Here is a 44,405-nt window from a genome sequence, read left to right on the forward strand (position 1 = left end):
CGAGATCGACAATTTCGTCCACCGATGCGCCGGTCAGGCGCAGTAAATTCCAACTGATGATCTTCGTCATGCACAGCCACTGCGAAAAAGGGTCGACGAAAGCCGGCGCGAACAAAACAGGATCGACCCCGGTAACATCTGTGGCGCGCGCCGATCAAACCGAATCGCCATCAAGCCGGGTGTGGCTGCCATGCACGATTGTATAGAAGGATTGATAGCCCGCCGCCCCTTAAATTCCGGCTAATTTGGGGGCCGTGCCATCGGGCGCGGGGCCGCCGCGCCCCGGCGTCATTGGACGACGGCCCCGCGGCGCCTGTAGATACCGCCGCACCATCCACTTGCAACGCGCTGGGCGCCGGCGATCCTTCGGAACGGAGGAGGCCGAAGCCCCTTCCTGCGGGACTTGCTGCCATGCTCCGGGTCACCGAACTCAGGCTTCCACTCGACCATGCGGATGGCGACCTCCGGGCGGCCGTCCTCGCGCGGCTGGACCTTCCGGACGACGAGCTGATTGGCTACGCGGTGTTCCGCCGCGCCTATGACGCGCGCCGGACGTCGGCGATCACGCTGACCTACACCGTCGATATCGAGGTCGCGGACGAAGCGGCACTGCTGGCGCGCCGCGCCGGCGACCGCAAGCTGTCGCCGGCGCCCGACACGACGTACCGCTTCGTCGCCAGGGCCGCGCGTCCGCCGCGCCTGCGGCCGGTGGTGATCGGCACCGGGCCGTGCGGGCTGTTCGCGGGCCTGCTGCTGGCGCAGATGGGGTTCCGCCCGCTGATCCTGGATCGCGGCAAGGCGGTGCGGGAGCGGACGAAGGACACCTGGGGCCTGTGGCGCCGGTCCGTGCTCGATCCCGAGTCGAACGTCCAGTTCGGCGAAGGCGGCGCCGGCACTTTCTCCGACGGCAAGCTGCACAGCCAGATCTCGGATCCGCGGCACCACGGGCGCAAGGTGCTGACGGAGTTCGTGAAAGCCGGAGCGCCGCCAGAGATCCTGTATGTCAGCAAGCCGCATATCGGGACGTTCCGGCTGGTGACGATGGTCGAGCAGCTGCGCGACACCATCGAGGGCCTGGGCGGGGAATACCGCTTCCAGAGCAAGGTCGAGGATATCGACATCGCTGAGACGCAGGCGGGCGAGCGGCGGGTGCGCGGCGTGGTTCTCGCCGGCGGCGAATACATCGCGGCCGATCACGTGGTGCTGGCCGTGGGCCACAGCGCGCGCGACACCTTCGCGATGCTGCACGCGCGCGGGGTGCATGTCGAAGCCAAGCCGTTCTCCATCGGCCTGCGGATCGAGCATCCGCAGTCGCTGATCGACCGCTGCCGCTTCGGCGACCATGCCGGGCACAAGCTGCTGGGGGCGGCGGACTACAAGCTGGTGCATCACGCGGCCAACGGGCGCGCGGTCTACAGCTTCTGCATGTGCCCGGGCGGGACGGTGGTGGCGGCGGCGTCCGAGCCTGGCCGGGTGGTGACCAACGGCATGAGCCAGTATTCGCGCAACGAGCGCAACGCCAACGCGGGCATCGTCGTCGGCATTTCGCCCGCCGATTACCCGGGGCATCCGCTGGCCGGGATCGCGTTCCAGCGGCATTGGGAGGAACGGGCCTTCGCGGCGGGCGGCGGAACCTATGCGGCGCCCGGGCAGCGCGTGGGCGATTTCCTCGCCGGCCGGCCGTCGGTGGCGCTCGGCGCGGTCGTGCCGTCCTACCGGCCCGGGGTGCATCCGACGGACCTGTCCACGTGCCTGCCGGATTACGCCGTGGCCGCGATCCGCGAGGCGCTGCCCGCGTTCGACCGGCAGATCAAGGGCTTCGCCATGGACGACGCGGTGCTGACGGGGGTGGAGACGCGCACCTCCTCGCCCATCCGCATCAGGCGCGACGAGGCCTTCCAAAGCGTCAACACCAGGGGGCTGTACCCCGCCGGCGAGGGCGCCGGCTACGCAGGCGGCATCCTGTCGGCCGGGGTGGATGGCGTGAGGGTCGCGGAGGCGGTGGCGCTGAGCATGGTCGAGGCGCCGCAAGGGGGACTATAGTCCAGCATCCGGGCGGTCCCGCGACGGACCGCCCTGGCGCCGGCCCGCATGCCTTCGCGGCGGATGGACAGCCGCGCCAAACGTGGTTCAATCCGGCCAGCTTCTGAAAGGGCCCAATGACATGCCGACGTACCGCTCCCGCACAACGACCCATGGCCGCAACATGGCCGGCGCAAGAGGCTTGTGGCGGGCGACGGGCATGAAGGACGGCGATTTCGGCAAGCCGATCATCGCCATCGCCAACTCGTTCACCCAGTTCGTGCCCGGCCACGTCCATCTGAAGGACCTCGGCCAGCTGGTCGCCCGCGAGATCGAGGGCGCCGGCGGCGTGGCCAAGGAGTTCAACACCATCGCCGTCGATGACGGCATCGCCATGGGTCATGACGGCATGCTGTACAGCCTGCCCTCGCGCGAGCTGATCGCCGACAGCGTGGAATACATGGTGAACGCGCATTGCGCCGACGCGCTGGTGTGCATCTCCAACTGCGACAAGATCACGCCGGGCATGCTGATGGCGGCGATGCGGCTGAACATCCCCACGATCTTCATCTCCGGAGGGCCGATGGAGGCCGGCAAGGTGTCGCGGCACGGCAAGGTGCAGTCGATCGACCTGATCGACGCCATGGTGGCGGCGGCCGACAGCGACGTGACGGACGCCGAAGTGCAGGTGATCGAGCGCTCGGCCTGCCCGACCTGCGGGTCCTGCTCCGGCATGTTCACCGCCAATTCGATGAACTGCCTGACCGAGGCGCTGGGCCTGGCGCTGCCGGGCAACGGCACCGTGCTGGCGACGCACGCGGACCGCAAGCAGCTGTTCCTGGAAGCCGGGCGGGTGATCGTCGACCTGGCGCAGCGCTACTACGAGCAGGACGACGCCTCGGTGCTGCCGCGCAACATCGCCGGGGTGCGTTCGTTCGAGAATGCGATGACGCTGGACATCGCCATGGGCGGGTCCACCAACACGGTGCTGCATTTGCTGGCGGCCGCGCAGGAAGGCGGCGTGGATTTCACCATCCGCGACATCGACCGGCTATCCCTGCGCGTGCCCGTGCTGTGCAAGGTGGCGCCGGCCGTGGCCGACGTGCATGTCGAGGACGTGCATCGCGCCGGCGGCGTGATGGCCATCCTGGCCGAGCTCGATCGCGCCGGGCTGATCGACCGGTCGATGTCGACCGTGCACGCGGCAACGCTGGGCGATGCGCTGGACCGCTGGGATGTCACGAAGACGCAGAGCCAGTCGGTGCGCGACCTGTTCCGCGCCGCACCCGGCGGCGTGCCCACGCAGATCGCCTTCAGCCAGTCCTCGCGCTGGGACGAGCTGGACCTGGACCGCAGCGGCGGCGTGATCCGCGACGCGGCGCACGCCTTCTCGAAGGATGGCGGGCTGGCGGTGCTGCACGGCAACCTGGCCGAGGACGGCTGCATCGTGAAGACCGCGGGCGTCGACGCCAGCGCGCTGGTCTTCGCCGGGCCGGCCCGGCTGTTCGAGAGCCAGGACGCGGCGGTCGCGGCCATCCTGGGCGGGCACATCAAGCCCGGCGACGTGGTGCTGATCCGCTACGAGGGCCCGAAAGGGGGGCCGGGCATGCAGGAGATGCTGTATCCCACCAGCTACCTGAAATCGAAGGGGCTGGGGAAGGTGTGCGCCCTGGTCACCGACGGGCGGTTCTCCGGCGGGTCGTCCGGCCTGTCGATCGGCCATATCTCGCCGGAGGCGGCGGAAGGCGGCACCATCGGACTGGTGGAGGAAGGCGACCGCATCGAGATCGACATTCCCGCGCGCCGGATCCACCTGGCGGTGAGCGACGAGGAACTGGCGCGTCGCCGCAGCGCCATGGAGGCGCGCGGCGCCGCAGCCTGGCATCCGGCCGCGCGCGACCGCAAGGTCTCGGCGGCGCTGCGGGCCTATGCGGCCCTGACCACCAGCGCATCGCGCGGCGCCGTGCGCGACGTCGATCAACTGAAGCGCCGCTGAAGGCGCCGATGGCCGCAACGGTCCGGCGCAGCGCGCCGGGCCGTCAGATCATGTAGGTGAAAGCCTCGGGCCGCGCGCTCACCGGCTGGGCGATGACGGCCGGGGCGCCGACCAGCGCGGCGAGGTGCTGGGCCAGCAACTCGCATTGGCGGCGGATATCCGGCACCGCCGTCATTTCCCAGAAGGTTCCCTTCGTCACCGGGCCGACCGCGAACAGACGGCGCGAAATGGCGCCGGAGGCATTCAGCAGCGCGCAGGTTCCGGTGACGTCGAGGCCGAGCCGCAATGCATCCGGACGCACGGTCCCGTCCAGCAACAGGCCCCGGATCAGCGTGTCGCCGATGCGCGCATAGTCGGCATCGGGTCCCGAGCAGTTGATCACGCGGGCCGCCTGCAGACACGCCATGCGGTCGCTGCCGCGGGGCCGGTAGCGTACGTCCGCCATTCCGTCATGCAGCGCGTAGCCCTGTATCCGCCCGGTGTGCAGCTGCAATTGGCCGCTTTGCCGCGCCGCGTCGATGCGGTCGGCCACCGGCCCGGCCATGCGGTGGCGATGCACGTCCCACCACGGGCGCATATGCCGCAGGAAGCGGGCACGGTCGGTCAACGACATGGCCTGCCAGACATCCTGGGTGAACGGCCGCAGCGCATCGACGACCGGCTGCCAGGTGCCGCCCTGCTCGATCGCGCGCTCCGCCTCGCGCCGGAGTGTGCGGGTCAGCGCCATCAGCCCGGTGGGGAACGGAATCGGCTCGGCCAGCGCCGCTGGAGGGCCCGCCTGATGGCGGCGCGGCAGCAGGCCACGGCGGGAGACGGCATGGATCGGTCCCGTATGGCCCTGGTCGAGCAGCGAGACCACCATGTCCACGGTGGTCAGGCCGGTGCCGATGAGCAGCACGCGGCTGGCGGGATCGAGATCGGCCAGCGCCTCGGCCGCCCACGGGTCCGGGCGGTACAGCGCGCTGTCGTAGAATGACGGGTCCGCGATCGGCGGCGGCCGCGGCGGGAAATTGCCGACGGCGAGCACCGCGAGATCGGCCTCGACCGCCTCGCCGCGATCGAGATGCAGGATGATCGGATGCCCGCTGCGATCGATGGCTTGCACGTCGCCGCGCACCAGCACCAGCCGGTCGCGCGATTCGGGCGCCCGGATCTCCTCGTTCAGCAGGCTGCGGATATAGGCGCCGAACAGATGGCGCGGCGCAAAGCTGGAAGCGTTCGGCTGCAGGCCGCCGAGTTCCTCCTCCGGCTGGCGCTGCAGCCAGTCGAGGAAGTCGTGCGGGCGGTCGTGGAAGGCGCTCATACGGCCGGCCGGCACATTGAGCAGATGGTTCGGATTGCCGGTGGAATAGGCCATGCCGCGGCCGAACCGGCGATTGCGCTCGATCAGGGTGACGCGTGTATGCGGCGGACACCGGCGCAGCAGGTGCAAGGCCAGCAACGTGCCGCTGAACCCCGCGCCGATCACGGCGATCGACGGCGTGGTCACGCGGATGCTTCCTGGTCCCGGGCTGCCTGCGCGGGGATATCGGGCGCGGTACGCGGTGCTGACATCAGCCATCCTCCAGAGTCGGTGCGAGTCCACCCAGACGCATGCCACGAACGGGGGGTTGTTTCCCTATTCGCCATGTAGGGGTTTCAGGCATGCGCCAGGGTCCGGAGTCAAACGGAAAATGGCGTCTGCCGCGGGTCTGCCGCGGCCGCTGCCCGCTTACGGCGCGCGGTGGATGGGATCGACCCAGAGCACTTCTTCGGGCTTCTCGACCGGCTCGATCTCCAGGTTCACCACCACCGCTTCGTTGTCGCTGCGCACCAGCACGCATTCCAGCGTCTCGTCGCTCGACGCGTTGATCTCCTGGTGCGGCACGTAGGGCGGCACGAAGATGAAGTCGCCGGGCCCGGCCTCGGCGACGTATTCCAGCTTGTCGCCCCAGCGCATGCGCGCCTTGCCCTTCAGCACGTAGATCACGCTCTCCAGCGCGCCGTGATGATGCGCGCCGGTCTTGGCGTTGGCGTGGATATGCACCGTGCCGGCCCAGATCTTCTGCGCGCCGACGCGCGCCAGGTTGATCGCGGCCGCGCGGTTCATCCCCGGCGTCTGCGCCGTGTTGGCGTCGAGCTGGTCGCCCGGGATCACCTTCACGCCGTGGGTTTTCCAGTCGATCGCCTGGGCATCGTCATGCGCATGGTTGTGTGCGTGGTCGTGCGGATGATCGGGATGGGTCATGGCAATGTCTCCGAATTGTCGGGATCGGGCGGTCAGCCGAGTGCCGTGTTGAAGCTGGCGCGGACATGGATATCGATAACGTGCTGCTGGTTCGCAATGACGTCGTCGCCGACCGGCGCGGTGCGTTCCTGGGGGCGAGATGACGCCGCGCGGCGCACGGAGCGGCGGGGTGAAGAGACAAGCGGCAGGACCGATTCGGACATGCGACCTCCGTCACAGGACCAGGCGGCCCGCGGGTCAGCGAGGATTGGGGGGTGAGGCTTGGCCGGCCCCGGCAAGGCCGCCCGGTGTCAGGCGCAGCGCGGCCGACAGCAGATCCGGGCGGTTTGGGTCATGGAAGGTTCGAGCATCGGCATGCGAAATCGGACTCCCTGGCACGGCCGGTCAGGTGCGGCGGCGCGGAGCCATATTTCTACTCCGTACTATGGGAGTCAATATATTCAACAGCATAAATTGTGCCCAATTCAATTACACACATATTATGCGTGATTAACCAAGCAGCGGTTTGCGTGCCGAAACACGCGGAACCTCAGGAAATCTGCGGCCTGCGGATCGCCGGCAGGTCCGCTTCCAGCGCCGCCGCCGCCGCCAGGATCGTCTCCTCCGCATGCCAGGGACCGGCGATCTGCAGGCCTACCGGCAGGCCCGCGCGCGTCACGCCGCAGGGCATCGACAGCGCGGGATGGCCCGACAGGTTCAGCGGGAAGGTGAAGGGATACCACGCGCCCCGCAGCGTGCCGGCGTCCTGGCCGGCGATGGGCACATGGCCGTGCGGGTCCAACCCGACCGGCAGCGCCGGCGCGGTGGTGACCGGGGAGACCAGCAGGTCGAAGCCGGCGAACAGGCCCTGCAGGCGGCGGAAGAAATCGCTGCGGGCGGCGGCGGCGCGTTGCAGGGCCACGGCGCTGTGGCCCAGCCCCTTCTCGATGGTGATGGCGAGGCTGGCATCCATGTCGCCGCGCCTGTCCTGCAGATAGCCGGCAAGGCGCGCGGCGAGCGCGCTCTCCAGCATCACCAGGAAGGACGGCTCCAGGCCCGCGAAATCGAACGCGACCTCCTCCACCGCCGCCCCCAGCGCCTGCAGGCGGCGTGCGGCGGCTTCTGTCAGGGCGGCCACCTGGGGGTCGATGGCGGGGCTGCCGCAGCGTGGCAGCCAGGCCACGCGCAGCCCGCGCAGGTCACGCGCCGGGTGGGCGGGCAGCGGCGCCTGCCCCCAGGGATCGGCCGCGTCAGCGCCGCGCAGGATGCGGAACGCCAGCGCCACCTCGGCCACGCTGCGCGCCATCGGGCCGACATAGGAATTGGCGCCGAACAGGTCGGGCACCTGCAGATGCGGGATCGCCCCCAGCGTCGCCTTCAGTCCGACGATGCCGCAGCAGGCGGCGGGAATGCGGATGGAGCCGCCGCCATCGCTGCCCAGCGCCAGTGGCCCCATGCCCAGCAGCGCCGCCACCGCCGCCCCGCCGCTGGAGCCGCCGCAGGTGACGGACTCGTCCCACGGGTTCAGGGTGCGGCCGAACAGCGGGGATTCCGTGAACGGCTTGTGGCCGAACTCCGGGGTGGTGGTCTTGCCGATCAGGATGCCGCCGGCCGCCTTCAGCCGCGCCACCGCCACGGCGTCCTGCGCCGGCACCGTGTCGGCGAACAGGCGCGAACCCTGGGTGGTGCGAACGCCGGCCGTCGCGGTCAGGTCCTTCACCGAGAACGGCACGCCGAACAGCGGCGGCAGGGCGCCGCCGTCTTGCCAGCGCGCCTGCATGGCCTGCGCCTCCGCCCGCGCCGCGTCGGCGCAGACCGTGATGAAGGCGTTGTACCGCCGCCCCGCCTCGATGCGCGCCAGCGCCGCCGCCACTGCCTGCGCGGGCGAGACGCGGCGCCCGCGGATCGCGTCGGCGAGCGCGACGGTGTCGAGGTCGGCGATGTCGCCGGTGATGTGTTCGCTCATAGCATCCACCTTCCGCCGTCGATCAGGATGGTCTGGCCAGTCACGAAACGTGCCTCCGGGCTGGCGAGATAGGCGACCAGGCCGGCCACGTCCTCCGGCTCGGCCACGAAGCCTGCGGGGGTCGCGGACCGCACGCGGTCGATCACCTCGGCCGGCAGGCGGTCATGCGCGCGGGTGCGCACCGCGCCGGGCGCCACCACGTTCACGGTGACGCCGTGCGGCGCCAGTTCGCGTGCGAGCGACCGGGTGAAGCCGACCAGCCCCATTTTCGCGGTCGCGTAGTCGGCCAGCCCGACATCGCCGACGAAAGCCGAATCGCTGGAGATGTTGACCACGCGGCCGAACCCGCGTTCGCGCATGCCCGGCGCCACCAGCCGCGTCAGCCGCATCGTGGTCAGCAGCGACACGTCCAGCACGAAGCGCCAGACCTCCTCGTGGGATTCCAGGAACGGGCTGCCGCGCTCGCGCGCGCTCTGGCCGACATTGTTGACCAGCACATCGACCGGGCCGAGGCGCTGCTCCGCCGCGGCGGCGAAATCGGCCAGCACGGTGGCGTCGGTGCAGTCGCCCTGCACCGCGAACACGCCGGCGATGGCGATGGGCTCGCGGTCGATCGCCGCGACCTGTGCGCCCTCGGCGATCAGCCGTGCGGCCACGCCGGCACCGATGCCGTGGGCGGCGCCGGTCACCATCGCCGTGCGGCCCTCGAACCGGCGCATCAATGAAAAGTCCGGCCGCCGTCCACGGCCAGCGCCGTGCCGGTGACGTAGCTCGACTGCGCGCCGGTCAGGAACACCGCGCAGCGCGCGATCTCCTCCGGCTCGGCGATGCGGCGCAGGGCGTAGCGATTGCGGATCATCTCAAGCTCCGCCTGCGGGTTCTCCGCCCCCTCCCAGCTCGAACGGAACAGCGCGGTGTCCACCGCGCCGGGGCACAGCGCGTTCACCCGGATGTCGCGCTCGGACAGCTCCATCGCCAGCACCTTGGCGAACATGATCAGGCCTGCCTTGGCGGCAGCATAGGCGGTACGCAGCGGCAGCGGCCGCAGCCCGGCGCCGGACGACACCAGCACCATCGTGCCGCCGCGCGCCGGGAAGTGCCGTAGCGCGGCGCGGCAGACGCGCATGGCGCCGGTCAGGTTCACGTCCAGAACGCGCTCCCACTCCGCGTCGCGCATTGCCTCCAGCGGCGCCATCAGGTCGATGCCGGCGCAGTAGATCACGCCGTCGATCCCGCCCATGTCCTGCGACGCCTGCGCCACCGCAGCGTCCACGGCCGCGGTGTCGCGCACATCCGCCACCAGGCCGCCAGGGCACTGCGAGCGGTCGATCACCGCCACCGCCGCTCCCTCGGCGTCGCACAGCGTGGCGGTGGCCGCGCCGATGCCGGCGGCGCCGCCGGCGACCAGCACGCGCCGCCCGGCCAGTTCGCCGCGCATCACACTGCCGCCTGCAGGCGCGGGCGCATGTCGTCGCTGATCTCGTCGCAGCGGCCGATCCAGATGTTGCTGTAGGACAGCGCATGCTTGATCAATCCCTCCAGCACCGTCAGGCGCGAGGGCTGGCCGATCAGTTGCGGATGCATGGCCACCATCATCATCCGGTCCTCGGCGTGCAGTACGTCGAATTCCGTCTTCCATGATTCCAGCACGGAAGAGGGCGGATGCATGGTGCGGCCGGGCAGCACGATCGAGTACTGGAAGAACGGCGCGTCATCCAGCACCCAGCGGAACGGCAACTCCACGATATCGGTGCGCGCGCCGCCGATCTCCAGCAGATAGGGCGAGTCGTCGTCGAAGAAGTTGGAGGAATAGCCGAAGCCGTATTCCTGCAGCAGGCCCAGCGTGATCGGGCTGAATTCGCCCGCCGGCGAGCGGTAGCCGCGCGGCGCCTTCCCTGTTGCACGCTCGATCGCCTCGAACCCGCGCGCCATCTCCTCGCGCTCCTGTTCGGGCGTGAGGTTGGTGATCCAGGCATGGGTGTGGCTGTGATGGGCGATCTCGTGGCCGTCCTTCAGCAGCGCCTCGATCACCTGCGGGCGCTGCTGCACCACCACGCCCGGTACGAAGAAGGTGGCGCGCACATCGTAGCGGCGCAGCAATTCGAGGATGCGCGGCACCCCCACCTTCCAACCATAGGCGCCCTGCGACATCAGGATCGGGCGCTGGGCGTAGCTGGGATCACGCGCCGTCCACATCGTCTCGGCATCCAGGTCGAAAGTGAGCAGCAGCGGGAAGCCTCTGGACGTGACGGACATGGAATAGCCTCTCCTCAGATGGGGCGCGACGCCCCGGACAGCCGTTCGGACAACAGCAGCAGCAGGCCGGTGACCACGATCATCAGCGTGGACACCGCGGCGACCGAGGGATCCACGCCCTGTTCGATGGCGGTGAACATGGTCACCGGCAACGTCGCCTGCCCCGGCGGCAGCAGGAACACGGTGACGGTGAACTCGTCGAACGACGTGATGAAGGCGAACACCAGGCCCGCGATCAGCCCGGGCCGGATGGACGGCAGCACCACCAGCGCGAAGGCGCCGGCGCGAGTGGTGCCGAGCACGCGGGCCGCGTCCTCCAGCGCCGGATCGAAGCCGGCCAGGCTGCCCAGCACGGTGCGCACGATATAGGGGCTGACGATCGCCGCGTGCACCAGCACCAGGAACGGGAAACTGCCGCGCAGGCCGACCATCGCCGCGTATTGCAGCAGCGCGACGCCCACCACCACCGCGGGGAAGATCAGCGGCGACATCAGCAGGCCGGCGATCGTCTCCGCACCCGGCAGCCAGCGCTGGTGGAGGGCGTAGCAGGCCGGCAGCGCGATCACCGCCGCCAGCGCGGTGGCCGTCACCGCCAGCACGAGGCTGAAGCGGATGCTGGCGAGATAGGTTTCATCCTGCAGCACCTGCGCGAACCAGCGCAGCGTGAACCCTTGCGGCGGCACCGCGAGGTATTCGGTGTTGCTGAACGCCGCCAGCACCACCACGACCACCGGCACCAGCAGGAACAGCAGGATGACGGCGCCGGCCAGCAGCAGGACGGTGGGAATGCGCCCTTCGTTCATCGCGCCAGCGTCCAGCGCCGCGTGACCAGGCCCGCAACCGCCACGATCAGCAGCGCGATCACCGTCAGCACGAACGCGAGCGCCGCCCCGGCGGGCCATTCCAGCGTGCCCAGGAACTGGTCGTAGATCACCGTCGACATCACCCGATAGGTCGGCCCGCCCAGCAGCCGCGGCGTAACCAGGGCGCTGATGCTCAGCACGAACACCAGCACGGAGCCGGCGAACATGCCCGGCGCGGTCAACGGCAACGTGACCAGGAAGAACGTCTTGACCGGCCCGGCCCCCAGCGCCGCCGCGGCCGCCTCGGCATCGCGCGGCAGCGCGCGCAGGGCGGCGACCAGCATCAGCACCATGAAGGGCAGGAAGATATGCGTGAGCCCGACCATCACGCCGGTCAGGTTGAACATCATGCGCAACGGCGTCTCGATCAGGCCGAACTGCACCAGCGCGTTGTTGATCAGGCCGCGATTGGCGAGCAGCGAGATCCAGCCGAACGAGCGCACCACCACGTTCAGCAGCAGCGGGAACACCACCAGTATGGTCACCCACGCGGCCGCCGCTCCGCGCAGCCGCGCCAGCACGAAGGCCAGCGGATAGCCCAGCAGCAGGCACAGCACCGTCACCCCCAGGCCCAGGCCCAGGGTGCGCGCGAGCACCTCGTGGTAATAGCTGTCGGTGAACAGCGCCGTGTAGTTCTCGAGCGTCCAGCCGGGGGTGATGCCGCGGCCGGGCACGTAGCCATGCAGGCTGGTCGGCAGCATCAGCAGCACCGGCGCCACGAAAGCCAACAGCAGCACCAGGCCCAACGGCGTGATCAGCAGCAGCCCTGCCGTGCGTTCGCGAGTCATCGCCCCGGTTCGGCGATGAAGACCGCGCGCGGGTCGATGTCCACGCCCACGCGCATGCCGGGTTGCAGCGGGTACGCATCGTCGATCGTGGGCGCTTCGCTGAGCAGCTCGGTGCCGGTATCGAGTCGCACGAGCAACTGCACGCGGGCGCCGGCGAAGGCGCGCATCACCACGACGCCGGGCACCCCCTCGCCTTCGGTCACGCGCACGGCCTCGTGGCGAATGATCGCTTCGGCCTCGGCGCCGAGCGGCACGTCGCCGAGGCCGCGCAATTCCGTGCCGCCAGGCAGCTGCAGCACGATGGCGCCGCCGCCCTTCATGGCCACGCGTCCGCGCAGCCGGTTGGAGCGGCCGATGAAGCCGGCGACAAAGCCGTTGGCGGGGTTGTGATACACGTCCTCCGGCGGCCCGACCTGTTGCACGCGGCCCTGGTTCATCACGCAAACCCGATCGGACAGCGACAGCGCCTCGCCCTGGTCGTGGGTGACGAAGATGCTGGTGATGCCCAGCTCGCGCTGCAGCCGCTTGATCTCGATCTGCATCTCGTCGCGCAGCTGTGCATCCAGGTTGGACAGCGGCTCGTCCAGCAGCAGCAGCCGCGGGCGCGGGGCCACGGCGCGGGCCAGGGCCACGCGCTGCTGCTGCCCGCCGGAGAGCTGGCGCGGCATGCGCTCGGCCAGATGCGGCAGGCGCACCAGCGCCAGCGCCTCGGCCACGCGGCGCGACAATTCGGCGCCGCGCACGCCCTGGCGGCGCAGGCCGAACGCCACGTTGTCGCGCACGCTCAGATGCGGGAACAGCGCGTAGGATTGGAACACCAGGCCAAGCTGGCGCTTGTGCGGCGGCAGCAGGGTCATGTCCGCGCCGCCGATCAGCACCGATCCGCCGCTGGGCGCGATGAGGCCGGCGATCATGCGCAGCACGGTGGTCTTGCCGCAGCCGGACGGGCCGAGCAGCGAGACGAACTCGCCGGCGCCGACCTCGAGGTCGATGCCGGCGACGACGTCGTTCTCGCCGTAGCGCTTGCTCAGCCGATGCAAAGCGAGGTCAGCCATGGGCGGCGGTCAGCGCGTGACCTCGCGCTGCCAGCGCCGCTGCCACTCCGGCAGATGCGCCGCGACAGCCGCGGGGTCGGGATACCACAGGCGCTCGTAGGTCTCGCCCACCGGCACCAGCTTCGCCACCTTGTCGGACAGCTTCACCTTCGCGTTCACCGGGCCCGCGTATTTCTTCTCGGCGAAGCAGCTCTGCCCGTCGACGGAGAGCACGGTGTCGATGTATTTCAGCGCCAGATCGGCATCCTTCGCGCCCTTCGGGATCACCAGCGTCGGCTTGATGCCGACGGCACCTTCCTGCGGGTAGGCGACCGCGATCTTCAGCCCCTTGTCGGCGGCCGAGCCGGCGCGGTCCGGATACCACGGCGCGATCACCACTTCGCCGCGCTGGAACAGCGAGATGAGCTGGTCGGCCTGGGTGTACAGCGTGACCGTATTCTTCACGAGGCCCTTCAGCGCAGCCAGGCCCGGGTCCATGTTGTCGAGCGTGCCGCCGCGCATGCGGTTGACCGCGAGCAGAAAATGCAGGCCCGACGTGCCAGTGATGTCCCCCAGCGCCATGCGCCCGGCATATTTCGGATCGAACAGGTCGTTCCACGAGGTGGGCGGCGTCTTCACCACGTCCGGGTTGTAGGCGATGACGGTCGCGGCGGTCATGAAGTTGACGTAGCTGTTGCCGGGGCCCCATGCCTGCTTCGCGATGTCCGGGTAGTTGGCGAGCTTGCCGGTGTCGATCGGCGCGATCAGCCCCTCGCCGTTCAACTGGGTCGCCAGCGAGTCATCGAGATAGCCGATGTCGTAGGGCGGCGTGCCGCCGCCGGCGCGGATGGCCGCGGCGATCTGCACGGAGTTGCCGAGCTGCAGCACCACCTTTGCGCCCGTCGCCTTCTCGAACGCCTGGATGTGGCAGGATTTCGTGTCGTCGGCGAACGAGCCGCCATAGGTGGCGACGACGAGCTGCTGCGCCTGCACGGCCGGCGTGGCCAGCAGGGCCATGCCCGCCACCATCGCGGCGGCGATACGCGGTCCGATCATCCCGAAAACCTCCCGTTTGCGCCTTGGCAGGCGGGTTTGCCCGCCGGCGCGAATTCCGTTCCAATCCACCCTAGATAGCTTTAAATAATCTTTCAAGAAAGATACTTCGCAAGGATGTCACGGCACATGGCGGCACATACGGCACGCAACCGGCAGGCGGAAACGGCAGCGGTGGCGCGGGCCGGGCGTGTGGCGGCGGAGCCGGAATTCGACCTGATCGGCCGCGGTATGGCGCAATGGCGGCACGAGCGGCCGGATATCGATTGCTCCGGCAAGGCCGTGGTGGGCCGCATCCTGCATTTGCAGGACATCATCCTGCGGGCGGTGAACGCAACCCTGGCGCAGCACGGGCTGCGCTACCCGGCCTACGCCGTGCTGGCCACGCTGCGCGCATCCGGTGCTCCGTTCCGCATGTCGCCGTCGCGGCTGCAGGCAACCATGCTGTTCACCTCCGGCGGTGTGTCCAACATGCTGCGCCGGCTGGAGGCGCAGGGCCTGGTCTGCCGCGCCGCCGACCCGGCCGACGGCAGGGGCACGATCGTGGAACTCACCGCGAAAGGCCTGGCGCTGGCGGATGCCGCGATGGCCGACCATGCCGGGGTGGAACGGCGGCTGGCGGCGATGCTGAGCGGCGCCGAGCAGGACATCCTGGCCAGCCTGCTGAGCCGCATGATCCTGTTCAACGGCGCCGCGCCGATCGACCTGGGGCCGGCGGAAACAGGGACTCTCTCAGAAAAATAGGCCGGCCCCGGCGTGACCCTGCACGCTGGAACCGGCCCACTCCATTCTATCGGCCGACCGTTCCGGCCGGCGCAGGCACCCGCGTCACCCCGGCTTGCGGTCGGGGTTCGGCGCCAGCGACAGCGGCACCCAGCGCAGGCCGTCATTGGTCTGGACCAGCATGAGCACGGATTTGCGGTTGGACTTGCGCACCTTCTCCACGCGGTCTCGCACGTCGGCGGGCGTCTTCACCTCTTCCTGCTGCACTTCCACGATGATGTCGCCCGGCTTCAGGCCGCGGTCGGCGGCCGGCGTGCCGTTGTCGACATCGGTGATCAGCACGCCTTTCTGGTCCTGGCTGAGCTGGAACTTATCGCGCGTCTCCGCGGTGATCTCGGCCAGCTTGATGCCCAGGCCCGACAGCTCCAGGGACTTCGTCGGCGCGGCCTTGTCCGGCGTGGCGGCGGCCACCTTCTGGTCATCGGGCAGTTCGCCGACAGTGGCCTGCAGCGTCATTTCCTTGCCGTCGCGCCACACCACCAGCGGCACCTGCTTGCCGATATCCGTCTGCGCCACGATCAGCGGCAGGTTGCGCATCTCCTTCACGCTCTGGTCGGCGAACTTCAGGATGATGTCGCCGTTGCGCAACTTGGCCTTGTCGGCGGGCCCGCCTTCGTTCACGCCGGCCACCATGGCGCCGGCCGGCTCCTTCAGCCCCACGCTCTCGGCGATGTCGGGCGTTACCTGCTGGATGCGCACGCCCAGCCAGCCGCGGCGGGCGCGGCCGTAGTCGCGCAGCTGCGCCACCACGTTCTTGGCCATGTTGGCGGGGATGGAGAAGCCGATGCCGATCGAGCCGCCGCTGGGCGAGTAGATCGCGGTGTTGATGCCGATCACCTCGCCGTCCATGTTGAACAGCGGACCGCCGGAATTGCCCTTGTTGATGGCCGCGTCGGTCTGGATGAAGTTGTCGTAGGGCCCTTGTTCGATGTTGCGGCCGCGGGCGCTGACGATGCCGGCGGTCACCGACCCGCCCAGGCCGAACGGGTTGCCGATCGCCACCACCCAGTCGCCCACGCGCGCCTTGTCGGAATCGCCGAACGTCACCGCGGCCAGCGGCTTGTCCGAATTCACCTTCAGCACGGCGATGTCGGTGCGCTCGTCGCGGCCGATCACGGTGGCTTTCAGGTTGGTGTTGTCCTGCAGGATCACCGTTATCTCGTCGGCGCCATCGATGACGTGGTTGTTGGTCACCACGATCCCCGACGGGTCGACGATGAAGCCGGAGCCCAGGCTCTGCGCCCGGCGCGGCGCCTGCGGCGAGCGGTCGCCGCGTTGGCCGTTCGGACGGTTGCGCTCCATGAAGTCCTTGAAGAACTGCTCGAACGGCGAGCCGGGCGGGAACACGGGGAACTCCGGCCCCCTGCCCTCGCCGCGCGCCTGCAAGGTTTGGCTGGAGGAGATGTTCACCACGCCGGGCAGCAGCTTCGCCGCCAGATCGGCGAAGCTCTCAGGCGCCGACCGGGCCTCTGCCTGGGGCGCGAAGGCAGGCAGGGCGGGGACCGCGACGATGGCCGACACGGCCAGGGCGGCAGCGCGGAAGGTGCGGGTGGGAAGCAGGCGCATGGGTGGGAATCCCCTGAGTATCGGTATCAAATATGGCGGCCCGGCACGGTGGCAATAGACGGCTATTGCGCTGCCGCAGGCGCGGTCGTGGGCGCCTCGTGCAGCAGTTTAAGGAAAGAATCCCCAGGCGTCAGCACCAGGCGCGACGTCCCGGCCGCGAAGGCATCACGATACGCCTGTAGCGTCCGCCACACCTCGAAGAAATGCGGGTCGCGCTGGAATGCGTCCGCATAGGTGGCGATGGCCTGCCCTTCGCCCTCGCCGCGCAGCTTGTCGGCCGTGGCGCGGGCCTCGGCCAGCAGCACGGTACGCTCGCGCTCGGCGTCCGCGCGGATGCGGGCAGAGGCTTCGGCACCCTCGGCGCGGGCCTGGCGGGCGACGCGCTCGCGCTCGCTCTGCATGCGCGACAGGATGGCCTGCGTGTTCTCCTCGGGCAGATCGGCGCGGCGGATGCGCACGTCCTCGACGGCGACGCCGAAGCTGCGCATCTCGTCGTTCACCTGGTCGCGGATGAGGCCCATGATCCGGCCACGATTGGAGGACAGCACGTTGAGCAGCTGTTCGTTGCCGAGCACGCGGCGCAGCGAGGACGAGACGACCGAATTCAGCCGGGCGCGGATGCCGTCCTCGGTGGGGCCGACCGCCTGATAATAGCGCAGCGGGTCGGTGATGCGGAACCGGGTGAAGCTGTCCACGATCAGCCGGCGCTGGTCGCCCAGGATCACTTCCTCGGGCTGCACCTCGTAGTCCAGCAGGCGGCGGTCGAAGCTGATGGTGGTCTGCACCAGCGGGATCTTGGCGTGCAGGCCCGGCTCGGTGATCACGCGGATCGGCTGGCCGAACTGGGTGATCAGCACCTGCTCGGTCTGCTGCACGGTGAACAGCGACGAGCCGACCAGAATGGCGATGACGAAGGCCGCGGCAATGGCGGCAGTCAGGCTGCGGCTCATCGCGTCGCCCCCTTCATGGAAGCCGGTGGTGGCGGTTGGTACGCCGCCGGCGGATTCGCCTGGTAGGGCGCGGGCGGGTTCGGCTGGGCCGGCTGGGCCGGCCGCGGCGCGGGCGTGCGGCCAAGGTCGTTCAGCGGCAGGAAGGGCACCACGCCCTTCAGCTTGTCATCGACGATGACGGTGGGGGTGTGGGTCAGGATGTCCTGCATCGTCTCGATATACAGGCGCTGCATGGTCACGTCCTTGGCGACCTCGTAGGCCTTCAGCACGGAGAGGAAACGCTCGGCCTGGCCGCCGGCTTCGGCGATCGAGGTCTGGCGCGCGCCCTCCGCCTCGGCCACCAGCCGGGCCGCGTCGCCGCGGGCACGGGGAACGATGTCGTTGCGGTAGGACTCGGCCTCGTTGCGCATGCGGTCGGCGTCGGTGTTGGCGCGCTGCACGTCGCGGAAGCTGTCGATGACGGCCGCCGGCGGGTCCACCTTCTGCAGCTGCACCTGGGTGATCTCCACGCCCGACCCGTACTGGTCGAGGATCGCCTGCACGCCCTTCAGCACGCCGGCCTCGATGCGGGCGCGGGCGTCGGTCAGCGCGGGCTGGATGGGGGTGCGGCCGATCACTTCGCGCATCACGCTCTCGGCGGCCGATTTCACCGTGTAGGCGGGGCCGCGGGTGTTGAACAGGAACGCGCCGGCATCGCGGATATGCCAGAACACCGCGAAGTTGATGTCGATGATGTTCTCATCGCCCGTCAGCATCAGGCTTTCCTCGGAGACGTCGCGGGTGGCCAACTCGCGGCCGCCGCCCTGCAACTGCCCGCGCAGATCCGCGCCGCCGGAGCGGTAGCCGACCTCGACGCGGTTGACGCGGGTGACGGCGGGCTTCAGCACGCTCTCGACCGGCCAGGGCACGTGGTAGTTCAGGCCCGGCATGGTGGTGCGGTTGAAGGCGCCGAAGCGCAGCACCACGCCCTGCTCGTCCGGCTGCACGCGGTAGAAGCCGCTGGCGAGCCAGCCGCCGACCAGCACCAAGGCGATCAGCAGCGCGCCACGGCCACCGCCGAAGCCGCCGCCGCCGGGCCGGCCGCCGAAGCCGGGCGGCATCAGGCCGCGCACGAAGGTCTGGGCGCGGGCGATCAGGTCATCGAGGTCGGGCGGCGGACCGCCCATCGGGCCGCGCGGACCACCGCCCCACGGACCCTGCGGTCCGTTCGGCCGTCCGCCGCCGGGACGCTGGCCGCCGCCGCCGGGCACACCCCATGGCCCCTGCCCGCCGCCGCCAGAGCCGCCACCGGAGGATCCACCCTCGCTACCGCCCGAGCCACCGCCCGAACCACCACCCCTTGCGCCGCCGGGTCCGCCATTGTTCCAAGGCATAAGGGTGGGCTGCTCCTGTGTCTTTGCTGACGCTCGGCCGGTTTGGCGAACGGTTTGGTGGAATCGCCATTGGCATGGCGACATGAGACGCCATATCGCTCGTCATGGCAGGAATGCATATTGACCGGCTGAAGAAGGTTTTCAAGCGCATGAGCGACCCGACCCCCAATAGTCTGCGCGAGGTGCTGCGCGCCGTCGCCGATCCTGCATCCGGCAAGGACATCGTGTCCGCCGGCCTGGTCGAGACGGTGCAGGCGAAGGACGGGCTGGTGCATGTGAGCCTGCTGACCGACCGCGCCCACGCCGAGGCAATGGAGCCGGTGTGCCGCGAGGTGGAGGCGCTGCTGGCGCGGCAGGCGGGGGTGAAGAACGCGACCGTCGTGCTGACCGCGCACAAGGCGCCGGCACCGGCCCCCCACCACAGAGCCGCCGCGCAGAAGCCCGCGCTGCTGCCGGATGTGCGGGCCATCGTCGCCGTCGCCTCCGGCAAGGGTGGGGTGGGCAAGTCCACTGCCGCGGTGAACCTGGCGGTGGCGCTGGCGCAGCAGGGTCTGCGCGTGGGCCTGCTGGACGCCGACATCTACGGGCCCAGCCTGCCGCGCATGCTCGGCCTGTCGCGCAAGCCCGAGGTGCGCGGCGAGACGATGATCCCGCTGCCCGCGTGGGGCCTGAAGGCCATGTCCATCGGCTTCCTGGTCGAGGAAGAGACGCCGATGATCTGGCGCGGTCCGATGGTGATGGGCGCGCTGGAGCAGATGATGGGGCAGGTCGCCTGGGGCGCGCTCGACATCATGATCGTGGACATGCCGCCGGGCACCGGCGACGCGCAGCTGACGATGGCGCAGCGCGTGTCGCTGTCCGGCGCCGTGATCGTCTCCACGCCGCAGGATATCGCGCTGCTGGATGCGCGGCGCGGGGTGCGCATGTTCGAGCGCACGCGGGTGCCGGTGCTGGGCCTGATCGAGAACATGAGCTTCTTCTGCTGCCCCGCCTGCGGCCACCGCGCCGAAATCTTCGGCCATGGCGGCGCGCGCCGGGAGGCCGAGCGCCTCGGCACCGAATTCCTGGGCGAAGTGCCGCTGCTGCTGGACATCCGCACCGCGTCGGATGCCGGCACCCCGATCGTGGCCGCCGACCCCGACAGCCACGCCGCCCAGGCCTTCGCCGCCATCGCGCGGCGGCTGTGGACGAAGGTGGAGGCACAGCTCGGCGACAAGGCGACCGCCGCCCCGCGCATCGTGGTGAGCTGAAACCGGAACGGCCCGCGGTTCAGGCCGGCAGCGCCGCCGCGGTCTCGGCCGCCGTGGGCATGCTGCCCTGGGTGCCCTTGCGAGTGCAGCACAGCGCCGCCGCCACGTTGGCACGGCGCAACGCCGGCTGCAGCGCCATCCCGCGATCCAACGCCGCCGTCAGCACGCCGGTGAAGCAGTCGCCGGCGCCGGTGGTGTCCACCGCCGTCACGCCATGGGCCGGCAGGTGCAGCCGGCCGGTGCGCGTCGCCGCCTCCAGCCCCGCCTCGCCCAGCGTCACCACCACGTCGACGCCCAGCGCCGCGTGCAGGCCGCCGGCGCCGTCGGACACGCCGAGATGGCCGGCCAGCCACGCCGCCTCGTGCTCGTTCACCACCAGCACGTCCAGCGCCTTCAGCGCGTCGGGCGCGAGCGGGCCGGGCGGGGCCAGGTTCAGCACGATGCGGGCGCCGCGCGCCCGGGCGCGGCGGATCAGGGCCTCGATCTCCGCCGGATCGGTTTCGCGCTGGAGCAGCACGGTCGTGCCCGGCCCCAGCAGCGCGTCATCGATCTGCGCCTGGCGCGCCGCCAGGTTGGCGCCGCTGGCCACGGCGATGAGATTGCGCCCGGCCTGGTCCACGCAGATGGCGGCACAGCCGGTGGCGGTATCGGCCTGGATCACGCGGCTGACGTCCACGCCGGTACGGCGCAGCAGCACCAGCGCGTCCTCGGCCAGGGCGTCGCGGCCGACGGCGCCCGCGAACACCACCTGCGCGCCGTCGCGCGCCGCCGCCACCGCCTGGTTGGCGCCCTTGCCGCCGGGCTCGATGTGCATGTGCGGGCCGAGCACGGTCTGACCGGCGACCGGCAGCTGCGGCAGGGGAAAGATCAGGTCGAGATTGATCGAGCCGAAACAGACGATCATGCCGCCCGGCCCAGGGCCGCCATCATCTCGGCCCATTCCCGCTTGGACAATCCGCTGTCCTTCTGCTCCACCGCCTCGCCGGCCAGCAGGCGCTTCAGCACCGCCAGCATCGGCGCGGAGAAGGTGACGGCCCCCAGCCGGTAGTCGCGGAACGCGGCGTAGGCGGCGGGCACCCAGGCTTTCACCGTCTCCAGCATCGGCGCGGCATAGGCGCGGATCTCGTACTGGGCATGGGCGTCGGCGCGCAGCGACAGGAAGTGCAGCAGGTTGTGCAGGTCGATCTTCCAGTACCACTGCGTATAGGTGTTGAGCGTCAGGTTCATGCGCGCCAACTCGCGCGCCAGGCCCTGGCGGCCGGGGTCGATCGGCTGGCCGTCCGGCCCCTCGTTCAGCATGGCCACGTAGTTGTCGTGGGTGCGGGCGGCGTCGGCGCGCAGCAGGTCCAGCACGTCGGCGGCCTCCTGCCCGGTCAGAACCGCGCCGCGGCCCTGGCGGTTGGACGCGGACTGGGCTGCCAGATGCTCCGGGGCCGGGATGTAGAACTCCCGGTCCAGGATGGAATAGCGGGCGGAATACTCGTTCACGTTGGCGGTGCGGTGGCGGATCCACTGCCGCGCCACGAAGATCGGCAGCTTCACGTGGTACTTGATCTCGCACATCTCGAACGGCGTGCTGTGGCGATGGCGCATGAGGTAGCGGATCAGCCCGGCGTCTTCCGAGACCCGCTTCGTGCCGCGGCCATAGGAGACCCGCGCCGCCTGCACGATGGCGGCGTCGTCGCCCATGTAGTCGATGACCCGGACGAAGCCGTGGTCGAGCACCGGCAGGGCCTGGTACAGCAGTTCCTCCAGCGCCGGCACGGTGGCCCGCCGCGTGGCGGCGGTGCTGGCGCGGCTGGCCTCGATGTCCGCCAGCTGGTCGTCGGTCAGGCTCATGCACAAGTCCCTTTGAAGTCGGCGTCGGGGATGCCTATATTCCCGGTGCCGGCTTGCCGGCTATGGCGATAAACGATGCGTGGAATAAGCGTTGTGGACCCGGGGGCAGTGCCCGGCGCCTCCACCAATACTCCGGCGTGCCGGAGTCGCGGGGGCGAAACAGGCTCGACACGCGTGGTAAAGACCCATCTTTTGCTCGGCATGGTTCCGCCGTTATCGGGCCGTATCACAAGTGCCAACGATAACAACGTGGTGCTCGCTGCCGCTGCATAAGCGGTAAGCGCGGTTCGAGGGGGCACCGGGCAACAGAAGCCCCCTCACTGCTTGAGCGCCTCTTGGCGCGAACCTCCCGTCGTTCCGGCTTTGCCGGAACAACGCCGATGCGCGCCTATCGGCGCATCGGGGCACGAATGCGATGCTTGCCGTGTCGCACTCTCATGCCGCTCCCTCCTTCCCCCACTCTTTCCCCATCGCCCCCCAAGCGCTATGGGGACGCCATCATGCGCGAGGCCACCGATGGAAGATGACACGCAGCAGGGCCCCGAGAGCCTTTTGCCGTACGACGAATGGACCGAAGAAGCGCTGCGCCACGTGATGGTGCGCGCCCTGGAGTACGCGGCCGCCAACGGCCTGCCGGGTGAGCATCATTTCTACGTCACCTTTCGCACCGACCATCCCGGCGTATCCATCCCGGCGCGGCTGAAGGCCCAGTACCCGCAGGAAATGACCATCGTCCTGCAGCACCAGTTCTGGGACCTGATGGTGGACGAGGCCGCGGGGCTCATGAACGTGGGCCTGTCCTTCGGGGGCGTGCCGTCCACCCTGCGCATCCCGCTGAAGGCCATCACCGCCTTCGCCGACCCCTATGTGCGCCACGGCATGCGCTTCCGCAGCGACCTGGGTCCGACGGCCGCCAATGCGGCGCCCGAGGCGCCGCCGGCGCCGGAACCGGAAGCCGAGCCCGAAGCACCGCCGCCGCAGGAGCCGCAGGCCGAGGCGCCGCAGCCCGAAACCCCGCAAGTGGTGAGCCTGGACGCTTTCCGCCGCCGTACCCCGCCCAAGGAATAAAGGTCCGCCCGATGAACGCACCGATGCCGAGGCCGTCGAATTTCCAGTACGCGCCGATGTTCCCGCTGGGCGCCGATCCCACCCCGTGGAAGAAGCTCGACATCGAGGGCGTGTCCACGGCGGTCTGCGACGGGCGCAGCGTGCTGAAGATCGAGCCTCAGGTGCTGAGCGAACTGGCGTTCCAGGCGTTCCACGACGTCTCGCATCTGCTGCGCCCCGGCCATCTGGCGCAGCTCCGCAAGATCCTCGACGACCCCGAGGCCTCGGCCAACGACCGGTTCGTGGCGCTCGACCTGCTGAAGAACGCCAACATCGCCGCCGGCGGCGTGCTGCCGATGTGCCAGGACACCGGCACCGCCATCGTGCTCGGCAAGAAGGGCCAGCGCGTGTGGGTCGAAGGCGACGAGGAGGAGGCCCTCTCCTTCGGCGTGCACCGCACCTACACCGAGACCAACCTGCGCTATTCGCAGATGGCGCCGCTGTCGATGTTCGAGGAAGTGAACACCGGCAACAACCTGCCGGTGCAGTTCGACATCTACGCCAGCCCCGGCGACCACCACGCCGACGAGTTCCACCTGATGTTCGTCGCCAAGGGCGGCGGCTCGGCCAACAAGACGTTCCTGTTCCAGGAAACCCGCGCCATCCTGACGCCCGAGAAACTGGTGAAGTTCCTCGAGACGAAGATGAAGACGCTGGGCACATCGGCCTGCCCGCCCTACCACCTCGCCATCGTCATCGGCGGCACCAGCGCCGAGACGACGCTGAAGACGGTGAAGCTGGCCTCGACCAAATGGCTCGACCAGCTGCCGACCGCCGGCAGCAAGGCCGGGCACGCCTTCCGCGACCTGGAAATGGAGCAGAAGGTGCTGGAACTGAGCCGCAACATGGGCATCGGCGCGCAGTTCGGCGGCAAGTATTTCTGCCACGACGTGCGGGTGATCCGCCTGGCCCGTCACGGCGCCAGCCTGCCCGTGGGCATCGGCGTGTCCTGCAGCGCCGACCGCCAGATCAAGGCGAAGATCACGCCGGACGGTGTGTTCCTGGAGCAGCTCGAGACCGATCCGCACAAATACCTGCCGGAAGCGACCGACGACATCCTCGGCGGCGAGGTCGTCAACATCGACCTGAACCGGCCGATGGAGGAGATTCGCAAGCAGCTTTCCGCCTGTCCGGTGAAGACCCGGCTGTCGCTGACCGGCACGATGGTGGTGGCGCGCGACATCGCGCATGCCAAGCTGAAAGAGCGGCTGGACGCCGGCGGCGGGCTGCCGGACTACATCAAGAATCATCCGGTGTACTACGCGGGCCCGGCCAAGACGCCGCAGGGCTACGCCACCGGCAGCTTCGGCCCGACCACGGCCGGGCGCATGGACAGCTATGTCGCCGATTTCCAGAAGGCCGGCGGATCGTTCGTGATGCTGGCCAAGGGCAACCGCTCCAAGGCGGTGAAGGACGCCTGTAAGACCCATGGCGGCTTCTATCTCGGCAGCGTCGGCGGCCCGGCAGCGCGGCTGGCGCAGGACTGCATCCGCAAGGTCGAGGTGCTGGAATATCCGGAACTCGGCATGGAAGCGGTGTGGCGCATCGAGGTGGAGAACTTCCCCGCCTTCATCGTGATCGACGATAAGGGCAACGACTTCTACGACGGGATGGAGTGATCACCATGGTGCGTCGTTGCCCTTCGCTTCGCATGGCGTCGCTGGACCTGCGGTCCAGCTATGCCGGCAACGACTTCTACGACGGGATGGAGTGATGCGCTTCACCGTTGACCGCCTCGACCATCTGGTTCTCACCTGTGCGGACATCGAGCGCACCGCGAGCTGGTATCAGCGCGTGCTGGGAATGGAGCGCGAGGCGTTCGGCGAGCAGAAGCGCACCGCGCTGAAATTCGGCGGCCAGAAGCTGAACCTTCACCAGTCCGGCCGGGAGTTCAAGCCGCACGCCGCCGCCGCTGCCCCAGGCACGCAGGATCTGTGCTTCATCACCGCCGTGCCGTCGCAGGACGTGGTGCGGCACCTGCGGGAATGCGGGCTCACCGTCGAGGAAGGCCCGGTGCCGAAGACAGGCGCGCTGGGGCCGATGACCTCGGTCTATTGCCGCGACCCCGACGGCAACCTGATCGAGATCGCCTCCTACCTGGCCGGTTGAGTCGATGCACATTTCGAAACGGTCCGGACTCGCCGGGTTTCTCGCCTTCCTGGCCTGCATTCCAACCGCCAACTGGATGATCGGCCATGTCGGCACGGTCTGCGTGCCGCACGGACCGTGCCTGATCCCCGTGGCGCCCGGCCTGATGGCGCCGTCCGGCGTGCTGATGGTCGGATTCGCGCTGGTGTTCCGCGACATCGTGCAGCGCCTGCTCGGGCGGAGCTGGGCGTTGGTGGCGGTGCTGGTCGGCACGGCCCTGTCCGTGCTGGTGGCCGAGGGCAGCCTGGTGCTGGCGTCGGGCGTGGCCTTCCTGCTCAGCGAGCTGGCCGATTTCGCGGTCTATACGCCGCTGCAACGGCGCGGGCTGATCCTGGCGGTGCTGGCCTCGTCGCTGGCCGGGCTGGTGGTCGATTCCGTGCTGTTCCTCAGCCTCGCCTTCGGCAGCCTCGATTTCCTCGCCGGCCAGATCATGGGCAAGGTATGGGCCGTGCTGGCCAGCATTCCGCTGGTGCACGCCGTTCGCCGGCTGGTGCCCGCCCCCGCGTGACCACGCCCGAGCTTCGCGCCAGCGACTACGACTTCGCGCTGCCGCCCGACCGCATCGCCCAGCATCCCGCCCGCCCGCGCGACGCCGCGCGGCTGCTGCACGTGATGCGCGACGCGGTGGCCGACCGCGTCGTGCGCGACCTGCCGTCGCTGCTGCGCAAGGGCGACGTGCTGGTCGCCAACGACACGCGCGTGATCCCGGCGCAATTGGCGGCACGGCGTGGGGCCGCGCGCATCAGCATCACGCTGGACCGCCCGCGCGCCGACGGCGCCTGGCACGCGCTGGCCCGCAATGCGCGACGCCTGCGCCCGGGCGACACGCTGCGCTTCGACGGCGCCGAGGACCTGGTGGCCACGGTGCGCGAGCGCGACGCCGATGGCGGCGTGGCGCTGGATTTCAACCTGCACGACCACGCCTTCACCGAGGCGCTGCACCGCGCCGGCGCCCTGGCGCTGCCGCCCTATATCGCGCGCTCGGCCGGCCCCTCCATCGAGGACGCGGCCGACTACCAGACCGTGTTCGCGCGCGCGGAGGGCGCCGTCGCCGCCCCCACCGCCGGGCTGCATTTCACGCCTTCTCTGCTCGCGGCCCTCGACGATGCGGGCATCCTGCGCGTCACCGTCACGCTGCATGTCGGCGCCGGCACCTTCCTGCCGATGCGCCACGACGACGTCAGCCAGCACCGCATCCATTCCGAGCGCGGCGAGGTCACGCCGCAGGCAGCCGCCGCGATCAACGCCGCCCGCACCAACGGCGGCCGCATCGTCGCCGTCGGCACCACCAGCCTGCGCCTGCTGGAAACCGCCGCGGACGACGCCGGCCGCATCCGTCCCTTCGCCGGCGACACCGACCTGTTCATCCTGCCCGGCCACGCATTCCGCAGCGCCGACCTGCTGATGACCAATTTCCACCTGCCGCGCTCGACATTGTTCATGCTGGTCTGCGCCTTCGCGGGCACAGAGCGCATGCGCGCCGCTTACGCCCATGCCATCGAGAACGGCTACCGCTTCTATTCCTACGGCGACGCCACCCTGCTGGAACGCGCATGACCCTGAGCTGGACCCAAGCCGCCGCGGATGGCGCCGCCCGCGCCGGCGTGCTGCACACCGCGCATGGCGACGTGGAAACGCCGGTATTCATGCCCGTGGGCACCGCCGGCACGGTGAAGGCCATGACCGCGGACGCCGTGCGGTCCACCGGCGCGAAGCTGATCCTCGGCAACACCTACCACCTGATGCTGCGCCCCGGCGCCGAGCGGGTGGCGCGGCTGGGCGGGTTGCACCGGATGATGGACTGGCCCGGCCCGATCCTGACCGACTCGGGCGGCTTCCAGGTCATGTCGCTGGCCTCGCTGCGCAAGATGGACAAGGACGGCGTCACCTTCCGCTCGCATATCGACGGCACGGCGCACCGCCTCACGCCCGAACGCTCGATCGAGATCCAGCATCTGCTGGACGCCACCATCACCATGGCCTTCGACGAGTGCACGCCGTTCCCGGCCACCTTGGAGCAGGCGCGATCCTCCATGGAGCTGTCGATGCGCTGGGCCGGCCGGTCGCGTGCGGCTTTCACGCCGCGCGACGGCTACGGGCTGTTCGGCATCGTCCAGGGCAGCGTGTTCGCGGACCTGCGCGCCGCCTCCGCCGACGCACTGACGGCGATCGGCTTCGAGGGCTACGCCATCGGCGGGCTCGCGGTGGGCGAAGGCCAGGCGGCGATGTTCGAAGTGCTGGACTACACCCTGCCGCGCCTGCCCGCCGACCGCCCGCGCTATCTGATGGGCGTGGGCACGCCGGACGACCTGATCGGCTCGGTGCAGCGCGGCGTCGACATGTTCGACTGCGTAATGCCCACCCGCGCCGGCCGCACCGCGCGGGCCTATACCAGCCAGGGCGTGTTCAACATGCGCAACGCCCGGTTCGCCGACGACGCCCGCCCGCTGGACCCCGCCTGCGCCTGCCCGGCCTGCAGCCGCCACAGCCGCGCCTATCTGCATCATTTGTTCCGCTGCGAGGAGATGCTCGGCCCGATGCTGCTGACATGGCATAACATCCAGTACTACCAGGACCTGATGCGCGGCCTGCGCGCGGCGATCGGCGAAGGCCGGCTCGACGCGCACGCAGCGGCCACGCGCGCGGCCTGGCAGCGCGGCGAGGAGGCGACATGACCGAGAGCTATGCCGGCCTGACTCAGCTGGGCCAGCACGTCACCCAGCCGGCCACGCCCGAGGCGGCGAAGCTGGAGCGCGTGCCCAATCCGCACCAGGGCGCCGATTACGTGGTGCGCTTCACCTGCCCCGAATTCACCTCGCTGTGTCCGCTGACGGGCCAGCCGGATTTCGCCCATATCGTCATCGACTACATCCCCGGCGCCTGGATCGTGGAGAGCAAGTCGCTGAAGCTGTTCCTGACCTCGTTCCGCAACCACGGCGCGTTCCACGAAGCGTGCACCATGCAGATCGCGCAGCGCATCGTGGACCTGCTGGAGCCGGTGTGGCTGCGCATCGGCGCCTACTGGTATCCGCGCGGCGGCATGCCGATCGACGTGTTCTGGCAGACCGGCGCGCCGCCCGCGGGCGCCTGGATCGCGGACCAGGGCGTTGCCCCCTATCGCGGCCGCGGCTGACATCCGCGCCAAGGCGCTATCCCTCGGCTTCGACGCCGTGGGCTTCGCGCCGGCCGCGCTCGCGCCCGAAGCCCGCGACCGCCTGCAGGATTTCCTGGCCGCCGGGCTGCACGGCGAAATGGGCTGGCTCGCCGACCGCACCGAGCAGCGCAGCCATCCGCAAGCACTCTGGCCCGAGGCGCGCAGCGTCATCTGCCTCGGCCTGTCCTACGCGCCCGACACCGACGCGCTGGCCACGCTGAGCCGGCCGGATCGCGGCAACATCTCGGTCTATGCCCGCAACCGCGACTACCACGACCTGGTGAAGGGCATGCTGAAGCACCTTGCCCAGTTCATCGTCGCCCGCTTCGGGCCGGAGGTGAAAGTGTTCGTGGACACGGCGCCGGTGATGGAGAAGCCGCTGGCCGCGAATGCCGGGCTGGGCTGGCAGGGAAAGCACACCAACCTCGTCTCGCGCCGCCACGGCTCCTGGCTGTTCCTGGGCGAGATCTACACCACGCTCGACCTGCCCGCCGACGCCGCGCACGCCGATCGCTGCGGAAGCTGCACGCGCTGCCTCACTGCCTGCCCCACCGACGCCTTCCCCGCGCCGTATCGCCTGGATGCGACACGCTGCATCTCATACCTCACCATCGAGCATCACGGTCCGATTCCGCACGAGCTGCGCCCGGCCATGGGCAACCGCATCTACGGCTGCGACGACTGCCTCGCGGTGTGTCCGTGGAATCGTTTCGCCCAGGCGACGCACCAGGCGAAGCTGCAGGCGCGCGAGGAGCTCACCGCGCCGCGGCTGGCGGAGCTTGCCGCCCTGGACGACGCCGGTTTCCGCCGCCTGTTCGCGGGCTCGCCGGTCAAGCGCATCGGCCGCGATCGTTTCGTGCGCAACGTGCTGATCGCGATCGGCAACTCGGGCGACCTTTCGCTCGCGCCCGCGGCGGTCCATCTTGCCGCCGATCCGAATCCCGTCGTTGCCGAGGCCGCCGCCTGGGCGCTGGCGCGGCTGCAGGCACGTGGGGACATATGAAGCGCACGGAAACCGACTCGCTTGGCACTGTCGAGATCGACGCGAACCGCTACTGGGGCCCGCAGACCGAACGCGCCCGGCGCCTGTTCCGGATCGGCACCGAACGCTTCCCGACCGGCCTCATCCGCGCCATCGGCCTGCAGAAGCAGGCGGCGGCCGAGGCGAACCTCGCGCTGGGCGAATTGCCCCGTGCCGTCGCCGCCCCCATCGTCACCGCCGCGCGCGAAGTGGCCGAGGGCAAGCTCGACACCGAGTTCCCGCTGCCCGTCTGGCAGACCGGATCGGGCACCCAGACCAACATGAACGCCAACGAGGTGATCGCCAACCGCGCCAACGAGATGCTCGGCCAGCCGCTGGGCACGCGCAGCCCGATCCACCCGAACGACCATGTCAATCGCGGCCAGTCCTCCAACGACAGCTTCCCGACGGTGATGCACATCGCCGCCGCCGAGGCCGTGCGGTTCCTGACCATCCCCGGCCTGCGCGCCCTGGCCGACGCCCTGACGCGCCGCGCCGCCGCGTGGGAAAGCATCGTCAAGATCGGTCGCACGCACATGATGGACGCGGTGCCGATCACGCTCGGCCAGGAGTTCGCCGCCTGGGCGCGCCAGGTGACGCTGGGCATCGAACGGCTGCAGGACACCATGCCCCGTCTGCTGTCGGTGCCCCAGGGCGGCACCGCGGTGGGCACCGGCCTGAACCGCCATCCCGACTTCGACACCGTGTTCTGCGAGCGGCTGTCGGCGCTGACCGGCCTGGACTTCACGGCGAACCCAAACAAGTTCGAGGGCATGGGCGCGCATGACGTGTTCGTGGAGCTCTCGGGCATGCTGAACACCGTCGCGGTGTCGCTGAACAAGGTCGGCAACGATATCCGCCTGCTCGGCTCCGGCCCGCGCGCGGGCATCGGCGAATTGCTTGTCCCCGAGGACGGGCTGTCCTCCTCGATCATGCCCGGCAAGACCAACGCGACGCAGTCCGAGGCGCTGACCATGGTCTGCGCCCAGGTGATGGGCAACCACATGGCCGTGACGTTGGGCGGGGCGCAGAGCTTCCTGGAGCTGAACGTCTTCAAGCCGGTGATCATCCACAACGTGCTGCAATCGACGCGCCTGCTGGCCGATGCGTGCGAGAGCTTCGCGACCAACATGGTCGACCGGCTGGAGCCCAATTTCGACCGCATCGCCGAGAACCTGGCGAAATCGACCATGCTGGTGACGGCGCTCAATCCGCATATCGGCTACGACAACGCGGTGCGCATCGCCAAGACGGCACTCGCTGACAACACCACGCTGAAGGAGGCGGCGGAAAAGCTCGCGCTGGTGACGGCGGTCGATTTCGAGCGCTGGGTGCATCCGGAGAAGATGGTGCGCCCGGGCGACATGCTCGCTTCCACCTAGACCACGCTCCGTGCTGGTCAAGCGCAGCTTCACGCTGGCCGGCCACCGTACCAGCGTGGCGCTGGAGCCCGAGTTCTGGGAGGTGCTGACGCGCGCCGCCGCCGCGCGTGGCGTGACGCTCGCGGCCCTGGTGGCCGAAATCGACGCCCGGCGCGCCCCCGGCCACGCGCTTGCCTCGGCATTGCGGGTCACCGCGCTGCTGCTGCCGCGTTAACCAAGAGGTAAGCAAGCCGCGCCTCAATGGATCCATCGATCCCCGAGGCGACGAAACGCCGCCCGGGTTCGGGCCTTCGCACGACACCGTGCCGTTGCGGGAAAACCCCAAGGGAATGGACCCATGCCAGAACACGAACGCGCTTCCCCCGCTGCCTGCGCGACCAGCCCGCTGTTGATCTGCGACCGGCTGATCTCGCTTGCCCAGGCAGCCGACCGCGCCGGCTATGCCGCCACCGCCGACCACCTCGTCCGGCTCGCTCACACGATGTTCAACGAAACCGACCGGCCCGCCGCCAGACGCCGGCCGAGCTAACGCGCCGGCGGGTGCTCGGCGCGCCAGCGTATCAGACCGGCCAGCTCCGGGGTGCGGCGCAGCGCGCCGAACGGGCCGTTCAAATGCAGCCCCAGCTCCGGCGGATCGGGCACCGCCGGGCGGGCCAGCAGGTGCAGATCGGCCGTCGCCGCCGGAAGATCGGTGCCCCCGGTCAGCACGATCGTTCCGGACGGGGCCGTCACCTGGGCCTGGTCCAGCGTCATCCGGCCGAGGCCGATACGGGCCGTCGCCTCCAGCCGGTCGAACGGGGTCGAACCGCCGGCAAACGCCGCCTGCACCCCTGCCTCGGTCAGGTCGCCGGTCGCGCGCACCAGATCGACGCCGGACAGCATGCCGCCCTGCACCGCAAGCCGCAGGTTTCCGCCCAGCGTCGCCAGCAGCGCCGCCGGCGAATGTCCGGCCGCGGTCAGCGATGCCGACCCATCCAGCGTTCCGGCCGTGAGGTCCAGCGGCAGGTCGAACAACGGGCCGGACAACACCGCCCCGGTCAGCCGCGCATCGGCCGCCAGCACCGGCGGCACCGCGCGCGAATCGAGACTGGCGCTGCCGCTCAACGCGCCACCGCCCAGCTTCGCCGTCAGCCCCTCGATCCGCAGCAGGCCGTCGGATAGCGTCAGGGCCGCGGCAAACTGCTCCAGCGCCGGCAACTCGCCCAGCAGCACGCGCCCGGCCTCCAGCTTCACCGCCATCTGCCAACCGGACAACAGGCCAACCGGCAGCGGATCGGGGGAGCGCAGATAAGGCAGCGGCAACGGCAGCGCCTCTGCCGTCACGCGCCCGGTCAGGCTCGATCCGGTCTCGGTATGCTGCAAGGCGAGCGCGCCGCCGGCATGCAGCGTCGCCGCGGTGATGTCGAAACTGTCGGCGGCGATGCGCCCGCCGCCCACGGACATCTGCGCCACCAGGCTGAACGAGCCGTCGCCCAGCCAGGCCGGAGCGCCGGTGATGCCCAGCGCCTCCAGCAGGCGCGGCGCGCCGGGATGGCGCAGCGTCACCGCGCCCGTCCATTTCATGCCGGGAAGATCAAGCGTCGGCTGCGCCTCCAGCCGCAAATCGCCGATATCGGCGGTCACCTTCAGCCCGAGGGTCGCCGGCGCGCCGGACGCCAGCACCTGCACCGTCGCCGGCGCCCGCCACAGCGACGCCGTGTCGATCGCGAGGAACCCCAGCCGTTCCGGCAGCATGCCGTTCAGCCACGCGCCCAGCGGCGAATTCGGCAACGTATTGCGCGGCACCTGCGCATCGAGCCGGCCCTCGGCGATCCGCCCGCCCTCCACCAGAGTGCCCGACGCCGCCACATGGGCGCCGCTGGCGGTGGTGAAATCGAGCTTGCGCAGCGTCAGACGGCCATTCTCGGCCGCCGCATCGAGCGAGAGCGGCGACAGCGCCACCCCGCGCAGCATCGCCTGCTTCGCCTCCAGCCGCAGATCGAGGTCGAACGCAGACAGCAGCGCGGGAATGTCGGCCAGACCCGGCAGAGTCGCCGGCAGCAGCGGATCGAGATCCAGCCGGTCCACCGTCAGCCCGGCCCCGATCGCCGGGCGCCCAGCCGCCGCCTGGCCGCCTGGCCGGACGGTCAAGCCACCCGATACGGTGGTGTTGTCCAGCACGCCCGCCAGCGAATCGACGGCGATCTGTCCCGCCTCGATGACCACATGCCCGGCCAGCTGGGCACTGCGCAGAACCCCGTCGGGCAGGCGATCCATGCCCGCGAGCCCGGCGCCTTGCAGCCAGGCCAGCGTGGTGCGCAGCGAATCCGCGGTCAGTGCCACATGCCCATCGAACCGGCCCGGCTGCGGCGGCGACAGGCGCGCATCCGGCAGCGTGATCCGGCCGGCCATGCGGATCCCGGCATCGCCGGGCAGCGAGGCACGCAGCTCCCGCACTTCCACCGCACCGTCGGTCAGGTCGAATGCGCCGCGCAGCCCCCGCAGCGTGCCGCCGGCGAGTTGCCCCGCCTCGGCGGACAGATCGATCCCCGTCGGCAAGCGCGGGAACACCTCGCTGTCGCCCCGGCGCAACAGCGCCGCCAGCCAGGCATCCAGGTCCAGCCGGCTGGCGGTCAATGCCACATCGAGCCTGGGCGTCGGCGTGATCCGCAGCGCCACCGCCCCGCGCGCCGGCGACCCGCCCAGCTCCACCGTCAGCTCATCGGCCGCCGCCAGGCCCGAGGCGACGCTGACCCGCCCCTCGGCCCGGAACGGCACCGCCGGCGCCGGCAGCAGCTGCGACAGGTCCGGCCCGCGCCCGTTGATCCGGCCGACCATCGTTCCATCCGCCGCGATCTGCCCGGACAGCGACAACCCGACATCCTGGACCTTGCCCTGCCCGTCCAGCGTGACATCCAGCCCCGCCGCCCCGTCCCCGCCCGGCTGCGTCAGCCGCGTGGTGAAATGCCACGAGCGCCCCGAGAACTGCGCCGTTCCCGCCATCATGTATGTGCCGGTCGCACTGGCGGTGGTCAGCGTCGCACTGAAGCCCGTGAGCGTCACGCTGCCGATCGACAGCCGGCTGTCCTCGATGCGGGCCGACAGCGACGACAGCCAGGCCGGCGCCCGCACCATGAAGGCATCCGGCGCCGGCGGCCACGGCACCCGCATGTCGGCCCCGCGCAGCACCAGCTCCTGCGCATCGACATGACCGGACAGCAACGCCCCCAGCGCCACCCGCAGCCGCAACTCGGCCGCCGTGATGCCGATTCCGCCACCGCCCTGGCCGACCGTGACCTTCGCCGCCAGCAGCATCGGCTGCGGCAACAAAGTCAGCGAAACCGGCCCGTCGATCTGGACATGCCGCCCCAACGTGTCGGACGCCAGCGCCGCAATGTCGTCGCGGTACCGGTTCCAATCCAGCATCGACGGCAACACCCAGGCCCCCCCGACCAGGAGCCCCACCAGCAAAACCCCGACACCAACCGACCACCGAACCCCGCGCACGGTCAGGCCCTGCGCAGTGCAAGGGCGGGAGCGAAGCAAGGCCGGGGGCTCCGCCCCCGGACCCTGGGCAGGGCTCTGCCCTGCACCCGCAAAGGGGCAGAAGCCCCTTTGATCCCATTACATAAGCGGTTTGGAGATGAGGGGGCCAACATTGCCGTTGCCAACCGCTCAGTCGGCCCCCTCATCTCCAAACCGCTCAAGTCGGGGGTTCTAAGGGCTCCGCCCTTAGCGGGTGCAGGGCGGCGCCCTGCCGGGTCCAGGGCAGAGCCCTGGCCTTGCTTCGCTCCCACCCCCGCACTGCGCATGTGCTAGCCGCCGGCGGGGCCGTAGCCGCCGCCGCCGGGGGTTTCGATGGTGAAGGTATCGCCGGGGGCGAGGCTGGCGCTGTCGGTGCCGGACAGGATCTCGCGGGTGGTGTTGGCGCGGTCGACCCATTGGCGGCCCGCGGCGCCATCGCGGCCGCCGTTCAGGCCGAAGGGCGGCACGTTGCGGCGCGAGGCGACGATGACGGCGGTCATCGGCTCCAGGAAGCGGATGCGGCGGCGCGAGCCGTTGCCGCCGTGCCACTGGCCAGCGCCGCCGGAGCCGCGGCGGATCGAGAATTCCTCGAGCACGACGGGGTAGCGCAGTTCCAGGACCTCCGGATCGGTCATGCGGGTATTGGTCATGTGCGTCTGCACTGCGTCGGTACCGTCGAAGCCGGGGCCGGCGCCGGTGCCGCCGCAGATGGTCTCGTAATATTGCCGTGTCGCGTCGCCGAACAGGAAGTTGTTCATCGTTGCCTGCGCGCAGGCAACGGCGCCGAGCGCGCCGAACAGGGCGTTGCAGGTGGCTTGCGAGACTTCGGTGTTGCCGGCGACCACGGCGGCGCCGGGTTCGGGGGAGAGGAAGGTGCCGGGCGGGATGACGATCTGCAGCGGCTTGAGGCAGCCGTCGTTCAGCGGGATGTCGGTGCCGACCAGGCAGCGGAAGACGTACAGCACGGCGGCGCGGGTGACGGCCGGCGGGGCGTTGAAGTTGTCGTTGCGCTGCCGGCCGGTGCCGGTGAAGTCGATCATGGCCGCCCGGGCCTTCCGGTCCACGGACACCTTCACCTGCAGCGGCGAGCCGTCGTCCATGGTGTAGGCGAAGCTGCCGTCGCCCAGGCGGTCGATGACGCGGCGCACGCTCTCCTCGGCGTTGTCCATCACGTGCTTCATGTAGGCACGCACGGTGTCCCAGCCGTAGTGGTTCACCACACGCTGCAGTTCCTGCACGCCTTTCTCGTTGGCGGCGACCTGCGCCTTGATGTCGGCCACGTTCACGTCCGGGCTGCGCGCGGGATAGCGGGCGGAGGCGAGGAGGTCGCGGAACTCTGCTTCGCGGAAATGGCCCTGGTCCACCAGCAGGAAGTCGTCGATCACGACGCCCTCTTCCTCCAGCGTGCGCGACACCGGGGGCGTGGAGCCCGGGGTGATGCCGCCGATATCGGCGTGATGGCCGCGGCTGCCGACGAAGAACTGGATCTGCGTGCCGGCGGCGTCGAACACCGGGGTGATCACGGTCACGTCCGGCAGATGGGTGCCGCCGTTATAGGGGTTGTTCAGCGCCACCACGTCGCCGGGGCGCAGCGTATTGCCGCGGCGGCGCAGCACCGTGCGCACGCTCTCGCCCATGGCGCCGAGATGCACGGGCACGTGCGGCGCGTTGGCGACCAGCGCGCCGTCGCTGTCGAAGATGGCGCAGCTGAAATCCAGCCGCTCCTTGATGTTCACGCTCATCGACGTGTTCTGCAGAACGGCGCCGGTCTGTTCGGCCACGTTCATGAACAGGTTGTTGAACAGTTCCAGCAGCACGGGGTCGGCGCGGTCGGTGCCGCTGGCGATGCGCGTGTCGCGCGCGGCGGTGCGGCGCAACAGCATGTGATCCAGCGGCGTCATCTCGGCGGTCCAGCCGGGCTCCACCACCGTGGTCGCGTTGGCCTCGCGAATCAGCGCGGGTCCGGCGATGCGGTCGCCGGCCAGCAAAGCGGCGCGGTCGAACACGGGGGTGGCGTGCGCGCCGCCCCCGCTCCACATCGCGACCGTATCGACCGGCGCGGGGGCGCCGGCGGTGCGGGCGGGGATGGTGGCCTCGGCGATGGCCTCGCCGGCGGCGGTCGCTTCCACGGCGACGGCCTCCACCACCAGCGGCCGGCCGGGGGTGGCGAAGCCGAAGCGGGCGCGGTGCGCGGCCGTGAAGGCGGCGGTCACGGCATCGGTGTCGGCGAGGTCCACGATCAGCGCCGCCTCGGTGCCGGCGTAGCGCACGTGCAGCTTGCGCGCGACCGCCAGGCGCGAAAGTTCCGCGCCCTGCCGCTTGAGTTCGTCAGCGGCCTCGCCGGCGATGCGCTCGGCCAGGGCTTCCAGCGCCGGCAGCGCGTCTTGCGTCAGCGTCATCTCGACGGCCTGCTCGCGCATCACGGTCTGGTCGGCCAGGCCCATGCCATAGGCCGACAGCACGCCGGCATAGGGGTGGATGAACACCGTCTCCATGCCGAGTTCGTCGGCCACCAGGCAGGCGTGCTGGCCGCCGGCGCCGCCGAAGCATTGCAGCGCGAATTCGGTGGCGTCGTGGCCCTTCTGCACCGAGACCTGCTTGATGGCGTTGGCCATGTTGGCGACGGCGATGCGCAGGAAGCCCTCGGCGACGGCGCGCGGATCGCGCCGCTCACCGGTCGCGGCCTCGATCTCGTCCGCCAGCGCGGCGAATTTCGCGCGCACCACGTCGGCATCCAGCTTCTGGTCGCCGGACGGGCCGAAGATCGCCGGGAAATGCGCCGGCTGGATCTTGCCGACACAGACATTGGCGTCGGTCACGGTCAGCGGCCCGCCGCGGCGATAGCAGGCGGGGCCGGGATTGGCGCCGGCGGAATCGGGGCCGACGCGGAAGCGCGCGCCGTCGAAATGCAGGATGGAGCCGCCACCGGCCGCCACCGTGTTGATGGCCATCATCGGCGCGCGCATGCGCACCCCGGCCACCTCGGTCTCGAAGGCGCGCTCGAACGCGCCGGCATACAGCGCGACATCGGTAGAGGTGCCGCCCATGTCGAAGCCGATGATCCGGTCGAGCCCAGCCATCGCCGCGGTGCGCGCGGCGCCGACGATGCCGCCGGCGGGACCGGACAGGATCGCGTCCTTGCCCTGGAACGACCGCGCCTCGGCCAGCCCGCCATTGGACTGCATGAAATACAGCCGCACGCCGTCGAGCTCGGACGCCACCTGCTCGACATAGCGGCGCAGGATCGGCGACAGATAGGCGTCGACCACGGTGGTGTCGCCGCGCGGCACCAGCCGCAGCAGCGGGCTGGTGGCGTGGCTGGCGGAGACCTGGGTGAAGCCGGCTTCGCGGGCCAGCTCGGCCAGGCGGCGTTCATGCGCCGGATATTTCCACGCGTGCATCAATACGATGGCGACCGCGGCGATGCCCTTGGCGCGGGCAGCGGCGAAGGCGGCGCGGGCAGCGTCCTCGTCCAGCGCCTCGATCTCGGCGCCATCGACGCCGACTCGGCCGGGCACCTCAACCACGTCCTCGTACAGCAGCGTGGGCAGCACCACTTTCAGGTCGAACAGCCGGGGGCGGGCCTGGTTGCCGATGCGCAGGGCGTCGGCAAAGCCGCGGTTGACCACCAGCAAGGTGCGGTCGCCCTTGCGCTCCAGCAGCGCGTTGGTGGCAACGGTGGTGCCCATCTTCACGCAGTCCAGCAGCCCGGCGGGAATGGGCGCGTCCAGCTTCAGCCCCAGCACCGTCTTGATGCCGGCGATGGCGGCGTCGCGGTAGCGGCCGGGGTTCTCGCTGAGCAGCTTGTGGGTGGACAGCCGGCCCTGCGGATCGCGGGCGACAATGTCGGTAAAGGTGCCGCCGCGATCGATCCAGAACTGCCAGGCCGTCATCACGTAATCCTATCTGCCGGGTGGAAAATGCGGCCGGAGAATGCGTTCGGCCACCCGGCACGGCAAGCCGCGGAATGCCAAATCCCGATCCGTCCTCTCTTTTTGCGATCAGTAACCCCCACATGGTAGATGCGGGGCAGAGCAGCGACCGGAACCAAGGACCGTGTGGGGCAAGATCATCGGCGGCATGGCCGGCTTTGCCATGGGTGGCCCGTTCGGCGCCGTGGTCGGGGCCGCACTCGGTCATGCGGCGGAAACCGGCGGCTTCGGCCAGTTCTCCACCGGATTCGGCATGCATGGCCCACGGGCGTTCGGCGGGTCGTCCGGCCGTGGGGGCTGGGCGTTCGGCCAGGCGCACGAAGCGGCCCTGCTGGGCCGGCGGGACCAGTTGTTCGCGGTCGGCGTGGTCGTGCTGGCGGCCAAGCTCGCCAAATGCGACGGCCCGGTGGTGCGCGCGGAGATCGATGCCTTCAAGCGCAGCTTCCGCATTCCGCCGGACGCGGTGCGCGACATCGGCCGCCTGTTCGACCATGCCCGCGACAGCGACGAGAACCCCGACATCTACGCGGCCCAGCTTGGCGAGGCGTTCGCCGACAATCGCGGCATGCTGGAGGACGTGCTGGCCGCGCTGTTCGCGATCGCGCGCGCCGACGCGCCGGTGAACCGGCGCGAGGAAGCGTTCCTCAACATGGCCTGCCGTGGCTTCGGCCTGGGCTCGGACGCCTGGGAACGGGCCCGCGACTCCCATCCGCGCCGCCCCTACCGCGCCGCCGACGAGGAAGATCCCTACCGAGTCCTGGGCGTCGCCCGCGGCACGCCCGACGACGGCATCCGCGCCGCCTGGCGGCAACTGATGCGCGAGAACCACCCGGACAGCCTCGCCAGCCGCGGCGTCCCGCCCGAGTTCATCGCCCGCGCCGGCGACAAGGTGGCGAAGATCAATGCCGCGTGGGACCGGATCAAGCGCGAGCGCGGCCTGTGACCCTCAGCGTTCGCGAGCTGCAAAGCCCCAACCAGGACGACCGCCCGCCCGGCATGCCGATCGACACGCTGGTGCTGCACTACACCGGCATGCTCACCGCCCGGGACGCGATCGACCGGCTGCGCGACCCGGCGGCGAAGGTCTCCAGCCACTACGTGGTGGAGGAGGACGGCACGGTCTGGCGCCTGGTGAACGAGCGCCGCCGCGCCTACCACGCCGGCGTGTCCTACTGGCACGGCAACACGGGGCTGAACGACCGCTCGATCGGCATCGAGATCGTCAATCCCGGTCATGCCTATGGCTACCCGGACTTCCCGGTGCTGCAGCTTTCCGTCGTTTGCGACCTGTGCCTGGAAATCCTGTCCCGCCACGCCATCGCCCCGCGCGACATCGTCGCCCACAGCGACATCGCCCCCGATCGCAAGGAAGATCCCGGCGAGAAATTCGACTGGGAAGGGCTGGCCCGCAACGGCGTCGGCTTGTGGCCGGAAGGCGCGCCGGACCTGGGCACCGGCGACGCCGTGCGCGACACCGCCTCCTTGCGCGACGTCCGCCGGGCCCTGGCGGCCATCGGCTACCGGGTGGCGCCGGAAGGCCCGCTCGATCCGGCGCTGGCCACGGTGCTGCGCGCGTTCCAGCGGCACTGGCGGCCGGAGGCGGTGACCGGCCAGGCCGATGCCGGCACGCTCGCGCGCCTGCTGGCGGTGGCGCGGCTGTGCGCGCCGGCCCGCGCCGACACGAACCGTTGACGTGGAGCGGCCGACGGCGCATCTGACCGGCGCCAGACGGCCGGACGGCTGCTGCCGGGGGCAACCCTGGTGGAGGAAAGTCCGGGCTCCACGGGAATACGGTGCCGGCTAACCGCCGGCGGGGGCGACCCTAGGGAAAGTGCCACAGAAAACAAACCGCCCGCACGCGGCCCGTCCTCGGACGGATCACCTGCGGGCAAGGGTGAAACGGTGCGGCAAGAGCGCACCGCGCCCCTGGCAACAGGGGCGGCAGGGCAAACCCCACCGGGAGCAAGACCGAATAGGGGCGGCCGGCGGGCCGGCATTGGTCTTCGGGCCGCGCCGGTGACGCAGAGGCGTTTCCGCCTCGTCGCCCGGGTTGGTCGCGTGAGGCGCGCAGCAATGCGCGTCCCAGAGGAATGGCCGTCCCGCTTCCCGGAGTGACCCGGGGGGCGGACAGAACCCGGCTTACAGGCCGTCTGGCGTTTTTTCTTTCCGGCGCGGGCGGATAAAACCGCGCTTCAGGCCTCGTTCACGCGCGCGAACGGATCGGCCACGCGCGGCCAGAACGGGCGGGTGCGCTTGGTGAAGGGGATCGTGTCGAAGGTTGGCGGAATGGCGCCGGGCGCGGAGACGTAGCGGACCTGGCGCGCGATCGGCGCGAACGCGGCGTGGAAATGCTGCGTCGATTTCACCACCACCACCGCCTTGTCGTCGAGCGTCAGGCCAAGCCCGGTGAAGGCGTCCGGCGCGAAGGTCTGCTGGCGGATGCTGACCAGCACGATGTCGATGCCATCGGCATGCACCCAGGCGCTCGGCCCGAAACTGGCGCGCCCGCCGCTCAACCCGGCCTGCGTGTGGTCCTCGGCAACGGCGCGGACGGTGACGCGCAGATCGACGGGATCGCCCGAGGCCACGCCGCACTTGCCGCCGATCCGCAACGTGAAGCGGGCGCCCACGCCTGCCTCCAGACAGAACTGCACCGCCATGGGATCCCAGAAGCAGCCGATCACGGCGCCGGTGACGCCGCGATCGACGAGGCGCCGCAGGATGGCGGTGTTGTCGGACGGCGCGCCGCCGCCGGCATTGTCGGCGACGTCGGCGAGGACCACCGGGCCCGCGCCTTCGCCGCTTCGCTGCGGATCCGTGGCCGCGTCAATCGCCTCGTCGATGGTGTCGTGCGCGACCGTGGTGCGCTCGCGCATGTCCCAGATCTCCTGGCCGAGCCGGGCGGCCAGCGCCTCGGCCTTCGCGCGGTCGCCGTCGGCGATCACCACGACCTTCGCGCCGACCTCCTCCACGTCGCCCCAGGGGAAGCCGTGGCCGAACGAGACGGACAGGATTCCGTCCTTGCCCTCCAGCGCCTGCATGCGCGCGACGAAGGACTTCATCGGCTCGACCGGCGTGCGCCACATGCTGACCATCCGGCAGTCGTGATAGGCGATGACCGGGTTCACCCGCCCCTCGGCGGCGGCCAGGCACAGCGCGTACAACTCGTGCGCGCGCTCGGCCACGTCGACATGCGGATATTCCTTGAAGGTGATGATGGCATCGGCGCTTGCGCGCATCTGCTCGGTCAGATGGCAATGCAGGTCGAGCTCGATGCCGATCTTCGCGTTCGGTCCCACGATCTCCCGCACGCGCGCGAGCGTGTCGCCCTCGCAGTCGTCGTAACCGTCGGCGACCATGGCGCCGTGCATGAACAGCAGCACCACATCGACCGGCATCGCCGCGCGCAGGTCCGCGAGCAGGGTGTCGCGCAGGTCCTCGTAGACGTGGCGCAGGGTGGTGCCGGCGGGCTGGGCGAAGGTGCAGATGCTCTCGGCCACTTCATGCCCGTCGCCCTCGCCCAGGCGGCGCCATGCGATGAGCGGGATGTTGCCGAGCACGGGCGGATGCCGGCTGCCGTCGTTGCGGAACGACTCGCGGCCCGCGAAGCCGGCGCGGCCGGTCGGAATGGGCGAGAACGTGTTGGTTTCAGTGGCCAGCGTGGCCATGAACAGCTGCATCGGACCGCTCTCTCCCGAAGATCCCGCAATGGAGGGCCTGCGCCGCGATGGCATGGCCCTTGCGGCGGCGCGGCCTCGTGGATCAGGCGCGCCGGCCGGTCCGGCGACTATGGAAGCGGTTTGGCGGACCGGTCAATGCGACCGTATGATACGAAGATTACCTGAAATCCGCTGCCAGGCGCGGACGGCGACGGCGCCGTCCGGTGGCGCCGGCCTGCCCCGGGCGGCTTTGCTATCAGGAACAAAATAAGCACAATAACGAACATTAAGAGAACAAAAGGTTAAGCAAATAACGGGGTGACCCGGCCCGAAATCAACCCCGTAACCTGTTGACGTCACGACAAATTCAACCTGCCCGACCGCAAGTCGAAATGGGACATTCCCTTTGACGCCCATAATTCCCCATGGTATCCCATGACAGCCCAAGGAACGGCCAGGCCGTCCCATGGGCGGCGCCGGATGGGCGGAGGCAGCGGCTCCCCGCCCGTCTTCATCGAAAGCAGCCGTGTCGTGAGGCAGGCACCACCAAACAGGAAAGGGCGACCCCGGCCGGATGACCCAATTTCTGGGCACCCATGTGAACAGGCTGGACGCCAAGGGACGCGTGTCCATTCCGGCGCCATTCCGTGCTGCCCTTCGTAACGGCGGACCGAAGACCGACGACGTCCGCGACCAGAACGGCCTGCGGTTGATCCTGCGCCCTTCGCACAAGCAGCCGAGCATCGAGGGCTGGCCGGCCGCCGCCTTCGACGAGCTCGACGCCCCCATGCAGCGCCTGGACATGTTCAGCGACGACCAGGACGACCTGGCCTTTGCCCTGTACGCTGACGCCGCCGCGCTGGAGCCGGACAAGGAGGGCCGCATCGTCCTTCCCGCCGACCTCGCCGCCCATGCCGGGCTGGGTGAGGCCGTCGTGTTCGTCGGGCTCGGCCGCAAGTTCGAGATCTGGGAGCCGGCCGCCCTGGAGCGCCGCCGCGCCGAGGCGCGCGCCCGCACCAAGGCGCGCGGCCTGACCCTGCCGGGCAACCCGGCCGAGCGGGGGCAGCCATGAGCGGCCATGTCCCGGTGATGCTGCGCGAGGTGCTGGCGACGCTGGCGCCGCGCGATGGCGGGGTCTATCTCGACGGCACATTCGGCGGCGGCGGCTATGCCGCGGCAATCCTGGACCACGCGGCCTGCACCCTGTGGGCGATCGACCGCGACCCCGATGCCATCGCCCGGGGCGCTGTGCTCGCCGCGCGCCATCCCGGCCGGCTGCACCTGCTGCAGGGTGGTTTCGGAGATATGATGGCGCTGCTGGGCGAGGCAGGCGTACGCAGACTCGATGGCGTGGTGCTTGATCTCGGCGTGTCCTCGTTCCAGCTCGACGACCCCGATCGCGGTTTCAGCTTCCGCGCCGACGGCCCGCTCGACATGCGAATGGGCCGCGAAGGGCCGACCGCCGCCGACCTCGTGAACACGCTGGACGAGCGCGCGCTTGCGGACACGCTCTACGAATTCGGCGAGGAGCGCCTGTCCCGCCGGATCGCGCGCGCCATCGTCGCCGCCCGCGCCGCGGCGCCCATCACCACCACGGCCCAGCTCGCCGGCATCATCCGCGCGGTGGTGCCGCCTGACCGCTCCGGCATCGATCCCGCCACCCGCAGCTTCCAGGCGCTGCGCATCCGCGTGAACGACGAGCTTGGCCAGATCGAGCGCGCCCTCGACCAGGCGGCGCGGCTGCTGGCCCCCGCCGGGCGGCTGGTGGTGGTGTCGTTCCATTCGCTCGAAGACCGGCTGGTGAAGCGGTTCATGACCGACGCCGCCGGCCGCGCCCCCGCCCCGTCCCGCCACGACCCCGGCGGCATGGTGCGCCGGCCCCGGCCCGCATTCCGGCTGCTGACGCCCAAGGCGCTGCGGCCGGCGAGCGACGAAGCCTCCGCCAACCCGCGGGCGCGCAGCGCGCGCTTGCGGGCCATTGAACGTCTCAGTACCTCGGAAGGCGCATCGCCATGATCCGCCCCTTCACCTGCGTGTGTCTCGTGCTGGCCGCCGGCTCGGGCCTCTATCTGTACCAGACCAAGCATCGCGCCCAGATGCTCGACCGCGAGATCGCCCGCACCATGCGGGCGGTGGATACCGCGCGGCAGCGCTCCGGCCTGCTGCGCGCCGAGTATGCGCTGCTTAACGACCCCTCGCGCCTGGCCGAGTTGTCGGAGCAGCTGCTGCCGACGCTGAAGACCACCACACCCGGCCAGTTCTCCACCTGGGCGGACCTCGAACGCCGCCTGCCCGCGGTCGGCGCCCCGCCGCAGCCGCCGACCCCGCTTGAGCCCGACGCGCCCGCCGCCGAGGTGCCGGTGGCCGCCGCGAAGCCGGAACCACGTCCGGAGGCCGCACGGCCCGAATCGGCCCGGCCTGAGCCGGCGCGGGCTGCCATCGCGTCCGCGCAACCGCGCGTGCCGGCGGCGCCGGCGGCGCAGCAGGTGGCGGTACAGCAGGTGGCAGCCACGAGCGCACCGGCGCCGCGCCCGGCGCCGCGCGCCCAGTCCG

The 44,405-nt window shown here is 70.2% G+C and carries 40 protein-coding genes and 2 other RNA genes (1 of these 42 only partly in view); 22 read left to right on the forward strand and 20 right to left on the reverse strand.

The genetic code is table 11. The features are described from left to right. Positions 1-70, reverse strand: partial view of an endonuclease/exonuclease/phosphatase family protein gene (locus OL599_RS14815; RefSeq protein WP_264714577.1) — the 5' portion only. Its footprint begins 551 nt before the window's first position; only the first 70 of its 621 coding nucleotides appear in the window; its start codon is at positions 68-70; the stop codon falls past the left edge of the window. 341 nt (positions 71-411) lie between these two features. On the opposite strand from OL599_RS14815, the gene OL599_RS14820 reads away from it, so the two are divergent. Both OL599_RS14820 and ilvD read left to right on the forward strand, forming a co-directional pair. Further along, the gene (locus OL599_RS14820; protein WP_264714578.1) at positions 412-2,043 is read left to right on the forward strand and encodes an NAD(P)/FAD-dependent oxidoreductase; all 1,632 of its coding nucleotides are present in this window, start codon (positions 412-414) and stop codon (positions 2,041-2,043) included. A 121-nt stretch (positions 2,044-2,164) separates the two neighbouring features. Next, positions 2,165-4,018 carry a dihydroxy-acid dehydratase gene (gene ilvD / locus OL599_RS14825; protein ID WP_264714579.1) on the forward strand — a complete coding sequence of 618 codons (1,854 nt, stop codon included), beginning with the start codon at positions 2,165-2,167 and terminating at the stop codon, positions 4,016-4,018. Between the two features lie 43 nt (positions 4,019-4,061). Here ilvD and OL599_RS14830 read toward each other — a convergent pair whose 3' ends face one another. From OL599_RS14830 to OL599_RS14880, 11 genes are all read right to left on the reverse strand, one after another. Beyond that, a complete protein-coding gene (locus OL599_RS14830; protein WP_264714580.1) occupies positions 4,062-5,507 on the reverse strand; it encodes an FAD/NAD(P)-binding protein in 1,446 nt (481 codons plus the stop codon). A 222-nt stretch (positions 5,508-5,729) separates the two neighbouring features. Continuing rightward, complete coding sequence (locus OL599_RS14835; RefSeq protein ID WP_264714581.1) at positions 5,730-6,245, reverse strand: cupin domain-containing protein; 516 nt, start codon at positions 6,243-6,245, stop codon at positions 5,730-5,732. Between the two features lie 32 nt (positions 6,246-6,277). Continuing rightward, positions 6,278-6,448 carry a hypothetical protein gene (locus OL599_RS14840; RefSeq protein WP_264714582.1) on the reverse strand — a complete coding sequence of 57 codons (171 nt, stop codon included), beginning with the start codon at positions 6,446-6,448 and terminating at the stop codon, positions 6,278-6,280. A 326-nt stretch (positions 6,449-6,774) separates the two neighbouring features. Then, positions 6,775-8,190: an amidase gene (locus OL599_RS14845; protein WP_264714583.1), complete on the reverse strand. Its 1,416-nt coding sequence runs from the start codon at positions 8,188-8,190 to the stop codon at positions 6,775-6,777. Then, the gene (locus OL599_RS14850) at positions 8,187-8,909 is read right to left on the reverse strand and encodes an SDR family NAD(P)-dependent oxidoreductase (protein WP_264714584.1); all 723 of its coding nucleotides are present in this window, start codon (positions 8,907-8,909) and stop codon (positions 8,187-8,189) included. Before OL599_RS14850 ends, OL599_RS14845 begins: the two co-directional genes overlap by 4 nt. After that, on the reverse strand, positions 8,909-9,628 hold the full coding sequence (locus OL599_RS14855; RefSeq protein WP_264714585.1) for an SDR family NAD(P)-dependent oxidoreductase: 720 nt from the start codon (positions 9,626-9,628) through the stop codon (positions 8,909-8,911). Before OL599_RS14855 ends, OL599_RS14850 begins: the two co-directional genes overlap by 1 nt. Beyond that, the gene (locus tag OL599_RS14860; protein ID WP_264714586.1) at positions 9,628-10,446 is read right to left on the reverse strand and encodes a polysaccharide deacetylase family protein; all 819 of its coding nucleotides are present in this window, start codon (positions 10,444-10,446) and stop codon (positions 9,628-9,630) included. Before OL599_RS14860 ends, OL599_RS14855 begins: the two co-directional genes overlap by 1 nt. Before the next feature lie 14 nt (positions 10,447-10,460). Next, entirely contained in the window at positions 10,461-11,249 is a 789-nt protein-coding gene (locus tag OL599_RS14865; RefSeq protein ID WP_264714587.1) for an ABC transporter permease, read from the reverse strand. After that, positions 11,246-12,097, reverse strand: a complete 852-nt coding sequence (locus tag OL599_RS14870; RefSeq protein WP_264714588.1) for an ABC transporter permease — start codon at positions 12,095-12,097, stop codon at positions 11,246-11,248. Before OL599_RS14870 ends, OL599_RS14865 begins: the two co-directional genes overlap by 4 nt. Further along, a complete protein-coding gene (locus tag OL599_RS14875; protein ID WP_264714589.1) occupies positions 12,094-13,152 on the reverse strand; it encodes an ABC transporter ATP-binding protein in 1,059 nt (352 codons plus the stop codon). The genes OL599_RS14870 and OL599_RS14875 overlap by 4 nt, the downstream gene beginning before the upstream one ends. A gap of 9 nt (positions 13,153-13,161) precedes the next feature. Continuing rightward, positions 13,162-14,187 carry an ABC transporter substrate-binding protein gene (locus OL599_RS14880; protein WP_264714590.1) on the reverse strand — a complete coding sequence of 342 codons (1,026 nt, stop codon included), beginning with the start codon at positions 14,185-14,187 and terminating at the stop codon, positions 13,162-13,164. A gap of 126 nt (positions 14,188-14,313) precedes the next feature. Here OL599_RS14880 and OL599_RS14885 point away from each other — a divergent pair, with 126 nt between their 5' ends. Beyond that, entirely contained in the window at positions 14,314-14,928 is a 615-nt protein-coding gene (locus OL599_RS14885; protein WP_264714591.1) for a MarR family winged helix-turn-helix transcriptional regulator, read from the forward strand. Between the two features lie 84 nt (positions 14,929-15,012). Here the strand turns inward: OL599_RS14885 and OL599_RS14890 are convergent, their stop codons facing one another. The 3 genes from OL599_RS14890 to hflK all read right to left on the reverse strand — a co-directional run bounded on the left by OL599_RS14890 (position 15,013) and on the right by hflK (position 18,649). Then, positions 15,013-16,533, reverse strand: coding sequence for a DegQ family serine endoprotease (locus OL599_RS14890; protein WP_264714592.1), 1,521 nt, complete (start codon positions 16,531-16,533; stop codon positions 15,013-15,015). 62 nt (positions 16,534-16,595) lie between these two features. After that, entirely contained in the window at positions 16,596-17,483 is an 888-nt protein-coding gene (gene hflC / locus OL599_RS14895; protein ID WP_264714593.1) for a protease modulator HflC, read from the reverse strand. Beyond that, on the reverse strand, positions 17,480-18,649 hold the full coding sequence (gene hflK / locus OL599_RS14900) for an FtsH protease activity modulator HflK (RefSeq protein ID WP_347403208.1): 1,170 nt from the start codon (positions 18,647-18,649) through the stop codon (positions 17,480-17,482). Before hflK ends, hflC begins: the two co-directional genes overlap by 4 nt. 356 nt (positions 18,650-19,005) lie before the next feature. On the opposite strand from hflK, the gene OL599_RS14905 reads away from it, so the two are divergent. Then, positions 19,006-20,106: an Mrp/NBP35 family ATP-binding protein gene (locus OL599_RS14905; protein ID WP_264714595.1), complete on the forward strand. Its 1,101-nt coding sequence runs from the start codon at positions 19,006-19,008 to the stop codon at positions 20,104-20,106. A gap of 19 nt (positions 20,107-20,125) precedes the next feature. Here OL599_RS14905 and OL599_RS14910 read toward each other — a convergent pair whose 3' ends face one another. Continuing rightward, complete coding sequence (locus OL599_RS14910) at positions 20,126-21,010, reverse strand: ribokinase (RefSeq protein WP_264714596.1); 885 nt, start codon at positions 21,008-21,010, stop codon at positions 20,126-20,128. Beyond that, complete coding sequence (thyX, locus tag OL599_RS14915) at positions 21,007-21,945, reverse strand: FAD-dependent thymidylate synthase (protein ID WP_264714597.1); 939 nt, start codon at positions 21,943-21,945, stop codon at positions 21,007-21,009. The genes OL599_RS14910 and thyX overlap by 4 nt, the downstream gene beginning before the upstream one ends. A gap of 8 nt (positions 21,946-21,953) precedes the next feature. On the opposite strand from thyX, the gene ssrA reads away from it, so the two are divergent. The 12 genes from ssrA (at position 21,954) to OL599_RS14975 (ending at position 31,286) form a co-directional block, all read left to right on the forward strand. Further along, positions 21,954-22,265: a transfer-messenger RNA gene (gene ssrA, locus OL599_RS14920) on the forward strand. 196 nt (positions 22,266-22,461) lie between these two features. Further along, a complete protein-coding gene (locus tag OL599_RS14925) occupies positions 22,462-23,013 on the forward strand; it encodes an SspB family protein (protein WP_264714598.1) in 552 nt (183 codons plus the stop codon). 11 nt (positions 23,014-23,024) lie between these two features. Beyond that, positions 23,025-24,671 carry a fumarate hydratase gene (locus tag OL599_RS14930; protein WP_283949734.1) on the forward strand — a complete coding sequence of 549 codons (1,647 nt, stop codon included), beginning with the start codon at positions 23,025-23,027 and terminating at the stop codon, positions 24,669-24,671. Positions 24,672-24,765: 94 nt separating this feature from the next. Beyond that, the gene (locus OL599_RS14935) at positions 24,766-25,161 is read left to right on the forward strand and encodes a VOC family protein (RefSeq protein WP_264714599.1); all 396 of its coding nucleotides are present in this window, start codon (positions 24,766-24,768) and stop codon (positions 25,159-25,161) included. 4 nt (positions 25,162-25,165) lie between these two features. Continuing rightward, positions 25,166-25,708: a VUT family protein gene (locus OL599_RS14940; RefSeq protein WP_264714600.1), complete on the forward strand. Its 543-nt coding sequence runs from the start codon at positions 25,166-25,168 to the stop codon at positions 25,706-25,708. Further along, positions 25,705-26,757: a tRNA preQ1(34) S-adenosylmethionine ribosyltransferase-isomerase QueA gene (gene queA, locus OL599_RS14945; RefSeq protein ID WP_264714601.1), complete on the forward strand. Its 1,053-nt coding sequence runs from the start codon at positions 25,705-25,707 to the stop codon at positions 26,755-26,757. The genes OL599_RS14940 and queA overlap by 4 nt, the downstream gene beginning before the upstream one ends. Beyond that, entirely contained in the window at positions 26,754-27,875 is a 1,122-nt protein-coding gene (gene tgt, locus OL599_RS14950) for a tRNA guanosine(34) transglycosylase Tgt (RefSeq protein ID WP_264714602.1), read from the forward strand. The genes queA and tgt overlap by 4 nt, the downstream gene beginning before the upstream one ends. Beyond that, a complete protein-coding gene (gene queF, locus OL599_RS14955) occupies positions 27,872-28,333 on the forward strand; it encodes a preQ(1) synthase (RefSeq protein WP_264714603.1) in 462 nt (153 codons plus the stop codon). Before tgt ends, queF begins: the two co-directional genes overlap by 4 nt. After that, positions 28,308-29,357, forward strand: coding sequence for a tRNA epoxyqueuosine(34) reductase QueG (gene queG / locus OL599_RS14960; RefSeq protein WP_264714604.1), 1,050 nt, complete (start codon positions 28,308-28,310; stop codon positions 29,355-29,357). Before queF ends, queG begins: the two co-directional genes overlap by 26 nt. After that, complete coding sequence (locus tag OL599_RS14965) at positions 29,354-30,757, forward strand: class II fumarate hydratase (protein ID WP_264714605.1); 1,404 nt, start codon at positions 29,354-29,356, stop codon at positions 30,755-30,757. The genes queG and OL599_RS14965 overlap by 4 nt, the downstream gene beginning before the upstream one ends. A gap of 10 nt (positions 30,758-30,767) precedes the next feature. Further along, on the forward strand, positions 30,768-30,971 hold the full coding sequence (locus OL599_RS14970; RefSeq protein ID WP_264714606.1) for a ribbon-helix-helix domain-containing protein: 204 nt from the start codon (positions 30,768-30,770) through the stop codon (positions 30,969-30,971). Positions 30,972-31,094: 123 nt separating this feature from the next. Continuing rightward, positions 31,095-31,286 carry a hypothetical protein gene (locus tag OL599_RS14975; RefSeq protein WP_264714607.1) on the forward strand — a complete coding sequence of 64 codons (192 nt, stop codon included), beginning with the start codon at positions 31,095-31,097 and terminating at the stop codon, positions 31,284-31,286. Here the strand turns inward: OL599_RS14975 and OL599_RS14980 are convergent. Both OL599_RS14980 and OL599_RS14985 read right to left on the reverse strand, forming a co-directional pair. Continuing rightward, positions 31,283-34,162, reverse strand: a complete 2,880-nt coding sequence (locus OL599_RS14980; RefSeq protein WP_264714609.1) for an AsmA family protein — start codon at positions 34,160-34,162, stop codon at positions 31,283-31,285. The genes OL599_RS14975 and OL599_RS14980 overlap by 4 nt on opposite strands. A gap of 389 nt (positions 34,163-34,551) precedes the next feature. Continuing rightward, positions 34,552-38,154 carry a hydantoinase B/oxoprolinase family protein gene (locus OL599_RS14985; RefSeq protein WP_264714610.1) on the reverse strand — a complete coding sequence of 1,201 codons (3,603 nt, stop codon included), beginning with the start codon at positions 38,152-38,154 and terminating at the stop codon, positions 34,552-34,554. Positions 38,155-38,341: 187 nt separating this feature from the next. On the opposite strand from OL599_RS14985, the gene OL599_RS14990 reads away from it, so the two are divergent. From OL599_RS14990 to rnpB, 3 genes are all read left to right on the forward strand, one after another. Further along, a complete protein-coding gene (locus OL599_RS14990; RefSeq protein ID WP_264714617.1) occupies positions 38,342-39,136 on the forward strand; it encodes a TerB family tellurite resistance protein in 795 nt (264 codons plus the stop codon). Beyond that, on the forward strand, positions 39,133-39,885 hold the full coding sequence (locus OL599_RS14995) for an N-acetylmuramoyl-L-alanine amidase (protein ID WP_456306705.1): 753 nt from the start codon (positions 39,133-39,135) through the stop codon (positions 39,883-39,885). Before OL599_RS14990 ends, OL599_RS14995 begins: the two co-directional genes overlap by 4 nt. A gap of 32 nt (positions 39,886-39,917) precedes the next feature. After that, an RNA gene (gene rnpB, locus OL599_RS15000) (RNase P RNA component class A) lies at positions 39,918-40,351 on the forward strand. Positions 40,352-40,385: 34 nt separating this feature from the next. Here rnpB and OL599_RS15005 read toward each other — a convergent pair. Beyond that, entirely contained in the window at positions 40,386-41,873 is a 1,488-nt protein-coding gene (locus OL599_RS15005; RefSeq protein ID WP_264714611.1) for a M81 family metallopeptidase, read from the reverse strand. 553 nt (positions 41,874-42,426) lie between these two features. Here OL599_RS15005 and mraZ point away from each other — a divergent pair. The 3 genes from mraZ to ftsL all read left to right on the forward strand — a co-directional run. Then, positions 42,427-42,924 (forward strand): division/cell wall cluster transcriptional repressor MraZ, encoded by a 498-nt coding sequence (mraZ, locus tag OL599_RS15010; protein ID WP_264714612.1) that lies wholly within the window; start codon positions 42,427-42,429, stop codon positions 42,922-42,924. Next, positions 42,921-43,868, forward strand: a complete 948-nt coding sequence (gene rsmH / locus OL599_RS15015) for a 16S rRNA (cytosine(1402)-N(4))-methyltransferase RsmH (protein ID WP_264714613.1) — start codon at positions 42,921-42,923, stop codon at positions 43,866-43,868. The genes mraZ and rsmH overlap by 4 nt, the downstream gene beginning before the upstream one ends. Continuing rightward, a partial coding sequence (ftsL, locus tag OL599_RS15020; RefSeq protein WP_264714614.1) for a cell division protein FtsL occupies positions 43,865-44,405 on the forward strand: 541 nt, incomplete at its 3' end. The genes rsmH and ftsL, both read left to right, overlap by 4 nt.

This window comes from Limobrevibacterium gyesilva, assembly GCF_025989185.1.
GTDB lineage: Bacteria > Pseudomonadota > Alphaproteobacteria > Acetobacterales > Acetobacteraceae > Limobrevibacterium > Limobrevibacterium gyesilva.

What these genes read in the sequence shown, in the direction of transcription:
- OL599_RS14820 (WP_264714578.1), top strand. Translation starts at nt 412, where the DNA reads ATGCTCCGGGTCACCGAACTCAGGCTTCCACTCGACCATGCGGATGGC.
- ilvD (WP_264714579.1), top strand. Translation starts at nt 2,165, where the DNA reads ATGCCGACGTACCGCTCCCGCACAACGACCCATGGCCGCAACATGGCC.
- OL599_RS14835 (WP_264714581.1), bottom strand. Translation starts at nt 6,245, where the DNA reads ATGACCCATCCCGATCATCCGCACGACCACGCACACAACCATGCGCAT.
- OL599_RS14840 (WP_264714582.1), bottom strand. Translation starts at nt 6,448, where the DNA reads ATGTCCGAATCGGTCCTGCCGCTTGTCTCTTCACCCCGCCGCTCCGTG.
- OL599_RS14845 (WP_264714583.1), bottom strand. Translation starts at nt 8,190, where the DNA reads ATGAGCGAACACATCACCGGCGACATCGCCGACCTCGACACCGTCGCG.
- OL599_RS14850 (WP_264714584.1), bottom strand. Translation starts at nt 8,909, where the DNA reads ATGCGCCGGTTCGAGGGCCGCACGGCGATGGTGACCGGCGCCGCCCAC.
- OL599_RS14855 (WP_264714585.1), bottom strand. Translation starts at nt 9,628, where the DNA reads ATGCGCGGCGAACTGGCCGGGCGGCGCGTGCTGGTCGCCGGCGGCGCC.
- OL599_RS14860 (WP_264714586.1), bottom strand. Translation starts at nt 10,446, where the DNA reads ATGTCCGTCACGTCCAGAGGCTTCCCGCTGCTGCTCACTTTCGACCTG.
- OL599_RS14865 (WP_264714587.1), bottom strand. Translation starts at nt 11,249, where the DNA reads ATGAACGAAGGGCGCATTCCCACCGTCCTGCTGCTGGCCGGCGCCGTC.
- OL599_RS14870 (WP_264714588.1), bottom strand. Translation starts at nt 12,097, where the DNA reads ATGACTCGCGAACGCACGGCAGGGCTGCTGCTGATCACGCCGTTGGGC.
- OL599_RS14875 (WP_264714589.1), bottom strand. Translation starts at nt 13,152, where the DNA reads ATGGCTGACCTCGCTTTGCATCGGCTGAGCAAGCGCTACGGCGAGAAC.
- OL599_RS14880 (WP_264714590.1), bottom strand. Translation starts at nt 14,187, where the DNA reads ATGATCGGACCGCGTATCGCCGCCGCGATGGTGGCGGGCATGGCCCTG.
- OL599_RS14885 (WP_264714591.1), top strand. Translation starts at nt 14,314, where the DNA reads ATGGCGGCACATACGGCACGCAACCGGCAGGCGGAAACGGCAGCGGTG.
- OL599_RS14890 (WP_264714592.1), bottom strand. Translation starts at nt 16,533, where the DNA reads ATGCGCCTGCTTCCCACCCGCACCTTCCGCGCTGCCGCCCTGGCCGTG.
- hflC (WP_264714593.1), bottom strand. Translation starts at nt 17,483, where the DNA reads ATGAGCCGCAGCCTGACTGCCGCCATTGCCGCGGCCTTCGTCATCGCC.
- hflK (WP_347403208.1), bottom strand. Translation starts at nt 18,649, where the DNA reads ATGGGCGGTCCGCCGCCCGACCTCGATGACCTGATCGCCCGCGCCCAG.
- OL599_RS14905 (WP_264714595.1), top strand. Translation starts at nt 19,006, where the DNA reads ATGAGCGACCCGACCCCCAATAGTCTGCGCGAGGTGCTGCGCGCCGTC.
- OL599_RS14910 (WP_264714596.1), bottom strand. Translation starts at nt 21,010, where the DNA reads ATGATCGTCTGTTTCGGCTCGATCAATCTCGACCTGATCTTTCCCCTG.
- thyX (WP_264714597.1), bottom strand. Translation starts at nt 21,945, where the DNA reads ATGAGCCTGACCGACGACCAGCTGGCGGACATCGAGGCCAGCCGCGCC.
- OL599_RS14925 (WP_264714598.1), top strand. Translation starts at nt 22,462, where the DNA reads ATGGAAGATGACACGCAGCAGGGCCCCGAGAGCCTTTTGCCGTACGAC.
- OL599_RS14930 (WP_283949734.1), top strand. Translation starts at nt 23,025, where the DNA reads ATGAACGCACCGATGCCGAGGCCGTCGAATTTCCAGTACGCGCCGATG.
- OL599_RS14935 (WP_264714599.1), top strand. Translation starts at nt 24,766, where the DNA reads ATGCGCTTCACCGTTGACCGCCTCGACCATCTGGTTCTCACCTGTGCG.
- OL599_RS14940 (WP_264714600.1), top strand. Translation starts at nt 25,166, where the DNA reads ATGCACATTTCGAAACGGTCCGGACTCGCCGGGTTTCTCGCCTTCCTG.
- tgt (WP_264714602.1), top strand. Translation starts at nt 26,754, where the DNA reads ATGACCCTGAGCTGGACCCAAGCCGCCGCGGATGGCGCCGCCCGCGCC.
- queF (WP_264714603.1), top strand. Translation starts at nt 27,872, where the DNA reads ATGACCGAGAGCTATGCCGGCCTGACTCAGCTGGGCCAGCACGTCACC.
- OL599_RS14965 (WP_264714605.1), top strand. Translation starts at nt 29,354, where the DNA reads ATGAAGCGCACGGAAACCGACTCGCTTGGCACTGTCGAGATCGACGCG.
- OL599_RS14975 (WP_264714607.1), top strand. Translation starts at nt 31,095, where the DNA reads ATGCCAGAACACGAACGCGCTTCCCCCGCTGCCTGCGCGACCAGCCCG.
- OL599_RS14980 (WP_264714609.1), bottom strand. Translation starts at nt 34,162, where the DNA reads ATGCTGGATTGGAACCGGTACCGCGACGACATTGCGGCGCTGGCGTCC.
- OL599_RS14985 (WP_264714610.1), bottom strand. Translation starts at nt 38,154, where the DNA reads ATGACGGCCTGGCAGTTCTGGATCGATCGCGGCGGCACCTTTACCGAC.
- OL599_RS14990 (WP_264714617.1), top strand. Translation starts at nt 38,342, where the DNA reads ATGGCCGGCTTTGCCATGGGTGGCCCGTTCGGCGCCGTGGTCGGGGCC.
- OL599_RS15005 (WP_264714611.1), bottom strand. Translation starts at nt 41,873, where the DNA reads ATGCAGCTGTTCATGGCCACGCTGGCCACTGAAACCAACACGTTCTCG.
- mraZ (WP_264714612.1), top strand. Translation starts at nt 42,427, where the DNA reads ATGACCCAATTTCTGGGCACCCATGTGAACAGGCTGGACGCCAAGGGA.
- rsmH (WP_264714613.1), top strand. Translation starts at nt 42,921, where the DNA reads ATGAGCGGCCATGTCCCGGTGATGCTGCGCGAGGTGCTGGCGACGCTG.